We start from the raw sequence: 57,048 nt of genomic DNA, 5'->3' as shown, positions 1-57,048 counted from the left end.
CGGCAAGTCGACCTGAGTCGTATCGCCGGTTACGACCGCCTTCGAGCCGAAGCCGATACGCGTCAGAAACATCTTCATCTGCTCAGGTGTGGTGTTCTGCGCTTCGTCGAGGATGATGAACGCATGATTCAGCGTGCGGCCGCGCATGTACGCGAGCGGCGCGATTTCGATCATCTGCCGCTCGAACATCTTCGCGGTCTTGTCGAATCCGAGCAGGTCGTACAGCGCGTCGTACAGCGGGCGCAGATACGGGTCGACCTTTTGCGCGAGATCGCCCGGCAGAAAGCCGAGCCGCTCGCCGGCTTCGACTGCGGGGCGCGTCAGCACGATGCGCTTCACCTGATCGCGCTCGAGCGCATCGACCGCACACGCCACCGCCAGATACGTCTTGCCGGTACCCGCCGGCCCGACGCCGAAGGTCACGTCGTGCGAGATGATCTGCTTCAGATAGTCGCGCTGCGCGGGCGTGCGGCCGCGCAGATCGGCGCGGCGCGTGTACAGCTTCGGCCCGAGCTCTTCGGCGTCCTCGACGCCTTCGTGCGCGGGCTCGTCGAACGGATGATCCGGGTCGACGGGGAATCGCACGTCCGGCGACTCGCTACCGTTCGAGCGGCGCTCGCCGCGATGCCGCGATTCGACCAGCGCAAGCTGGATGTCGTCGACCGACAGCGGATCGCGCGCGTTGTTGTAGAAGTTTTCGAGCGCGGCCAGCGCGATCTTCGCACCGCGGCCGCGGATGCTGATGCGGTGGCCGCGGCGTTGCAGCGTGACGTCGAGTGCCTGTTCGATCTGCCGCAGGTTTTCGTCGAGCGGGCCGCAGAGGTTGGCGAGCCGCGCGTTGTCGTCGTGCGGTGCGGTGAATTCCAGATGTTGCTGAGTGGTCTTCAATTCGAAGGTTCGATCCTGTCGGTGCCGTGGCGATCGGGGTGAGCGATCGGTCGCGCTGTGCGTGCTCGGTGTGTGCTCAGTGGGTACTCATGGGCGTTTCGTCGTGCGCGAGCACCAGCTCGCCGCGCAGCGAATGCGGATACGCATGGACGATCTTCACGTCGACCATCTGCCCGATCAGCCGCGCATGCGACGCGAGCGGCGCCGGGAAATTCACCACCCGGTTGTTCTCGGTGCGGCCCGCGAGCTCGGTGGTCGGGTCTTTGCGCGCCGGCCGTTCGACCAGAATGCGTTCGACCTTGCCGACCATCGCGTGGCTGATGCGCGCGACGTTTTCCTCGATGGTCGCCTGCAGCAGTTGCAGGCGCTTCAGCTTCAGTTCGCGCGGCGTGTCGTCGTGCAGATTCGCGGCCGGCGTGCCGGGGCGTGGACTGTAGATGAACGAAAAGCTGGTGTCGTAGCTCATGTCGTGCACCAGCGCCATCGTCTTGTTGAAATCGTCTTCGGTTTCGCCCGGAAAGCCGATGATGATGTCGGTGGACAGCGACAGGTCCGGCCGGATCGCGCGCAGCTTGCGGATCACCGATTTGTATTCGAGCACCGTGTAGCCGCGCTTCATCGCCATCAGGATGCGGTCGGAGCCGTGCTGCACCGGCAGATGCAGGTGGTTCACCAGCTTGGGCACCTTCGCATACGTGTCGATCAGACGCTGCGTGAATTCCTTCGGATGCGACGTCGTATAGCGGATCCGCTCGATGCCGGGGATCTCGGCGACGTATTCGACCAGCGTCGCGAAATCGGCGATGTCAGTAGAGCCGATGGTCAGCGCGCCACGGTAGGCGTTCACGTTCTGGCCGAGCAGCGTCACTTCGCGCACGCCCTGATCGGCGAGGCCGGCGATTTCGGTCAGCACGTCGTCGAGCGGGCGCGATACTTCTTCGCCGCGCGTATAAGGCACCACACAGTAGCTGCAATACTTGCTGCAGCCTTCCATGATCGACACGAACGCGCTCGGGCCGTCCACGCGCGCCGGCGGCAGGTGGTCGAACTTTTCGATTTCGGGGAACGAGATATCGACTTGCGCGCGGCCGCTCGCGCGGCGCGCGTCGATCATCTGCGGCAGGCGGTGCAATGTCTGCGGGCCGAACACGAGGTCGACGTACGGCGCGCGCGCGACGATCGACGCACCTTCCTGGCTCGCGACGCAGCCGCCGACGCCGATCAGCAGATTCGGGTTCGCTTCTTTCAGCTCGCGCACGCGGCCGAGATCGGAGAACACCTTCTCCTGCGCTTTTTCGCGGACCGAGCAGGTGTTGAACAGAATGACGTCCGCGTCTTCCGGGGAGTCGGTCTTGACGAGGCCTTCAGCGGCGCCGAGTACGTCGACCATCTTGTCGGAGTCGTACTCGTTCATCTGGCAGCCAAAGGTCTTTACATAAACTTTCTTGGTCATCGGGTTTCGCCGTCGCAGTGGTTGACCTGGGGGCGTGTTTAAAGGTGAATGTGGGGCGCAAGTTAACGCAAACGCCGCGGGACAAACGCCAGCTGCGGACGCTTGCCGACACAGCGTCGCACCGACGTCGCCGGGCCGTGCTGGAAGCGCGCGGGAGAGGTCCGCAGAGGCTGCGGCGTGGGGCGCACAGCGGCGCAGTACGGTACGGCGGGATGCGTTTGCAGTGTAGACCGCCATTATAGCCGTTCGACGCGCGCGCCTCTCGCCCCGCCAGAGCCGGGCGGCGGCGCTGCCGGGCCCAGTCCCGCCGGCGCGAATTCGCAGCGCGCCTCCAGTTCGGCTGTCACGCGCGCGAAGCGCTCGACCAGAAAATCCAGCAACACGCGCACGCGCGGCGCCATAAAGCGGTTGCGATGGTACAGCGCATGCAATGGCGCATCCGGATAGCGCCAGTCCGGCAGCAGCACGCGCAGGCCGTCGCCGCGCAGGTCCGCCTCTACGTCCCACATCGATTTGACGACGATTCCGTAGCCGCGCAGCGCCCATTCGCGGGCCACGGCGCCGTCGTTGGTTTCGCGCGCGGTGTCGAGCGGCACGGTGTAGATCTCGGTCTGGTCGCCGCGCGTGAAGCGCCATTCGTTGACCGGCCCCGACGCGGTGACCAGCACGATGCAGTGAAACCGCGCGAGGTCCTGCGGATGTTCGGGCATGCCGTGACGCGCGACATATTCCGGCGACGCGCACACTACGCGTGGGTTCGGCGCCAGACGCCGCGCCACCAGCGAGCTGTCCGGCGGCACGCCGAAGCGGATCGCGAGGTCGATGTCTTCCTGCACCAGATTCGACAGCGAATCGGACAGCGACAGCCCGAAGCTCACGTCCGGGTATAGCGCATTGAATTCGTCGAGCCAGTGCATCAGCAGGTTGCGGCCGAAGTCGGAGGTGGCCGAAATGCGCACCTTGCCGCGCACCACGTTCTGGCCCGCCTGCAGCGCGGTCTGCGCGTCGTCGAGCGCGGCGAGCGCCTGGCGGCAGCCTTGCAGGTACAGCCGGCCCTCTTCGGTGAGGCGCAGCTGCCGCGTGGTGCGCTCGAACAGGCGCACTTTCAGGCCGCTCTCGAGCTTCGCGAGGCGCGCACTGGCCGCCGCCGGCGTGAGGCCGAGCTTGCGGCCGGCGGCCGACAGGCTGCCGAGCTGCGCCGCTTCGACGAACAGGCGGATGTCGCCGAGGTTGTCGGTCATATTCTCAAGCCATATTTGAAAATCATTCAATAAGCAGCGTAATTATCAATTTAAGGCTTTGCGGCGACAATGCCGCATCAGTAAAAACCCGGAGACGTCGCCATGCATCTCGACCACGCCACGATCGTTACGCCCGATGTAGAGGGCGTGCGCCGTTTTTTCGTCGAAGTCGCCGGTCTGGCCGACGGTCCGCGTCCGCCGTTTCGCATCGGCGGCGCGTGGCTGTACGCCGACGGGCGGCCGGTGATTCACCTGGTCGAGGCGACGGTGCCGGGCACGGCAGGGCGGCCGGTGCCGCGCATCGACCACATCGCGTTTCGCATCGATAGCCGCGACGCGTGGCACGCGCTGCTGCAGCGGATGGACGCGGCGGGCGTCGGTTATCAACCCGCCGAAGTGCCGCTGACCGGTGAAGTGCAGTTATTCGTCGCGCTGGACGGCGGCGTCGTCATCGAGTTCGTCACGGCCGCGCTTGCTGCGAGCTGATGCGGCCTGGCTGGCATAGCCATCGGATTCAACAAGACATGACGGTGCATCTGTCACGCGCGCGGCCTTGAGCGTCACGGCTCGTGACGTGGCCCGATACCGATAGAAACCTGGAGCATTTGAAATGCCTATTCCGTTGTTGGCGCTGGCGATCAGCGCTTTTGCGATCGGTACCACCGAGTTCGTGATCATGGGCCTGTTGCCCGAAGTGGCGCGCGATCTCGCGGTATCGCTGCCGTCCGCCGGCTTGCTGGTGAGCGGCTATGCGCTCGGCGTCGCGGTCGGCGCGCCGTTGCTCGCGATCGTCACCGCCCGCATGCCGCGCAAGCTCGCGTTGCAATTGCTGATGGCGGTGTTCATCGTCGGCAATGTGCTGTGTGCGATTGCGCCGAGCTACTCGGTGCTGATGGTGGCGCGCGTCGTCACGTCGTTTGCGCATGGCTCGTTCTTCGGGATCGGCGCGGTGGTGGCGGCTTCGCTGGTGCCGCAGGAAAAGCGCGCCAGCGCGATTGCGCTGATGTTCACCGGCCTCACGCTCGCCAATGTGCTTGGCGTGCCGTTCGGCACGTTTGTGGGTCAGTTGTTCGGCTGGCGTGTTGCGTTCTGGATCGTGGCGGGCCTCGGCGTGCTGTCGCTTGCGGGCGTTGCGGCGCTGGTGCCGAATCATCACGATGCCGCACCGGCCGGCCTCGGCCGCGAAGTGCGTGTGCTGAAGGAGCCGCAAGTGTGGCTCGCGCTTGGCATGACGGTGCTCGGCTTCGGTGGCGTGTTCGTTGTGTTCACCTATATCGCGCCGATTCTCGAACAGGTCAGCGGGTTTTCGCCCCGCGGCGTCACGCTGATCCTCGTGCTGTTCGGTATCGGGCTGACGGTTGGCAATGCGATCGGCGGCAAGCTCGCGGACCGCGCGCTGATGCCGTCGCTGATGGGTATTCTGGTGGCGCTCGCGATGGTGATGGCGGTGTTCGCGCGCACCAGCCATTCGCAGGTCGCAGCGGCCGTCACCGTGTTCGTGTGGGGTATCGCGGCGTTCGCGACGGTGCCGCCGCTGCAGATGCGCGTGGTCGAGAAGGCAAGCGCGGCGCCGAACCTGGCGTCGACGCTGAATATCGGTGCGTTCAACGTCGGCAACGCGGGCGGCGCGTGGCTCGGCGGCCTCGCGATCGGACAGGGTTATGGGCTCGATGTGCTGCCCTGGGTGGCGGCCGCGGTGACCGTCGCGGCATTGGTGCTGACGTGGTTCGCGGCGCGGATGGATGCGCCCGCAACGGTCGAGCAGCGCGAGCACGCCTGCTGAACGCGCAACGGCACCGCAGCCGGCGGCAGAGTCGAACTGCAAAGCGAAGGGCAGCGGTGCCAAACATAGGTGCAGGACAGAGCGGCAGGACAGAGCGGCAGGACAGAGCGGCAGGACAGAGCGGCAGGACAGAGCGGCAGGACAGAGCGGCAGGACGGAGCGGCAGGACGGAGCGGCAGGACAGAGCGGCAGGACAGAGCGGCAGGACAAGGCGGCAGGACAAGCCGGCAAGCCAGAGCAGTGGCCGGGCAGCGGGGTGCGCCGTGGCATCGACGCCGCGCCTTTCGCCAAAGGTTTCCGCAGATCAAGCGCTTCCCGCCCGTGATAACGGTGTGACGATAACTTGGTTGGGCACCGGTGAAGCCGATGCTATCTTGCCTCCACTATGTTTTGCGCAGCTATGGCAGCGGCGCCTCAGGAGGCAATCATGCATTCCCCGCTCGCACTGGTGCGCGCCCACGGCGGCGCCGGCGATTTCCACGAGCACACGGCTGACGCGCTCGATGTTCTCGAGCAACTGGTCGGCGTGAATCTCGCGCGTCTGCGTGCCGAACGGCAGTTATCGCTCGATGCGCTGGCGCGCCTGTCGGGCGTGTCGCGGGCGATGCTCGCGCAGATCGAATCGGCGCGCAGCGTGCCGTCGATCAAGGTGCTGAGCAAGATCGCCGCGGCCCTGAAAGTGTCGGTGTCCGCGTTCTTGCGGCGTCATGCGGTGATCGGCTTCGAGCACTTGCCCGCGGAACGTGCCGCGCGGCTCGTCACGTCGAATGGACGCTATGCGACGCGAGCGCTTTACCCCGACGCGGAGCCGGCCGGCGCCGAGTTTCACGAATTGCGCATCGCGCCGCTGCATACCGAAGCGGGCACGCTGCGCGCGCCGGGCACAACGGTCAACCTGGTGGTCAGCGACGGCACGCTCGAAGTCAGCGTGCATGAGCGTCGCCAGTTGCTCGCCACCGGCGACGCGATCGTCTTCGATGCCGACCAGCCGTACAGCCTGCGCAACCCGGGCGATACTGAGGCGCGCGCGTTTCGCGTCACGTTGAACCCGGAGGCGCCGCCGCGCTGGCAGGTCGCGGTCAGCGCGCCGCACGATGCGGCACAGCGGCCGGACTAAACGGACTGACCGACTGACGCGACCAGCGCATGGTTCGGTCTGCAAGAGAATAGCGGTTGTTGTATGCTTGGCCCGCCGGAAAACTTCCGGCAGTCAGTACGTCTTCAGGGCGGGGTGCAATTCCCCACCGGCGGTATGCAGGCAGCGCGATGCGCACCTGCGAGCCCGCGAGCGCCCGCGCAGCTGTTTGCCTTCAAGGTGGTTCGAAGGCGGCGCGGGGTCAGCAGATCTGGTGCGATGCCAGAGCCGACGGTGATAGTCCGGATGGAAGAAGATGTGCAGATAGTCATCGGTTTGTCCCAGCCGTGCTGCGGGTTGCGAGAAGTGTTGCAACCAGCGGATGCATGGGCGTTCCCGTCTCAGGCGGGTATGCCGGCGCAGGCTGGGCGCGCGTGTCTGTTTGCAATGCCCTGAAACGTTTTTCGCCTAAACCTTTGCGAGAGCGTTTCACATGTCCCAGTTTTCCCAGTCTTCTGCTACCGCCGCGGCCGTAGCTACTTTCCCTTCAGTTGCAGCAGCAGCAGCAGCTGCCGATGCGCGCGACGACCTCCCGTTGCTCGATGTGCACGAGGTGCCTTCGCGCATTGCCGCCGCGTTGACGGCATTGCGCGAAGGCCGCGCAGTCGTGCTGCAGGACGATCACGATCGCGAAAACGAAGCGGACCTGATCATCGGCGCCGAGAATATGAGCGTCGCGATGATGGCGCTGTTCATCCGCGAATGCAGCGGCATCGTGTGTTTGTGTCTGCCCGACGAGAAGATCCGCGCACTCGAGTTGCCGCCGATGGTCGGTCATAACGAAAGCCGCAACGGCACCGCGTTCACGGTGTCGATCGAGGCGCGCGACGGCGTGTCGACCGGAGTGTCGGCGGCCGATCGCCTGACCACGATTCGCGCGGCGATCGCCGCGCAGGCGAAGCCCGCCGATATCGTGCGCCCCGGTCACGTGTTCCCATTGCGCGCGATGCCGGGCGGCGTGCTGACGCGGCGCGGCCATACCGAAGGCACGGTCGATCTGGTGACGCTGGCAGGCTTGAAGCCGGCTGGCGTGCTGTGCGAACTGATGAACCCGGATGGCACGATGATGCGCGGCGCGGACGTCGAACGCTTTGCGGCGCAGCATGACATGCCGCTGTTGACGATCGCGGAGCTGGTGGAGTTTCGCGTTGCGCTGGCGGCGGCGCGGGAGTTGGCCGCCGAAGCTGAGACAGCGTAGGCGGGGCGGGGTAACGCAGGCGCGCTGCGCTGTACCCTACGACTGCACATCCCCAAAGTCACCGCGCATGCCGGCCGCTACCAGCGCCGGCAGTTGATCCATATGCTGCATGATCCGCGTGATGCCCATATTGCGCAGCACGTCAGCATACCCATCCGGAATATGGCTCGCGCCGACAAACGCGATCGTCATCATCCCGGCGGCGCGCGCCGCGTTCAAACCCGCGACGCTGTCCTCGACGACGAGGCAGCGCGCCGGCTCCACACCCAGACGCGCAGCGGCGAACAGATAGACATCGGGAAACGGTTTGGGCCGCGCGACCTGTTCCGCGCTGAACACGCGCTCGCCGAAAATTTCGGTCAGCCCCGCACGTTGCACCGACGCGGTAACCCGTGCGAACCGGCTGTTCGACACCACCGCGGCCGGCAGCGGCACACGCTGCAGCGCATCGCGCACGCCGCTGATCGCGCTCAACGACGACGCAAATGCCGCTTCGACATTGCGGTCGATGGTCGCCACGAAGTCGCGCGGCATCGTAATGCCGAACGTCTGCTCGACATGGGCGAGAAAGTTCGAGGTTTTCTGACCGAAGGCGGTCTTGACGATCGCATCGAATGCAATGCCGGGAAACGTCGCAACAAGGGTTTCGTGCATCACGCGGTCGGCGATGACTTCACTGTCGACGAGCACGCCGTCGCAGTCACAGATGAGGTGGTCGATCATGCCCAGACAGAACGTTGAACGCGGCGCTCACCCGTGAGCCCGGCGCGCCGCAAGCCGGCAGAAAGCCACATGATACGCGGTGCAGCTCAATGCGCGTCGTCAGCCCACGCCTTGGCCGCGCGCACAGCGCGCGCCCAGCCGGCCAGGCACACATCGACGTCCGCTTGCGCGAGCGCCGGCGCAAAGCGCTGCTCGAGCTGCCACTGGTTTTGCAGCGCATCGACATCCTTCCAGTAGCCGACTGCCAGCCCCGCCAGATACGCGGCGCCGAGCGCGGTGGTCTCGGTGATGCGCGGGCGCACCACATCGACGCCAAGCAGGTCGGCCTGAAACTGCATCAGCAGATTGTTCGACGCGGCGCCGCCGTCCACACGTAATTCGCCGATGCGGATGCCCGAATCGGCTTCCATCGCCTTCAGCACATCGAGCGATTGATACGCGATCGAATCGAGCGCGGCCCGCGCGATATGCGCGGCGCTGGTGCCGCGCGTGACGCCGAACAGCGTGCCGCGTGCGCGGGCGTTCCAGTGCGGCGCGCCGAGCCCGGCGAAGGCGGGCACCAGATAGACGCCGTCGCTATGCGGCACGCTGCGCGCGAGCGTCTCGGTCTCGGCGGCGCTGCGGATCAGGCCGAGGCCGTCGCGCAGCCACTGCACGACCGCGCCGGCAATGAAGATGCTGCCCTCGAGCGCATAGTCGACGCGTTCGCCGATCTGCCAGGCGATCGTCGTGACGAGGTTGTTGCGCGACTCGATCGGCTTGCTGCCGGTGTTCATCACGAGGAAGCAGCCGGTGCCGTAGGTGTTCTTCACCATCCCCGATTGCGTGCACAACTGGCCGAACAGCGCCGCATGCTGGTCGCCGGCGATGCCCGCGAGCGGGATGTTCGACGCGAACACGGTGCTCTGCGTGGGCCCGTACACCTGCGACGACGGCCGCACTTCCGGCAGCATGCTGCGCGGAATATCGAGCGCGGCCAGCAGGTCGTCGTCCCATTGCAGCGTGTGGATGTTGAACAGCATCGTGCGCGAAGCATTGGTCACATCGGTGATGTGCAGGCTGCGCTTCGTGAAGTTCCAGACCAGCCAGCTGTCGACGGTGCCGAACGCGAGCCGTCCTTGCTTCGCCTTGTCGCGTGCGCCTTCGACGTTGTCGAGAATCCAGCGGATCTTGGTGGCCGAGAAATACGAATCGATCGGCAGGCCGGTTTTCGCGCGCACGGTCGCTTCGAGGCCTTGCGCTTTCAGCTGGTCGCAGAAGTCGGCGGTGCGGCGGTCTTGCCAGACGATCGCGTTGTACACCGGCTGACCAGTGTCGCGGTCCCATACGACGGTCGTCTCGCGCTGGTTCGTGATGCCGATCGCGGCGATCGCCGAACCGCCGACGCCGGCGCGCGTGACCGCTTCGGCGGCGACACCCGCCTGGGTCGACCAGATTTCGTGCGGATCGTGTTCGACCCAGCCCGGATGCGGATAGATCTGCTCGAATTCCTTCTGCGCGGTCGATACGACGTCGCCGTTGCGGTCGAACAGCATGGCGCGGGAGCTGGTGGTGCCCTGGTCGAGCGCGAGGATGTATTGATCCGGCATTTGTCTCTTCTCCATGCGGGTGGCCGTTGCGGCGCGCGGCACGCGGCGCCGTGCTGCGCGCGTGCGGCGGCGCCGTGTGGGGCCCCGGTCTGTTTGATGGGCCTTGGTTCGTCTATGGCCCTGGTGCGAATTGTTGCACGCGTGGCGTGGCGCTGTGGTGCGTTTGCAGCGGCGTTGTAGCGGCGTCGCAGGGCTTTGTGTTGGCGTTCTTTGTGGCGTTATACGTGCCGCGCCGACGTCTCCTGTGCGAACCACGCATCGATATCGTGTGTGACCGCCTCGAGCGTGTCGGCCGGCACATGCAGCCCGAGCTTGCTACGGCGCCACAGCACGTCTTGCGCGCTGCGCGCCCACTCGGTTTCGCGCAGATAGCGCAGTTCCGCTTCATACAGGCCGGGCGCGAACGCGCGGCCAAGCTCCGCAAGCGAGCTGGCGTTGCCGGCTACATGCACGGCGCGCGTGCCGTAGGCGCGCGCATAGCGGCGCGCCAGCGCGGCAGGCAGCCACGCATGCTGCTGCTGAAACTGCGCGGCGAAGCTTTCGAAATCGGCACGCGCGATATCGCCGCCGGGCAGCGTCGCGCCGGCGGTCCATGCCGGCGCCGCAACGTGCAGCGCGCCCACCAGTTCGTCGACGGCCTGTTCGGCCAGCTTGCGAAACGTCGTGATCTTGCCGCCGAACACCGACAGCAGCGGCGCTTCGCCGGCCGGCGCATCGAGTTCGAGCCGATAGTCGCGCGTGACCGCGGACGGGTTGTCGGCATTCTCGTCCTCGAGCAGCGGCCGCACGCCCGAATACGTCCAGACGACATCGCTTGGCGCGATCGGCTTCTTGAAGTAGCGGTTGATCGAATCGCACAGGTACTGGATCTCGTCCGCGGTAATCGCCACGCGCGACGGATCGCCGGTGTACTCGATGTCGGTGGTGCCGATCAACGTGAAGTCGTGCTCGTACGGAATCGCGAAGATGATGCGCTTGTCGGGGTTCTGGAAGATATACGCGTGATCGTGCTCGAACAGCCGCCGCGTGACGATATGACTGCCCTTGACGAGCCGCACGCTGTAGTTCGCGTCGTGTCCGAGCGCGCCGTGCAACAGCTCGCCGACCCACGGGCCGGCGGCATTCGCCAGCGCACGGGCCGTGACGTTCAGCTCGGTGCCGTCTGCGCGCAGCAGCCGTGCGTGCCACAGACCGTTGGCACGCACGGCGCTAACCAGCCTGGTGCGCGTCTGCACCTGCGCGCCGCGCTCGCGGGCGTCGAGCGCATTCAGCACGACGAGCCGCGCATCGTCGACCCAACCGTCCGAATAAACAAAGCCCCGCTCGATCGATGCGACGAGCGGCGCACCGGCCGGATGCCGATGCAGGTTGATGCCGCGCGAGCCCGGCAGCAGTTCGCGACGCGCCAGATGGTCGTAGAGAAACAGCCCGGCGCGGATCAGCCACGCGGGCCGCAGGTCCGGCATATGCGGCATCACGAAGCGTAACGGCCACATGATGTGCGGCGCCGCGCGCAGCAAGGTTTCGCGTTCCTGCAGCGCTTTGCGCACCAGGCCGAACTCGCGGTATTCGAGGTAGCGCAGGCCGCCGTGAATCAGCTTGGTGCTGGCCGACGACGTATGCGCGGCGAGGTCGTCCTGTTCGCACAGCAGCACCGCGAGCCCGCGGCCGGCCGCGTCGCGGGCGATGCCCGCGCCGTTGATGCCGCCGCCTACGACAAGCAGGTCGAAAGGGGAGTCTTGCGCCACGGATGTGCCTTCGGTGAGTGATGTAGTGATGTGACGGTCGCGACGGCCGCAGAAAGCAGACCGAAATCTGTATTTTCGTTTTCGAACTCTAACGAACACATTCGAAAAAGTAAAGTTCACCTGGCATCACGTGTGCCGGGCTGGTGGCGCGCCGGGCCGCGCCGGACGATACTCTTGGCACCAGTCATTTCGAGGTGAAACATGCGTGGACTCTGGACCATAGGCGCGGCGGCACTCCTTGCGGGGTGCGTGTCGACGCCGAGTCTCGATGGAACAAATTACGGCGCGCCGACGTTCCCGGCGCTACAGCAGATGTGCGGTACCCAAACCGTGGATTACGGGCACGACGCGCAGTCGGTGTACGCGGCGCTGTTCGACGCGTACGTGGCGCAAAAGCGCCGCGGCATTTCGAAGGAAAACTATTGCGCGTTCCAGCAAGCTCTCGCGCAGCAATACAGCGCGCATGGCACGAGCGCCGATCCGCAGGCGCGCAACCAGTGGGTGCAGTTCCTCAACGATCAGCGGGCTCAGGCAATTACGTGGCGCGCGAGGGTCGATCCGACCTTGCGCAGTGGTTGAACGCAGCGTGACAGGCGCGACGGCGTGGCACGAGCCAGGTGGCTTGTAAGGCGGGCGACGCTGCCGCGGCGCGCATAAGAAAACGGTCAGGCGGAAGACCGGAAGCCCGGATGCCGCTTGACCGTTCTGGGGTCCGTGCGAGAGGGCGGGTTCGTCACGAACCCGCTAACGGACCGACGGCGTTCGCCGGCTCATGCCGGCGGCAGCCTATGAAAAACGCTTGATGGCTCTGAGTGCGGAATCGCCGCTCTCGGTGACGCGCCATTGTTCGCGGCCTGAAGCGAGCATTTCGAGCTGCACGAGCTGACGCTCGAGCAGTGCGTCCAACTCTCCGCGTTCCATATCAACCTGATTCGGTGCGTCCTTCACGAGCAACAATGTGGCGAATTCATGCGGACTCAGCATCGTTTCTCTCCATTTGAAGCGTACTCGGGTTGCCTTCGCGCCGTTCCGTGGGCAGGTCTACTGGCGAGGCGGCGATCCTTATGGGATCAGGCATGAGACTTGGCTTTCGTGGCCGCCGCGCTCGATAAGCACGTCGGGGAACTGGAGTTTAGTCAAACGTCGCATGAACGCCAAATCGGCCCCAGTAAATTTTCCATTTGACAAGGGCCGGGCTCGCGAGCGGTCGGGTAAGCCCGGGGTTTTCACGATTTCACTGGAAGTTTCGCGTGCGGCGCAGCATTGCGTGCCGCATAAAGGGCGGCGTAAGGCTTGCTAAAGCTGAGGGCTAAAGCCTTCGCGCGTTCAGGCCGTCGTCAACGCGGGCGGGGTATCGCCGTGCGATGGCAACACCATCAGCCGCGTCGCCTGCAACACGCCAGGCGGCAAGCAAGCGGCAAGCGCCTTAGTCGGCCACGTACACCAGCGTGCCGGCCGCCGCGATCGTCTCGGCCATATCGGCAGGCGGTGCGGCGTCGGTGAACAGCGAGTCGATCTGCTCGAGATGCCCCTGGCGCACCAGCGCGGGCCGGCCGAACTTCGAATGGTCGGCGGCAAGGAACACGGTGCGCGACTGCTGGATGATCGCTTCGGCCACCCGTACCTCGCGCGTGTCGAAGTCGCGCAACGTGCCGTCTTCTTCGATACTCGAGGTGCCGATGATCGCGAAGTCCACCTTGAACTGGCGAATGAAGTCGATCGCCAGCTCGCCGACGATGCCCTTGTCCCACGGCCGTACGATGCCGCCCGTCACCAGCACCTCGCAGTCCGGGTAGCCGCTCATCATGCTCGCGACGTTCAGGTTGTTCGTAATGACCCGTAAGCCGCGATGCCGGTTGAGTGCGCGCGCGACCTCTTCGGTGGTGGTGCCGAGATTGATGAACAGCGATGCATGATCGGGAATATGCGTGGCTACCAGCGCGGCGATGCGGCGCTTTTCATCATGAAACATCCGCTGCCGCGCGCTGTACGACACGTTCTCCGAACTGGTCGGCAAGCTCGCGCCGCCGTGATAGCGGCGCAGCAGGTTGATGTCGGCCAGCCAGTTCACATCGCGCCGGATGGTTTGCGGGGTGACGTCGAAGTGGGCGGCCAGATCGTCCACCGTCACGAAGCCGTCGCGCTGTACCCACTCGAGCAGCTCCTGTTGGCGTGCATTCAGCGTGAGGCGGGGGTCTCGGGTCATGGCTAGTCGGTCGATCCGCGCGTCGGCCTCGCGCGCAAGAGTGGGCTTGCGCGTATTGTAAGGCGTCTGCTGGTTGGGCCGTCTGCCCTCTGTGCAGCCGCACGTTAGAGGCAAGGGCTGCGTGTGCTCTGCGTCGTTTATTCGTATTCGCACGATTGGCACTTCTTCGCAGGAACCTGAAGCACTCCGGCATGGTCTGTGCTGAGTGCTCTGCACTTTTGCGAAACTGCAGCTAAGATGAAAGAAATCGACTTCATACACACGTCAGCGCCACCCTCCATCGCAGGACCTTATCAGGAGAAAGCCAGGAGAAAGCCGGTAGGCAACCGGAACCTGGCGTTTGCGCTTTGGGCATGCTTCGTTCAACGAGACGATACAGTTTAGGGAGCACCGCACATGCAGAAGTCTAGCCACGTAATGCCCTGGCGCATCGAAGACATCGACATGTCCCGCATCGACAAGCAGCGGGCCGTCGCCAACGAAGACCTGTTGCTGCTGCTCTGCGCTGCTTCCTTTATCGAAAGCGGTACAGACCTCTATACAACCAACCTCAGCTCGTTCTTTAACGACGACCCGGAAGTGTCGGCGTGGCTCAACGTCGAATGGGAGCCTGAGGAGTTGCAGCACGGCCGCGCACTGAAGACTTACATTGCGCATGTGTGGCCCGAGTTCGACTGGGACACGGCGTTCAGCAGGTTCTTTGAAGAGTATTCGAAAACCTGCAGTGTCGAAGAGTTCGAGAAGACCCGCGCGCTCGAGATGGTCGCGCGTTGCGTGGTCGAGACCGGCACGGCGACGTTGTATCGCGCGATCAGCTCATGCTCGGATGAGCCGGTGCTAAAGCAGATCACCGACAACATCCGCACCGACGAAGTCCGCCATTACAAGCACTTTTTCAAATATTTTAAAAAGTACAACCGGATCGAGGGCAATGGTCGGCTGGCCGTGCTCGGTGCATTGACGCGTCGCGTGATGGAGATCAAGAACGAAGATTCGGAGATCGCGTTGCGTCATGTGTTTGCGATCCGTTATCCGGAACGCGTCGGCGATCCTGCGTATAACCGTGAGCTGTCCGCGCGCGTGAACAAGCTGGTGCGGCGCAACCTGTCGGCCGAGATGTGTGTGAAGATGCTGCTCAAGCCGCTCGACCTGCCCGCGAAGATCCAGCCCGGCGTGCACTATCCGCTCGAAAAGATCGCGCAGCATGTGTTCTTCCGCTGAGCGTCGGGCACGCGCGCAATAACTGTCGCGGCCGGTTTCGTACCGCGTTGCCGCAATGAATCGTAGATGGCCCGCGCAAGCGGGCCATTTGTTTTTTTGCGAGCCTCTCTACGCCACCTATTTTTCTGTATCGATCGACGGAGATCATTGATGACCGATTCCGCGGGGCATAACAGCTCGCTTGAACAGAACGTGTTCGATGAATGGCCCGATGGCTTGCGCGCGCTATTCGACGGCATGTCGCTGGCGGCGAAGATCGGCTTTACCGGGTCGCTGATGACAACCGATGCGCAAGCCCATATCCGCACCACGCTGCTCGGCATCGGCGAGCTGTATGCGCCCGATTCGCGCACGCTATGCGTCGCGCTGTGGCCGCAGGCGCGCTCGGCGCGTGCGCTTGCACAGAATGGGCGCGCGGCGCTGACCTTCGTGTTCGAGGACGCGTTTTATCAGGTGCAGTTGGTGTTCAAGCCGCTGGCCGGCGACGATGGCGCGGACGGTGGCCTCGTATGCTTTAGCGGCACGATCGATACCGGCGAACTGCAGCGCGTGCGTTATGCGCGTCTGACGGGCGGCATTACGTTCGAACTGGCTGACGGTAAGGAGGCGGTGCTCGAGCGCTGGATGCAGCAAGTCGAGCTTCTGAAGAGGGTGACTGCGAAAGGAAGGTAGCGGTTGGTTTCGGGAGGCGGATGATGAGTCCGCCTCCGAACCGGTGATGCAATGCGGCGTTTGCTTGCCGCATGGTTGTCGCATCGGTTCGCGCCTGGTTGGCGCGTGATGGGTGCTTAGTCGGGTGCTCAGTCGCCGCGCCGATTGTCGCGTGTGGACCCGGCAGGCCGACGCGGCGCATCGCCACGCGGCTTCGCGCCGCCCAGCAATGCGCCCGGATTGCCGCCCGTCGGCGCCTTGCGCGGCGCATGCGTAGCGCCATGCTCATGCGTCGTCGAACGCGGCTTTTCGTGGGCACGCACAGGTTCGTGCCGCGGCGCGTCCTTGCGGGCCTGAGCCGGTGCATTGGCAGCACGCGCGCCTTGCGGCTTCGCTGCCGCAGCCTGATGCGGCTTGCCGGCGCCCTGGCGCGGAGCCTGCTCCTGCTTCGGCCCTCGCGCTTGCGCTTGTCCCTGCCCACCACCGCCGCCTTGCCGCGGCTTCTGCGACTGACCGCCGCGCGGCGAACCCGTCGCGCCGTCGCGCTTCGGCGCGCTCTGCGCCTGGCGCGGCTGACGTGCACCGCCGCCGCCCTGGCTACGCCGCTGGATCGGCTCAGGCCGCGCGTTCGGATCCGGCTCGAAGCCCGGAATCACTTCCTGCGGCAGCACGCGCTTGATCAGCTTCTCGATGTCCTTCAGCAGCTGCACTTCGTCGACGCACACCAGCGACACCGCCTCGCCCGTCGCCCCTGCGCGCCCGGTACGGCCGATACGGTGCACGTAATCTTCCGGCACGTTCGGCAAATCGAAGTTCACCACATGCGGCAACTGATCGATATCGATGCCGCGCGCGGCGATATCGGTGGCGACCAGCACCTGCAGCGTGCCGTCCTTGAATTCGGCGAGCGCGCGCGTACGGGCCGACTGGCTCTTGTTGCCGTGAATCGCGAGCGCGCTGATGCCGTCCTTCTCCAACTGCTCGGCGAGCCGGTTCGCGCCATGCTTGGTACGCGAGAACACCAGCACCTGAAACCAGTTGTGCTGCTTGATCAGATGCGTGAGCAGTTCACGCTTGCGGTCGCGATCGACCGGATGCACCTTCTGCTCGATCTTCTCCGCCGTGGTATTGCGGCGTGCGACCTCGATCAGCGCAGGCGAATCGAGCAGGTTATCGGCGAGCGCCTTGATCTCGTCGGAGAAGGTGGCCGAGAACAGCAGGTTCTGCCGCTTCGGCGGCAGCTTCGCGAGCACGCGCTTGATGTCGTGAATGAAGCCCATGTCGAGCATGCGGTCCGCTTCATCGAGCACGAGGATCTCGAGACGCGACAGGTCGATGGTCTTCTGCTGCATGTGATCGAGCAGGCGTCCCGGCGTCGCGACAACAATGTCGACGCCACGCCTTAACGCATCGATCTGCGGGTTGATGCCGACGCCGCCGAACATCACGGTCGACTTCACCTTCACATACTTGCCGTACTGGCGCACGTTTTCTTCGACCTGCGCGGCGAGCTCGCGGGTCGGCGTGAGGATCAGCGCGCGGATCACGCGCTTCGCGCCGGCGTTGGCAGCTGGCGTTGTAGACAGCCGCTGCAGGATAGGCAGCGTGAAGCCGGCGGTCTTGCCGGTGCCGGTCTGTGCACCGGCGAGCAGGTCGCCGCCGTTCAGCACGGCGGGAATGGCTTGCAACTGGATCGGAGTAGGGGACGTATAGCCTAGTTCATGTACAGCACGGACCAACGGTTCGGACAAGCCGAGAGAATCAAAAGACATAAAAGCTCTTTGTATTACTGATATGGCGAACGGGTGGTCATCCCACTACCGACGTCGGCCGCATCGGGCCCATCCATGTGACGGGCCGGCCGACGCCGTTCGCGAAAAAATCGGCGGCACGCCGATGCAGGACTACATGCTGCAAACCAGCGGTTGCGTGCCGGAAGTTTCAACGCGCTAAGCAGACACGTTGACTGGCGTTAAGTTGCATCCGTCGCGACGCGTATTACGCGACATAGCGTGCGACGCTGACGAATTGACACAAACTACCGGCCAGTACGAACAGGTGCCAGATACCGTGTCCGTGCCGGATGCGCTCGTCGTTGACGAAGAAGTAGATGCCCGCGCTGTAGATGACACCGCCGGCCACGAGCCACCCGGTGCCTGCCGCCGGCAGCGCGGCAACCAGCGGCTCGATGGCGATCAGCCCGAGCCATCCCATCAACACATACAGCACCATCGAAACGCTGCGGGTGCGCCGCCCGAGCGTGAGTTCCTGCGCGATACCCAGCCCGGCCAGGCCCCAGATGACACCGAACAGCGACCAGCCCCAAGGTCCGCGCAGCGTAACCAGCGTGAAAGGGGTGTAGCTGCCGGCAATCAGCAGGTAGATGGCTGCATGATCGCACTTTTGCAATACAGCTTTAAGACGCGGCGCTTTCACGCTGTGATAAAGCGTCGACACCGCGTACAGCACGAACAGCATCGCACCATACACGCTAAAGCTGACGACCTTATACGAGTCGCCGTCCAGCGCGCCGAGGGTAACGAGCGCCGCAAGCCCCACCGCCGACAGTAACGCGCCGACCAGATGGGTGATGCAGTTAAGACGCTCGCCGATGGGCACGGCGTTTCTCCTGAACGGCAAAAAACAAAAGGCGCGGCCGGTTGTTGCATCGGCCGCGCCCGGGTGCATCCGGCGTTGCTTAATCGAGCGGCGCCGAGCGCAAATCGCTGACCTGTTGCGGCGACACCGGCGTGCCGTGGTTACCCCACGACATACGGATGTACGTCACGACTGCGGCGACTTCCTGGTTCGACAATGCTTGCGCGAACGGCGGCATGCCATACGGCTTCGGATTGTCGCCCGTGCTAGGAGGATAACCGCCGTTCAGCACCATACGGATCGGGTTGACCGCCGACGGCATCTGGATCGACTGGTTGTTCGCCAGCGGCGGGAACGACGGCGGCATGCCGAGGCCGTTTTCCGCGTGACACTTCGCGCAGTTGTCAGCGTAGATCTTCTGACCTTGCTTCAACAGTTCGCCGCCGTACTTTTCGGACGTCTCGAGCTGCAGCCCTTCCGGCGCTTCGCTCTTCTGCGGGATCGTCTTCAGGTACGTCGACATCGCGTGGATGTCGTCATCCGACATGTACTGCAGGCTGTTGTGCACGACTTCGGCCATCGGGCCGAACACCGCGCCACGCTGCGACACGCCGCTCTTCAGCAGCGACGAGATGTCTTTCAGGTCCCAGTCGCCGAGGCCGGCTTCCTTGTTCGACGTCAGCGACGGCGCGTACCAGTTCTGCAGCGGGATCAGGCCGCCGGCGAAGGCCGCCGAGCTCACCGGACCGCCCATTGCGTTGATCGACGTGTGGCACATGCCGCAATGGCCGAGGCCTTCGATCAGGTAAGCACCGCGGTTCCATTCGACCGACTTGGTCGGATCCGCCTTGTACTCGCCTTCGCGGAAGAACAGCGTACGCCAGCCGATCAGCAGGTTGCGGTTGTTGAACGGGAACTTCAGTTCATGCGGACGGCTCGCCACGTGCACCGGCGGCACCGAACGCAGGTACGCGTAGATCGCGTCCGAATCGGCGCGCGACACCTTCGTGTAGCTGGTGAACGGGAAGCCGGGGTACAGCAGGCTGCCGTCCTTCGAACGGCCCGTGTGCATTGCGCGGTAGAAGTCGTCCGAGGTCCACTTGCCGAGGCCGAACTCGTCGTCCGGCGTGATGTTCGGCGTGAACATCGTGCCGAACGGCGTGGCCATCGGCAGGCCGCCGGCGAATTCCTTGCCGCCGCGCACCGTGTGGCACGCGATACAGTCGCCGGCGCGGGCGAGGTACTCGCCCTTCTTGATCAGCGCGGCTTGATCCGCGGGCGTGGCCGCCATCGCGGAGCCGTTGTGCAGGTTATCGCCGCCGGACCAGAGGACCGGAACAAGCGCGGCGGCTGCGACGACGACAACAGCCGAAAGAGCGAACAGGGACTTGCGTTTCATTTGATGGTCTCTCCCGGTGCCTTATTGCGGTTCGCTGCCGCAGGCAAGCGGAGTTTTCAGCGATTTGGCCGGAGCCGGCACAGGGTTTTGCGGAGCCTGCTGCGTGGACAGCCAGGCGGCGACCGCATTCACGTCCGCGTCGGTCAGACGCGTGGCGATCGTGTGCATGCAGTCAGGTTCGATTGCGTGACGGGTACCCGAGCGCCATGCGCCAAGCTGCGCGCTGATGTAGTCGGAGTGCAGGCCGATCAGGCCAGGGATGGCCGGTTCCATACCGGTGAGCGCCTTGCCGTGGCAGGCCGCGCACGCGGGAATCTGTTTCGATGCGTCGCCGTTCAGCACGATTTCCTTGCCGCGCGCGAGTGTCGCATCCGACACGTTCGGCTTGTTGGGCGGCGGGTACGGCGGGCGCTGCTGCGAGAAGTACGTGGCGATCTCGTGAAGGTAGTCGTCGGAGAGATACGTGACGAGGTAGTTCATCGGCGGGTACTTGCGGCGCCCTTCGCGGAAGTTCTTCAGCTGGTTGTACAGGTAGTCCGCCGGCTTGCCCGCAAGACGCGGGAAGTAGTCGTTATCCGTCCCCTGGCCATGGCTGCCGTGGCAGGCCGTACAGCCTTGCACGCGCGATTCCATCGTATCGGGAGCCTTGGGCTGCTGGGTTTGCGCTTTCGCAGCGCTGTAGACGCCAGCACAGCCGATCAACAGAAGGGCGAGCAACGGGCGGAAAATGCGTCTAGAAGACACGCGTAACTCCATGAAATCGGGGAACCTGACCGAACTTCGAAACGGCTCGGTTAATGAGCAAGCTTAACGGACAAGCAGGGCAAGCAAGAGCAGCAGACGGGCAGCAGGCGCTGCGGCGACGCAGCATTCTATCATCGATGATTGATGATGACTATTTGGCGCATAGGACGCAATCTAGACGGAAAGCGGCTATGCGACAACTTGCCGCATCAGGCGTGGCGGGCTTGAGCGGGCTAGAGCGGGGTGTCGGCCGCGAGCGGGCATGCAGGCGTCACTGGTCTCGAATTGGGCTCGCACTGGCCTCGCGCTCGGCTTCGCGCGCGGCTTCCTTTAAGATGTCTCGTTTTCGCCGCAGCGTGGCGGTTCGCTGTGTGCCGATGGCCGCTATTGCGGTTTGCGGCATCGGTTATTGCCGGCGTTGTTTCTCCCGCGTTCCTTTCAATCGGCCTTTGATGACGTCATCCGCTGTTTTCCGCCGGCGCCTATGCAGGCACGGCCTCTCGTTCACCTTCTCTTTCTTGCTCACATGAACCTCGGCGGACTTCCGGTCGGGCAGGTCGCGATGGCCGCGCTCATGAACGTTGCGTTCGCCTTCACTGTCGGCGCGGCGCTGCTTGCCGCGTGGCTCGCGAAGGACGCGCAAGCCAAGGTCGCACCGGCGCGGCCCGCGTGGCTGCGCGCGCAACGCTCGATGCAGAGCGGGGCGATCGTTCTGGTGCTGGCCGATCTCGGCTGGCTGCTGTATGAAGCGGCTTCGATGGGCGGTGTCGGGTTGCCCGCCGCGCTCGGCGTGGTGCCGACCGTGCTTGCGCAAACCCATGTCGGCTATGCGTGGGCGGTTGCGTTCGGCGGCGCGGTGGTGCTGTTGCTGACGTCGCTGTCGAGTCACACCGGCACGGCGCGTCACGCGCTGTGGTGGCTGGCGGTGGTCGCGGTGGCTGCAGGCAAGGCGTCGCTCGGTCATGCGGCCGATGCGGGCGCGGTGTCGCCGGCGATCGGCTTTCATACGCTGCATGTGCTGGCGTCGGCGGTGTGGGGCGGGCTGGTGCTGGCGGCGGGCTTCTCGGTGCTGCCGGCGCTTGGCATATCGGTGGCGCGCGGCGTGTTGATCCGCACCGCGACGCAGTTATCGAACGTGTCGCTGGTGTCGGCGCTGCTGGTGCTCGCAACCGGCGCGTTCAACGGGGTGCGCGGCTCGGGCGGTTCGCTCGCGGCGATCGAAGAGAGCACATGGGGCCATGTGCTCGAACTGAAGCTCGCGCTGGTTGCGCTGGCGCTGGTAATCGGTGGTCTGAACCGCTTCTCGGCGCTGCCGCGGCTGCGCCGCACCGCATCGACGGTGGATGCGCACACGTTCAGCAACCTGATCTATCTCGAGGCGCTGGTGATGCTTGGCGTGTTCGCGGCGGCGGCGGTGTTGTCGCATAGCGTGCCGGGGTTTGCCGCGCTGGGTTGAGGGACGCGCGGCGCGCTCGTGTGCTGAACGTCTAGCCAGCGTCAGGGCCTGATACATGGAGCGAGTAGTGCGCGTGGCGGACGTCGCGCACATGGCACGTCGCACTCGTCGCCGATCCGCCCCGCGTCGTCTCTGTCTCATTCCTGAAACGCGTGGCGCGTCATTCGTAGCCGAGCCGATGCCCCAGAATCGGCGCGCAGAACAGCGCGATCGCACAACCGGCGGCCTTGCCCTCCAGTTCGGCGGCCGCTGAGCGCAGGCCGTACGTGTGCGTGAGCAGATCGAACAGCTGCGGCAGGCAATACAGCACCGCGGCGGCGATGAAGCAACGTTCCATATACGAAATGCGCCAGCCGCGCCCGCAGGCGACGGCCGCGCCGATCACACGCAGCACGCCGAAAGCGACGAGCGCGCCCACGGCCGCCTGTTGGCGGACCAGATAGTCGGGAAGATATTCGGTCATGGCGCACACCGGCTAGGTAGATCGTGTGCAGACCATTCAGCAAACAGTGAGCCAGTTTTCGCGCCGCGTTGCGCAACGCCTTGCGCAGCAAGGCTGCGGAGGAAGAGGGCAAGTGCGCGACGAGCTCACGAAGGGCGCTTCGCAAGGCCATCGCGCAAAAAATGTATCGCCGCTGAAACGCCGGGCCATATCAGCGCGGCAATGACGTTGCGCCAATGAAAAACGCCGCCCATGGGGCGGCGTGCTTACCTCGTCACGACGTGTGCGCGGCTTACCACTCGGCGACGCTGCCGTCCGTGTGGCGCCACACAGGATTGCGCCAACGGTGGCCGACCTTCGCCATCTCGCGCACCTTGTCTTCGTTCACTTCGATGCCGAGCCCCGGGCCCTGCGGAATCGACACGTAGCCGCCTTCGTACCTGAAGACTTCCGGATTCTTGATGTAGTCGAGCAGGTCGTTGCCCTGGTTGTAGTGAATCCCGAGGCTTTGCTCCTGGATGAACGCGTTGTAGCTGACCGCATCGATCTGCAGGCAGGTGGCGAGCGCGATCGGCCCGAGCGGGCAGTGCAGCGCGACGGCGACGTCGTACGCTTCGGCCATCGACGCGATCTTGCGGCACTCGGTGATCCCGCCCGCGTGCGATGCATCCGGCTGGATGATGTCGACGTAGCCGCCCGCCAGAATGTGCTTGAAGTCCCAGCGCGAATAGAGCCGCTCGCCGAGCGCGATCGGCGTGCTGGTCTGGTTCACGATGTCGCGCAGGGCCTCGACGTTTTCCGACAGCACCGGTTCTTCGATGAACATCAGCTTGAACGGGTCGAGTTCCTTGGCGAGCACCTTGGCCATCGGCTTGTGCACGCGGCCGTGGAAATCGACGCCGATACCGACGTTCGGCCCGACCGCTTCGCGCACCGCGGCGACGTTGTCGATCACGCCTTGCACCTTGTCGAAGGTGTCGATGATCTGCAGCTCTTCCGAGCCGTTCATCTTCACCGCCTTGAAGCCGCGCTCGACAACGGCGCGCGCATTGTTCGCGACGTCGCTCGGCCGGTCGCCGCCGATCCACGAGTAGACCTTGATCTTGTCGCGCACCTGGCCGCCAAGAAGCGCATGCACCGGCACGCCATGGAATTTGCCCTTGATGTCCCACAGCGCCTGGTCGACGCCGGCGATCGCGCTCATCGAGATCGGGCCGCCGCGATAGAAGCCGGCGCGATACATCACCTGCCAGTGGTCTTCGATCAGACGCGGGTCTTTGCCGATCAGGTAGTCGGACAGTTCGTCGACCGCCGCCGCGACCGTGTGCGCTCGCCCTTCGACTACCGGCTCGCCCCAGCCGACGAGACCTTCGTCGGTCTCGATTTTCACGAAGCACCAGCGCGGCGGGACGATGAAGGTTTCGATGCGGGTGATTTTCATGGCGGCGTCTCCTGTGAGTGGCGGCTGAGGTCGGTTTGGCGGACAGCTCGAAGTCCGGGGAGCCACATGCTACAACAAAATCGCGTTTAAATACTATTAATAGTATTATTCGCCGTGATTCGGTAACGAGCGCGAGGCGTTGCTTGCCAGCGAGCACGGTGAGCGACAAACAGGAGATACCGGCACGGCGGCGTTCAACTGCGTCGATGCATGCCGCGGCGACCTTCCGTTGCACGTTTCGCCTCGCCTCGAGCCGGATGCCGGATAATCGCGCGTCGTCTGACTGCCCATCGAACCCACCAAGCGCTGCCCGCGGCGCCGGAGAACCGCCATTCAGCGAGACCTGCACGGACGCGTCGCCTTTTTGCTGGCCACCGCCATCCTGCGCGGCGACTACGCGCCCGAATCGATCCTGCCGCGCGAAGCGGAATTGATGGAGAGCTTCGGCGTGAGCCGCACGGTGCTGCGCGAGGCGCTGCGCACGCTCACGTCGAAGGGGCTGATCGAATCGCGGCCGCGCGTCGGCACGCGGGTGCGGCCAAAGCTCGCATGGAATCTGCTCGACGTCGATGTGCTCGACTGGTACTCGCGGGTCGCGGCGCCGATGGAATTCGCGCTGAAGCTGCAGGAGATGCGCGAGATGATCGAGCCGTATGCCGCGGGGTTGGCGGCGACCTCGCATAGCGAGGCGAGCTTCGCTGCGCTGGCCGGCGCGCATCAGGCGATGGTCGCGTCGCGCAATGTCGACGAGTGGGTGCGGGCGGATCTCGAGTTTCATCTAAGCGTGCTGGCGGCGTGCAGTAACGAATTGCTGATTCCGCTCGGCACGCTGATCGAGCGCACGCTCGAGGCGCAATTGCGTCTGAACGCGAAACGCGCTGAAGTATTCAACGCGTCGCTGGATGAACACACCGCGGTGTTCGAAGCGATCCGCGAGCGCGACGGGCCGCGTGCGCGCGATGCAATGGCTGCGCTGCTGGGCGTGACGCGCGGGCGTATCGAAGGCTAAGCGGGCCGCGCGGGCTAAAGAGCGATAACGCGCTACAGAGTCAATGCACGACGTGTGCGCCGCATCGGCGATGTTTCTATACTGTGCGCACATCTGCGTTTCGTATAATCGCCCGATGACGAAAACCCATTTCGACGAGCGTGTCGGCTTCCTGATCTCGGATGTCGGCCGCCTGTGCGGCAAGCGCTTCGACGATCTGGCCAGATCGTCGCTGGACCTCACGCGCGCGCAGTGCCGTGCGCTTGCGTATCTGTCGCACTATGGCGACATCAATCAGGCGCGCCTTGCGGACCTGCTCGACGTCGCGCCGATTTCGGCGTGCCGTCTACTGGACCGGATGGAAGAGGGCGGCTGGATTGCGCGCATCGACAATCCATCCGACCGCCGCGAAAAGCAGATCCGTTTGACGAAGAAGGCTGAACGCACGCTCGACAAGGCGCGCAAGGTCGGCGACGAAGTGGCGAAAGAGGGCCTGCAGGGCTTGAGCGCACAGGAGGCGCAGCAACTGATCAAGCTGCTGCAGAAGGTGCGCACGAACCTGACGAAGATCGTCGACAGCGAAAAGTAGCCGCGACAACGCTCGCGGCAAGCAGCACAACGCAAGCAGCACAACGCAACGCTGCAACATCAGCAGCACGCCCCGCTGCCGCAGTCTCTTTCTACACCCCCAGCGAAGCCGTCAGAAAATCCACAAACACGCGCACGCGCGCCGACATCTGATGCCGCGGCGAATACACCGCAAAAATATCCGCATCGGGCGTGCGGTACTCCGGCAGCACATGCACCAGCATGCCGGTGCGCAGATAGTCGACGATGTCCCACTCGGCGCGCATCAGGATGCCGTGTCCCTCTAGCGCCCACTTCACCGCAATTTCACCGTCATTGGTGGTCAGGTTGCCGCGCACCCGCACCGTCGCGGTTTTCTGCGCGGTGCCGCGCCCGCTCGTCAGACGCCACACGCCGTAGCCATCGTCACCCTGGCGAATGCCGATGCAATTGTGATGCACGAGATCGGCCGGCGTCTTCGGCAGCCGGTGCTTCATCAGATACGACGGCGCCGCGCACAGCAAGCGCCGGTTCGGCGCAACGCGTCGTGCAATCACGCGCGCATCGGGCGGCTCGCCGAAGCGCACACACACGTCGTAGGTGTCGCTGCTGATCGGAGGCGGATCGACCGACAACTGCAATTGCACGTCCACATCCGGATAGCGCTGCACGAAGCGCGAGATCAGCGGCGCGATATGGCTGCGGCCGAAGCCGAGCGTCGCGTTCACACGCAGCAGCCCTTTCGGCGCGGCACGCGCGCCGCCCAGCAACTGCGCGAGCTCTTCCATCTCGCCGAGAATCCGCCGCGCGTGCGTCAGATAGATCTCGCCTTCGGCGGTGAGACTCATGCGGCGCGTCGTACGGTTCACCAGTGCCACGCCAGCGCGCGCTTCCATCTGTGCCAGATGCTTGCTGACGGCGGCTGTCGAGATGCCCAGTTCGCGCGCCGTCGCGGTCAGGCTGCCGCGCCCGGCCAGCACCGAGAAAAACGCGAGGTCTTCGGGTTGTACCGATCCACTCATATCCGCTGCGGATTGTTAACCTGCGGTTAAAGGTGCTTTAAGTCTAACAGCGCATGAATCTCCCGTCGAATCTCTACCATTGATTCAACGCCCAACTATTTCGGAGACACATCAGCATGAAGACCTATCGCATCGCGACGATCCCCGGCGACGGTATCGGCAAGGAAGTGGTTCCTGCCGGCCAGCAGGTGCTCGAAGCACTGGCCGCGCGCAGCAACGCGTTCCGCTTCGAATTCGAGAACTTCGCTTGGGGTGGCGACTACTACCGCGAACACGGCGTGATGATGCCCGCCGACGGCCTCGACGCGCTGCGCGACAAGGATGCGATTCTGTTCGGCTCGGCCGGCGACCCGCACATTCCCGATCACATCACGCTATGGGGCCTGCGCCTGAAGATCTGCCAGGGCTTCGATCAATATGCGAACGTGCGCCCGACGCGCATCCTGCCGGGCATCGACGCGCCGCTGAAGCGCTGCAAGCCGGCCGACCTCGACTGGGTGATCGTGCGTGAGAACTCGGAAGGCGAATACGCAGGCGTCGGCGGCCGCGCGCATCAGGGCCATCCGATCGAAGTGGCCACCGACGTGTCGATCATGACGCGCGCCGGCGTCGAACGCGTGCTGCGTTTCGCGTTCCGCCTCGCGCAATCGCGGCCGCGCAAGCTGCTGACGGTGATCACGAAGAGCAACGCGCAGCGTCACGCGATGGTGATGTGGGACGAGATCGCGCTGCACGTGTCGCGCGAATTCCCGGATGTGAAGTGGGACAAGGAACTGGTCGATGCAGCGACCGCGCGGATGGTGAACCGTCCGGCTTCGCTCGACACGATCGTCGCGACCAACCTGCACGCGGACATCCTCAGCGATCTGGCGGCTGCGCTGGCCGGCAGTCTCGGCATTGCGCCGACCGCCAACCTCGATCCGGAGCGTCGCTATCCGTCGATGTTCGAGCCGATCCACGGTTCGGCCTTCGACATCATGGGCAAGGGGCTCGCGAATCCGGTCGGCACTTTCTGGTCGGTGGTGATGATGCTCGAGCACCTCGGCGAAAACGAAGCCGCGAAACTGGTGATGGCCGCAGTCGAGCATGTAACCGCAGACACGTCGCTGCACACCGGCGATCTCGGCGGCAAGGCGACCACGGTGCAGGTGACCGAAGCGGTGTGCAAGCACATCGCGGCGCATGCCGGCGCAGCGCTCGCGGCATAACGGTAGCGACGTCGGGTTACGACGCAGTCACACGACATGCGCTGCGAGCAAGCAGCGCGAGCACCACAAGCAACATGTAGCAAAAAGCAGCACTCGCGCAGCCGTACCGACGCGGCGCACCGGCCCTGATGCCGGGCGCCGCCCGCGCTGCCGCCGCACCAGCGGCAGCAGCACGTACCTGCAAGCGCACATACAAGCACAAACGCGCCGGACGCACCGCGTCACGGCGCAGCCAACCGGAGACAGTAATGGTCGACTTACAGGCCCGTGTGGTACGCAAGCTCACCTGGCGCATTCTGCCGTTCGTGATGCTGCTCTATTTCGTCAGCTTCCTCGACCGCGTGAACGTCGGCTTCGCCGCGCTGTCGATGAACAAGGCACTCGGACTTTCGCCGACCATGTTCGGTCTCGGCGGTGGCATCTTCTTCCTTGGCTACTTCCTGTTCGAAGTGCCGTCCAACCTGATCCTGAACAAGGTCGGTGCGCGTATCTGGATTGCACGCGTGATGATCACGTGGGGTCTCGTGTCGGCCGCGGCAGCCTTCGCCAGCGGGCCGACTTCGTTCTATGTGCTGCGCTTCATGCTGGGCGTCGCGGAAGCCGGCTTCTTTCCGGGCATCATCCTTTATCTGAGCCAGTGGTTCCCGGCACGTCAACGTGCGGTGGCTGCGGCGGCCTTCATGGCCGCGGCGCCGCTGTCGAGCGCGATCGGCTCGCCGATTTCCGGCGCATTGATGGAACTGCCGACCTTCGGCGGCCTCGCGAACTGGCAATGGCTGTTCATCCTCGAAGCGATCCCCGCTGTGCTGCTCGGCTTCGCGGTGCTGAAGGTGCTGATCGACAAGCCGGAGCAGGCGCCGTGGCTCGCGCCCGACGAGCGCGACTGGCTGGTTACGACGCTGCGTGAAGAAAGCCGCGCGCGCGGACAGCACGCCGGCCATACGGCGGGCGCGCTGCGCGCACTGGCCGATCCGCGCGTGATGGTGATGGCGCTGATCTATTTCGGCACGTCGGCGGGCTTGTACACGCTCGGCTTGTGGGCGCCGCAAATCATCCGGCAGTTCGGCTTCACCCCGTTCGGCACCGGCATGCTCAACGCGATTCCGAACGTCCTCGCGGTGGTCGGCATGATCCTGTGGGCGCGTCGTTCGGATCGCAAGGGCGAGCGCACGTGGCACATCATCATCCCGTGCATCGTGGCGGGGCTTGGGCTCGCGTTCGCGGGCGTCGCGCATAGCATCGTCGGCGTGGTGCTGGCGCTGGTGATGGTGAATGTCGGTATCAGCGCGGCGAAGGCGCCGCTGTGGGCGATGCCGGCTTCGTTCCTGTCCGGTGCGGGCGCCGCGGCTGGTATCGCGATGATCAATTCGGTCGGCAATCTCGGCGGCTTCGTCGGACCGTTCGTGATCGGCTGGCTGAAGTCGCAGACCGGTGGCTACGCGGCTGGCCTCTATGTGGTGGCCGCGTTCCTCGCGCTATCCGCGGTGCTGACGCTGATGATGAGCCGGCACACCGAGCGCGCGGCAGCGGTGAGCACCACGCATTAGCAGAAAGCAGCGGCGCGCTGCACTACTTGCCGCAGCGCGCCACCTGCATCTGTTCAAACGCATCGACGATCCGCTCGACGAAGCCGTTCTTGTGCGCCAGCACGCCGTCGACGGCTTCGCGATGCACCAGCATCGTGGCATTCGCCTCGAACACCAGCACGCGTCCATCGGGCAGCACGGTGTAGTCGACCCCGCCGTAGTCGAGATCGAGCCGCTGTCCGATCGCGACGAGCGCATCGGCCGCGCGCGCGCCGAGCGCGGCGCGCGGATCTTCCAGAAAGAGCCGCTCTTCGTCGAGTTTCCACGGATGCGCCAGCATATCCGCCGAGAAGTAGTGGACCATCCATTGCGGTGAAATCGCGAGATGGTAAGGCAGCGGCACACGATCGACGAACACGCTGCGGTACTTGCGGAAATGCCCATCCGCGCTTCGATAGTTGCGGAACATCGTCAGATAGCACGGTGCATTCAGTGCCTGCACCGCGGGCCACAGCGTGTCGAGCGATTCGTGCAGCGTCAGGCCATCGCCGCCATGCGTAGCGAGCGGCCGCAGCAGCAGCGGAAAACCAATCCGGCCCTGCACGATCTGTTCGAACAGCGCGTCGCTCGAAGCGGGCGTGGCGTCGAGCCGCATGCACGGCGCCGTCAACACATCGTCGAGACCGGCGAATAATTGCGGCAGCAGATGGCGCTGGGTGCGCATCACCGCATCCGGACGATTCAGCAGCGGACGTCCGCAGCGTTGCACGAAGCCTGCGAGACGCTGGGTCAACGGCTGCGCGATGTCGGGGTCGCCGATCGCGTTGAACACGAGGTCGTGGGGCGGCAGCTGGAAATCTTCGGCATCGGCGGCGTAGTCGATCGCGTATTTGATCCGATAGCTGGTCGGCCCCGGCAGCAAGGTCTCGAACGGCACGTTGCCCGAGCCGCGACCGGCGCACAGAATCAGCACGCGCCGCGTGGGCGCATCGCACGGCTCGACGAACACGCGTTGCAACTGGTACGCGCGGTCGCGATGCTCATGCGCTTCGGTCTGACGGCCCAGCAGTTCGAGGACAGCCGCCATGTTCTGATGCGCCATCGCGAGATCCGGTGCGATCGCCACCGTGTGCTGGTACCAGCGCACGGCGGCCTCGTGATTGCCGCGCATGAAGTACGCGGTGGCGAGGTTATAAAGCGGCAGCGCGGTGAGCAACGGCGACGATACGCCGGCGAGCGCTTCGCTTTCAGTTGCACTCGCAATCGTATTGAACGTCTCCACCGCGATGCGGTGCGCGAGCGCGCTGTTTTCATCGCCGGCCTCATGCAGGGCCTCGGCCAGCGCGGCATGCAGTGCGCTGCTCAGCGGGTCGGCATCGAGCGCGGCTGCGAGCGTGACAACCGGGCCGTGCGTCGCGGCGTGCGCATCCGGCGCGTGCGAGCTGGCATCGGCGTGCCCTACTTCTGCGCGGGCGCGCGGTGAACCGTCGGCGGTATCGGCGAAAGGCGCCATGTCGATCCTTCTTTCGAAAGCCAGCTGAAACGTTGCGTTCAGACGTCGCGTTGAAATACTACGTGCGATGCGGCGTCTACCCGCACGCGCGCGATGTCCCACACCTTATGACCGCTGCCGCCCGCCGGCTCCGGGGAACAGGCGGCCATTCGGCCCTCTGTTTCGCCATTTGCGCGACCCGTGGCACTGATATGTTCGTCACTGGCACCTCGCGCTCGTGCGACGGCCGCCGATGCCTGCATTCAAGCCTCTGCGCACAATCGAATATGAAACTGAACGCGCTGAATTTCTCCGGCGGCCCTGGCGCGCTGCCCGAATCTGTCCTCGAGCAGACCCGCGACGCGATTATCGCGCTGCCCGACACCGGTATGTCGGTGCTCGGCATGAGCCATCGGTCAGACTGGTTCCGCGCCGTACTCGACGAGGCGGAGCAGAACCTGCGGCAACTGCTCGGCGTATCGGACGACTACGCCGTCACGTTTTTGCAAGGTGGCAGCAGCCTGCAATTCGCGATGATCCCGATGAACTTTGCCGCGCGTCCGGCCGTGCCGCCCGCGTATCTGAGCACCGGCTACTGGAGCGCAAAGGCTACTGCCGAAGCTGCAAAGCTTACCGAACGCAGCATCATCTGGGACGGCAGCGCGAGCGGCTATCGCAGCCTGCCGGACCTGTCCGCACTGGACGTCGCGCCGTCCACCGCCTATCTGCACTACGTATCGAACGAGACGGTGGAGGGTTTGCAGTTCCCCAACTGCGAGCGCGGCGCGATTGCTGCGCCGCTGATTGCCGACATGTCGTCGGACTTTCTGTCGAAGCCGATCTGCCCCGGCGCCTACTCGATGATCTATGCGCACGCGCAAAAGAACCTCGGCCCGGCCGGCGTGACGGTGGCGCTGATCGAGCGTGCTCTACTGGATCGGATCCCCAACGGATTGCCCGCCATTCTCGATTTCCGCACCCACGTGCTGCACGGCTCGAACTACAACACGCCGCCGGTATTTGCGATCTACGTGCTGATGCTGGTCACGCGCTGGCTGCGTGCCGACATCGGCGGATTGCATGCGATGCAAACTATCAACGAGCGCAAGGCGCGGCGCCTGTACGACACCCTCGATACGCTGGGCGACGCGGTAACGATTCATGCCGATGCGCGCTGGCGCTCGAACATGAACGTTGCTTTTACGTTCGGTGACAATCGCCTTGATCGCGCATTCATTCGGACTGCGCTCGACCAGGGCCTGACGGGTCTGGACGGCCACCGGTCGATTGGCGGGTTGCGTGCGTCGCTCTATAACGCCGTGAGTGAAGCGGCTGTCGAACGGCTGTGCGCGGTGCTGACGGAGTTCAGCGTACAGCACGCATAGGCGCAGCGCGGGCGCGGCAACCTTGCCGCCAAAGCCTTGTGCGACAACGCAGACAGGCCGCCTGTCCGCCATCGCATGGCACCCGCGAAAGATACTTTTGAAGATGCCTGACGTTCACGCGAGCGGATACGATTCACGCTGCGGAGTCGAGGAATAGGATGCCGAAGCGCTACCCAATCAGGTAGCGCAAAGGAATATTCGGGGCTCTTGTGCTGTTTTCGTATTGGATGATGGCAAGATTGCTCTTTCGTGGTAATTGTGGCGCGATTACGCATGGCCACATCGCACGATGAAGCGCGTTTGTGCCACTGCCGCCCCGACGACCAGGAACAAATTGCATGGCATTCGATGACTTTACCCAGTTCGAGCACGCAGGCTGGGAGAACACCGCCGACGTTTATCAGGCCACTTTTGGCGACGTGACGCAGCAATCCAGCGGTGCGCTGCTCGACGTGCTCGAAGTCGGTGCCGGCACGCAATTCCTTGACGTGGCAACGGGTCCTGGCTACGTGGCCGGCCGCGCCGCACAGCGCGGCGCGCGGGCAACCGGCGTGGATTTCGCGCAGGCGATGATCGACGCCGCCACGCGCGCGTGGCCCGCGGCCGAATTCCGCGTCGCCAGCGCGGACGCGCTGCCGTTTGCCGACGAGAGCTTCGACGCGGTCGGCATCAGTTTCGGCATCTTGCATTTCGCCGATCCCGACCGGGCGCTGGCCGAGGCGTTCCGCGTGCTCAGGCGCGGCGGCAAGCTGGCCTTTACTGCATGGGCAATGCCAGAGCGGGCGGTGGGTTTCGGCATGACGCTGAAGGCGCTCAAAACCTATGGGAAGATGGACGTGCCGCTGCCGCCAGGGCCGCCCTTCGAACGATTCAGCGACTGGAACGAGTGCAAACGTACATTGCTTGCGGCGCGTTTTTGCGAACCTCACGTCGCCGAAGTCAGTCAGATGCTTCATACGCGCGCGCCGGAAACCGTCTTCCATATGTTGCTCGGCGGCGTGCGTATGGCAGCATTGTTGAGAGCGCAGACGCCGCAGGCACTCGCGTCGATCGAGCAGTCTATTTTGCAAGACTGCGTGCCGTATCGAAGCGGCGACGACATCCGGGTACCGATGCCTTGCGTGCTGGCGAGCGCAAAAAAGCCATAAAACTGCTTGGAGCAACGTGATGAAGCGCATGCACATTCATGTTTCAGTCGAGGATCTTGCAGAAAGCATCCGCTTCTACAGCGCGATGTTCGGTGGCGTCGAGCCGACCGTGCGCAAGGACGATTACTGCAAATGGGAGCTCATCGATCCCGCGGTGAACTTTGCGATTTCGCAGCGTCTGGTCAGGTCGGGCGTCGACCATTTCGGCATTCAGGTCGAGACCGAAGAAGAACTGCTGGAAGTGCGCAACCGCTTTGCGCTGGCAGAAATTGCCGAAGACGGCGAGATGCCCGGCGACTACCGCTATACGCTCACCGACCGCTCATGGACGGTCGACCCGCAAGGCGTTGCGTGGGAAGCGTTTTGCGCGCGTGAAGGCGCTGCGTCTTCGATGGGGCAATTAGGGCAAATGGGGCAGCCACGGCGCGAGGAAGCGCCGGAGCCGCCGCATGCTGCCATGTGCGGGCCGCAATCGGCCGTCACGATCCCGTTCAGGAAACGCCGCTGAGCGCGGCGGGCACCAGCACGTAGCCTTCCATCAGCCGCCGCGCGCTGCGGCTCATCACCACTTTCGTTACTGCCCAGTCGCCGTCGCGCAGCTGGGCTTGTGCGCCCACTGCGAGGCTGCCCGACGGGTGGCCGAAACGCACACTGCCGTCGCTGCGTGCCACTTGCCGGTTGACGAGCGTGCCAGGAATCGCGGCCGCGACCGCGATGGCGATCGCGCCGGTACCGGTCATCGCGTGGTGAAGTTTGCCCATCGAGAAGATGCGTGCGTTGATGTCGAGCGTGGCGGCGTCGACGGGCTTGCCGCTTGAAGCGGTATAGCTTGCCGGTGCGGCGACGAACGCGAGCTTCGGCGTATGCGGGCGCAACTGCGTGGCTTCTTCGGCGGAGAGGGCAAGGCCCATGCGGACGGCGGCGTGTGCGCGGATTGCTTCGGCTTGTGCGAGCAGTGCGGCGTTGGTGTTTACATCGCGCTGCAATTCGGTGCCTGTGAGACCGAGCGTCGCGGCATCGATGAAGATCGCGGGGTTGCCCGCGTTGATCATCGTCATTTCGATCGCGCCGACGCCGGGTACATCGAGCGTGTCGATGGCGTTGCCGGTGGGGAACATCGCTGCGCCGGCGGCTTCGGGGTCGCCGTCGCCGGCCGGGTCGAGAAATTCGATCCTGATTTCGGCGGCGGGGAAGGTGACGCCATCCAGTTCGAAATCGCCTTCTTCTACGACCTCGCCGTTCTGCATCGGCACGTGCGCGATGATTTTCGCGTTGATGTTGGCTTGCCAGATGCGCACGATGGCGACGCCGTCGCGCGGCGCGTCGACGAGGCCTTGCGCGATCGCGAACGGGCCGACTGCGGCGGTCAGGTTGCCGCAATTGCCGGACCAGTCGACTACGGGTTTGTCGATCGCGACCTGGCCGAAGCGATAGTCGACGTCGCAATCGGCGCGCGACGACGGGCCGACGATCACAACTTTGCTGGTGCTCGAGGTTGCGCCGCCCATGCCGTCGATGTGCTGGCCGTAGGGGTCGGGGCTGCCGATCACGCGCAACAGGATGCGGTCGCGCAACGCGGGGTCGGTGGGCAGCCACTCGGGGCGGAAGAATACGCCTTTGCTGGTGCCGCCGCGCATGTAGACGGCCTGAATCTTCGATTGCGGCAAGGGGAGCTCCTCGATCAGGGTTGGGCGGACAACGCGCCACTGAGGGCGCCGCTGAGGGTTTTTGCGGATGATAAGTCAGGCGGCTTACGGACGGCTGTAGAAAGGGGCGCTCGGCTGATTTTCTGTACGTGCGCGCGTCGCTATACTGCGGGCGCTTGTGTTCGGATGCCTTCGCGTGCCAGTTGCAATGGCGGGCCCGGGTCAAGGGGACACGTTCACGTGTGCCGGCTTCCTGTGACGCCGGTCGGCCAACCCCGAGGCCTTGCGCCCGCCGCCTGATCCTTCTTACGCCGCTTTTCGCAGCGCGTGCGCGGCAACGATCTCGGCTTCGTCCTTCAGCGCTTTCTGCACTGCAGGCCGCGCCTCGATGCGGCGAATGTATTCCATCAGATGCTGCAGGTGCCCGATCTGCGCGCCCGAGCGTTCGTGCCACATCGTTGCCCACACATAAGCGTCCGCCACGGTGAACTGCTCGCCGGTCAGATAGGCTCGTCCGTCGGCGAGACGCGCATCGAGTTGCGCGTACGCGTTGACCAGCTTGTTGCGGGTCCACTGCGTGCCGTCTTCGGTCAGCAGCTTGCGCATCAACGGGATGTGCTTCTGCGCGATCTCGGTGGCGACGAAGGTGAGCAGTTGATCCATCCGTACGCGTTCCAACGTGCCGCGCACCGGAATCAGCCCTGCTTCGGGATGCTGATCGGCCAGATACGAAGCGATCACAACCGTCTCGGTCAGCGGTTCTTCGTGCTTGTCGTCGAGTACGAGCGCCGGCACGTAGGCGAGCGGATTGACTTCGGTGAACGTGTCGCCAGTGCTGGTCGATTTGCCGAACACGTCGTAGTGAATCAGTTCGGCGTCGACGCCCAGTTCGTTGAAGACGGCTTGCACGGCGAGCGAGCAGGTGGCTTGTGCGATGTAGAGTTTCATTGCGGTGTCCTGTACGGCGTCTGGTTGGGATGACCACAATTTATCCGTCAGGCGTCTGCAGATAAACGCCTCGGCCGATGCCAGAGCGTCGCCGGTACGGAGACAATGCCCCGACGGTGGCGCGGGGCGCCGCGGTTGCCGGTAGCGCGGCATCGCGGCGTACAGTGGCCCATCGTAGTTTGTGAGCCACCATCTTTCCCATACCTCACCCAGCGGTTACAGTGTCGTCCAACGCGGCCCAACACGCCGCTTACCGCTTCGCTGGAGCACCGACATGGTCGAGCGCGCAGACACATCCATCCCCGACATCGCCTATTTCATCGCCGTCGCGCAGACCGGCAGCTTCACGCGCGCCGGCGAGGATCTCGGCACCAGTAAATCGAACGTCGGCAAGGCTGTGCAGCGTCTCGAGGCGCGGGTCGGCACGCGATTATTCCAGCGCACCACGCGTGCGGTGCGCCTGACCGAAGACGGGGAAACCTATCTGATCGCGGCGCAGGCAGCGCTCGACGGTCTACGCGAAGCGGAACAGCAACTGGCCGCACGGCGTGCCGAACCGATCGGGCGCGTGCGTCTCGACTTGCCGGCTGGTTTCGGCCGGCTGCTGCTGCCCGCGTTCGAAACGCTGCGCCGCAAGCACAGCAAGGTCACGTTCGAACTCGCGCTGACCGACCGCATGTCGGACCCGGTCGGCGAAGGCTGGGACATCGTGGTGCGCATCGGTGAGTTGCCGGTGGACAGCGAGATGACGGTGCGCAAACTGTGCGATCTGAAGCTCGGCCTGTACGCGTCATCAAGCTATCTCGAACGCAAAGGGCCGATCGAATCGCTTGCCGATCTCGCCGCGCATGATGCGATCGTCTTTCGCGGTCCGGGCGGCCGGCTGCGTAACTGGAGCGTGCAGGACGGCCACACGAAACGCGAGATCGCGCCCGATCCGGTGTTGATCACGGCCGACGGCCAGGTGCTGATCGATGCGGCGATTGCGGGCTTCGGCGTGACGCAGATTCTCGATCGTGTCGCGTTGCCGCACGTGCGCGCGGGGCGTCTCGTGCATGTGTTGCCGCAGGCGGATGTCAACGGGCCGCCGGTGCACGCGATCATTCCGCTAGGGCAGAAGATGGCCGCGAAGACGCGCGCGGTGTTGAACCATCTGGTGGATAGCCTGCGCGCGGAAGAGGGCGAAGGTTGAGGTCGCAACGGCTTTGAACGAATGAACGCGTGGCGGGCGCGCCTGCACCGCCCGGGCCTGCGATGAAGCTATCGCAGGTCGCATGAGAACGAAGCGAGCCTCCGTTCAATCGAAGCGACGCCAGCGCTCAACCCGTTACCGCACAAAGCACGACGCCCATCCCGATCCCGGATGGGCGTCGTGCTTTTCAGCCTGCCTGTTGCAGCAAAACCGCGCCGGAGTGCGCCTACTTCTGCGCCAGCGGAGGCAGCACCACCGCCGGCTCCGCATCGCCCCAACCGCCGCCCAACGCACGTATCAGATTGACGGTCGCCGCCGCCTGCACACCCTGCAACTGCACAGCGGCGCGCTTCGCCTGCAGCACGGAGCGTTGCGCGTCGATCACGTTCAGATAGTCGACCGCCCCTTCCGTGTACTGCGTACGGGACAGATCTGCCGCGCGCTGCGATGCGTTGACTGCATCGCTTTGCGCCTGCGTCTGCGCTTCGAGAATGCGCATGTCCGACAGATTGTCTTCGACTTCGCGGAAAGCGTTCAGCACCTGCTGCCGGTAGGTCGCGACGTCTTCCTCATACACTGCGCGCGCATTCGCCAGATTGCCCTTGCGGCGGCCGCCGTCGAAGATCGGCACGTTCAGCGCGGTGCCTGCCAGCGGCCCGAGCAGAAACGCGCGGCTCGACCACTTGAACAGATCGCCGAGCGTCGCCGATTCGAACCCACCGGTACCGGTGAGCGTCAACGAAGGGAAGAAGGCTGCCTTCGCCACGCCGATTCGCGCATTCGCCGCAGCCATCGCGCGTTCCGCGGCGGCAACGTCGGGCCGCCGTTCGAGCAATGCCGACGGCAGGCCCGGCGGCACCCGCAGATTCACCGGCTGCAGCGGCGTGGGCGCCAGCGAAAATTCCGCCGGTGCTTTGCCGAGCAGCACCGCGAGGCCGTGCTCGGAAGCAGCACGCAGACGCTGCACCGTCATCGCATCGGAGCGGGCGGTGGCCAGTTCCGCCTGCGCGCGCTGCACGTCGAGCTCGGTGATATCGCCCTCCGCGAAGCGACGCTGCACCAGCTTCAGCGCCTGCTCGCGCAACTGCACCGCGCTGCTGAACACATCCGCTTCCGCATCGAGCTCACGCAGCGCGAAGTAGTTCTGCGCGACATCTGCCTGCAACGCGAGCAATACCGAACGGAACAGCGCTTCGCTTTGCTGCGTGTCGGCTTTCGCGGCATCGACGTTCGACGCCACGCGCCCGAACAAATCGACCTCATACGATGCGCTGGCCTGTGCGCGCCAGAAGGTTTGCTGTGGCACGTTGGCGCCATCTGGCTGAAATTGCGACGCCGCGGATACCTTTTGCCGCGTCGGGCCAAAGCCTGCATCGAGCGTCGGGAAGAGGCCCGCGCGCGCTGCCTGGTTCAGTGCGCGCGCTTCCTTGACGCGAGCCGCAGCGGCTCTCAGATTCTGGTTTGCGTCCCGCGCCTGCTGCTCGAGTTCATCGAGCTTCGGGTCGGCGAACACCTTCCACCATTCGCCGCGCGCGGTTGCTTCGGACGGTTGTGCAGTCTTCCAGTTGCCAGCTTCCGCAGCAGGCAACGGTGCCGTTTCCTTGAAAGCGGTCGGCGCGGCAGCGGCCGGCACTTCATAGGTCGGCGCGAGCGAACAGCCTGCCAGCACCAGCAATGCGCCGAGCAGCAGCGAGCCGGCGAACGCGCGTTTGATCATCGATTGTTTCATGATTGCGCTCCTTAATCTTCGTAAACCGGTTCGCGTACCGTGTCGGCTGCAGGCGCTTTACGCGCACTTGCGGCAGCATGTGCACCATCGTCTTCATCGGGACCGTGAATCTGCGGATGGTGTCCGTGCCGGTCCTTCAACTGCTCGCCACCCGCCAGCTTGCGCAGCAGCACATAGAACACCGGCGTCAGCATCAGCCCGAACAAGGTCACGCCGAGCATGCCGAAGAACACCGCGATACCCATCGCGCGGCGCATTTCCGAACCGGCGCCGGTCGAGATCACCAGCGGCACCACGCCCATGATGAAAGCGATCGACGTCATCAGGATCGGCCGCAGGCGCAGCCGGCTCGCTTCGATCGCGGCCTGCACGATCGAGCGCCCCTGCATTTCCAGCTCGCGCGCAAACTCGACGATCAGAATCGCGTTCTTCGCGGATAAGCCCACCAGCACCATCAGCCCGATCTGCGTAAAGATGTTGTTGTCGCCACGTGTGAGCCACACGCCGAGCAGCGCGGACAGCAGCGTCATCGGCACGATTAGCAGGATGGCGAGCGGCAGCGTCAGGCTCTCGTACATCGCCGCGAGCACGAGGAACACCAGCAGCACGCTGATCGGGAACACCCACAGCGCGGAGTTGCCGGCTAGCACCTGCTGATACGTCAGGTCGGTCCACTCGAACTTCATGCCGCGCGGCAGCGTTTCCTTCGCGATGCGCTCGATCGCCGCCTGCGCCTGGCCGGACGAATAGCCCGGCGCCGGGCCGCCGTTGATGTCTGCCGCGGTGTAGCCGTTGTAGCGCACCACCATTTCCGGGCCGTAGGTCGGCGACACCTTCACCAGAGACGACAGCGGCACCATCTCGCCGGCGGCATTGCGGGTCTTCAGCAGGCCGATGTCGCTGGCGCTCGCACGGAATGGCGCATCCGCCTGCGCACGCACCTGGAACACGCGGCCGAACTGGTTGAAGTCGTTCACATACAGCGAGCCAAGATAGATCTGCATCGTGTCGAACACGTCGGTGATGTCGACACCGAGTTGCTTGGCCTTCACACGATCGAGATTCACGTTCAGCTGCGGAACGTTGATCTGATAGCTCGAAAACGACGGCCCCAGTTCGGGTGCTTGCGCCGCCTTCTTCAGGAACGCCTGGGTGGCCGTGTTCAACGCTTCGTAGCCGAGCGCGCCGCGGTCTTCGATCTGCAGCTTGAAGCCGCCCAGCGCGCCGAGTCCCAGTACGGGCGGCGGCGGAAACACGGCGATCTGCGCGTCCTTGATCGCGCCGAATTTCGTGTTCAGCGCCGCGACGATTTCGTTGGCGGACTCTCCCTTGTGACGCAGCTTCGACGGCTTCAGCACGACGAACAGCACGCCCGCGCTCGACGAGTTCATAAAGCCGTTGACCGACATGCCCGGATATTCGACCGCGCTGTCCACACCCGGCTGCTTCAGCGTGATGTCGGCCATTTCGCGGATCACCTTCTCGGTGCGTTCGAGCGAGGCGCCATTCGGCAACTGCACGATGCTGACCAGATAGTCCTTGTCCTGCGCAGGCACGAAGCCGCCCGGCACGACCTTTGCCATCAGCCCGGCGGCTGCCAGCAGCACGCCGTACATCACAAGCATCGCGACCTTGTGGCCGATCACCTTGCCGACGCCTTTGCCGTACGCTTCCGAGCCGCGCTGAAACACCTTGTTGAACAGCTTGAAGAACGGTCCGAACAGGCGGTCCATCGCACGCGTCAGCGCATCCTTCGGCGCGTGGTGATCTTTCAGCAGCAGCGCGGCCAGTGCCGGCGACAAGGTCAGCGAGTTGAACGCGGAGATCACCGTCGAGATTGCGATGGTCATCGCAAACTGCTTGTAGAACTGACCGGTCAGACCGCTCATGAACGCGAGCGGCACGAACACCGCGACCAGCGTCAGCGCGATCGCGATGATCGGGCCGCTCACTTCGCGCATCGCCGCGTAGGTTGCTTCGAGCGGCGTGAGGCCGGCAGCGATATTGCGCTCGACGTTCTCGACCACCACGATCGCATCGTCGACCACGATGCCGATCGCCAGCACCATGCCGAACAGCGACAACGCATTGATCGTGAAACCGAATGCCAGCATCAGCGAGAAGGTGCCGACGATCGACACCGGCACCGCCAGCAACGGAATGATCGACGCACGCCAGCTCTGCAGGAATACGATGACCACGACGACCACCAGCACGATCGCTTCGATCAGCGTGTGCACGACCGCGTCGATGCTTTCGCGCACGAACTGCGTCGGGTCGTAGACGATCCGGTAGTCAACGCCGTCGGGCATGTCTGCTTTCAGCTCCTGCATCGTCTTGCGTACTTCGTCGGAGATCTGCAGCGAGTTCGCGCCGGGTTGCTGATAGATGATCAGTTGGGCTGAGGCCTTGTTGTCGAGCAATGCTCGCAGCCCGTATTCCTGTGCGTCGAGCTCGACGCGCGCGACGTCGCCGAGACGCGTCACCGCGCCATCGGCTGAGGTCTTCAGCACGATGTTGCGGAATTCGTCCTCGGATTTCAGTCGACCTTGTGCATTGATGCTCAGCTGTATCGGCACGTTCTGCGTCATCGGCGCGCCGCCGACGAGGCCCGCTGCGACCTGCACGTTCTGCTCGCGGATCGCCTTCACGACGTCGGATGCGGTCATGCTCTGCCGCGCAACTTTGGTCGGATCGAGCCATACGCGCATCGCGTAGTCGCCGGAGCCCCATAGCACCACTTCACCGATGCCGGACACACGCTCGAGCCGCGTCTTCACGTTGATCAGCGCGTAATTGCGCAGATATGTCATGTCGTAGCGGTCGTTCGGCGATACGAGGTTGACGCCCATCACCAGCGTCGGCGCAGCCTTGACGACCGTCACACCGAGCCGCTGCACGTCTTCCGGTAGACGCGGCAACGCCTGCTGTACCCGGTTTTGCACGAGCTGCGTAGCAAGGTCAGGATTGGTGCCGAGCCTGAACGTGACGGTGGTCGTCATATTGCCGTCGCTGTTGGCCTGCGACTGCATGTACAGCATGTTCTCGACGCCGTTGATCTTCTCTTCGAGCGGCGAGGCGACCGTTTCTGCAATCACCTTCGGGTTCGCGCCGGGATACTGCGCGCGCACCACGACCGACGGCGGCACCACTTCCGGATATTCGGAAGTAGGCAGCATCTTCATCGCGATGATGCCGGCCATCAGAATGACGACCGACAGCACGCCCGCAAAGATCGGCCGGTCGATAAAGAATCTGGAGATGTTCATGTGTGGCTCCCGATGTGTCGTGGCGCGTTACGCGGCCGATCTGGCAGCGTTGGCCATGTCGACCGTGTGCGGCGCGACGAGCTCGCCGGGACGCGCACGCTGAATGCCGTTGACGACGATGCGTTCGCCGCTTTTCAGGCCGGACGCGATCACGCGCAGGTTGTCGCGCAGCGCACCGAGTTGCACTTCGCGGTACTGCACCTTGTTCGCGCCGTCGACCATCAGCACGTATTTCTTCGCCTGGTCGGTGCTGATCGCCGCGTCGTCGACGAGCAGCGCCGGATGCGGCGCGCCACCGCCCACTTGCACGCGCGCATAGAGGCCGGGCACCAGCGTGCCGTCGGCGTTGTCGAAGCTCGCGCGCACGCGGATCGTGCCGGACGTCGTATCGAGCCGGTTGTCGACCGATGCGATCGCGCCGTGGCGCGAGTAACCGGTTTCATTGGCGAGGCCGAGCGACACCGGCACCCTGGTGTTGCGGTCGCGGCCGAGGTATTGCAGATAGGTCTGCTCGTCGACGTCGAACGATGCGTAGATCGGCGATACCGAAACCAGTGTGGTCAGCACCGGTGCGTTCGCGCCGACCGAGACGACATTGCCGACGGTCAGCTCCGCGCGCGACACGCGGCCTGCGACCGGTGCGACGATGTTGGTGTAACCAAGGTTCACCTGTGCGGCTTCGAGCGCAGCCTCGGCGGCTTTTACGCCGGCGCTGGCTTCGCGTGCGGCGTTCTGTTTCTCGTCGTAATCGCGTTTGGCGATCGCGTTGTCGGCGAGCAGACGCTCGGCGCGCGCGGCGTCGGTGCTGGCGTAGCCAAAGCGCGCTTTGGCCGCGGCGAGTTGCGCGGCGGCGCGATCGACTTCGGCCTGATAGGGGCGCGGATCGATGGTGAACAGCGCGTCGCCTTTCTTCACCAGCGCGCCGTCCTTGAAGTGCACCGCGACGATCGTGCCGGCAACCAGCGGCCGCACGTCGATGTGGTCGATTGCTTCCAGACGGCCGGAGTAGCTTTGCCAGTCGGTGATCGACTGCGACAGCACGGTGGCGACGTCGACTTCGGTGGCGGGTTGTGGCGCATCGGCAGCGTGCGCGCTCGCGACCGGGCCGGCATCGCGTAGCGACAGAGCCAGACCAATGCCGGTAGCGGTGCCTGCGACGAGCAACGCGCCGAGCACAATCGACAGCCGGGTTCGATTCGATTTCATGGAAAGGGATCCTGATTAAATAAAACTGTTTCGTGACGATCGAAGTAGAGAGGCTTTGCCCGCCTGCGTGGCCCGATTCGTTGCAGTGCCTCGCAACAGGCTGAAGCGTTGGCAGGAGTATGGTTGACGCCCTCGCGGGGATAAAGCGGGCGGCTGGCGACGCTTTGTATCCGTGGTGGAGACAGTTGCGGGCTGCCGGGCGTCCGTCACGCTCGTGGCGGGCTGAGGTTCCGCCTGGGTGTGTGGCGTGCGTTAAGGCATTTCGATAAGACAATTCGCTCGTAGCGAAATATCGCGCGAGCCCGGTGGCAGTGCGCCGCTGTGTAGCGCTGCAGTATCGTTTCGGCCGAGTCTGTCATGCACGCGCGGCGGGTCTGACGACGTGCTCGCGTTGACCGGCTTCGCGGGTGGTCTCACTGCGCGCTTCATTCGCCGCTCGCGCGCACGGTGTCTGCGCGACATGCTTCGTTGCAGGGAAAGAAGGCGCGAGCGCCAGCGCAGGCACATCGTCCCTGCGCAGCATCCAGCACTTCTCGAACACATCCGCGACCCAATCGACGAACACCCGCACGTGCGCGGACAGATGGCGATTCTGCGGATACACCACCCAGATCGGCAGCGAAGCGGGCCGCCAGCGCTGCAGCACTTCGATCAGTTCACCTTTGCGCACATACGCGAGCGCCATGAAGTGCGGCACCTGGATCAGCCCGTGCCCTTCGATGCCGCATTGCAGATATGTATCGCCATCGTTGGCGGCGAGCTTCGACGGCATCCTGATTTCCACCGGCTTGCCGTCGACGACGAAATCCATTGCCGCATGGCGTCCGTTGCGATTCGAGAAGTAGTTCACCGCCACGTGCTGCTCGAGATCCGCCAGTGACGCCGGCGCGCCGTGCTGCGCCAGATACGCGGGGCTCGCGACCGTGACGAACCCGGAGGTGCCGACGCGCCGCGCGACCAGCGTCGAGTCTTGCAGCGCGCCCATGCGAATCGCGCAGTCGACGCCTTCTGCCACCAGATCTACGGGTTTATCGCTGGTGCCGAGCATCAGGTCGACATCGGGGTAGCGCGCGTGAAAGTCGTCGAGCACCGGTACGATCACCATGCGGCCGATCGAGCCGGGCATGTCGACCTTCAGCTTGCCGCGCGGCGCGCGTGCCACCTCGGCGTACACGTTCTCGGCCTCTTCGATCTGCGCGAGGATGTGCGTGCAGCGTTCGTAGTAGGCGGCGCCGTCGGGCGTCAGGCTGATACGGCGCGTGGTGCGGTTCAACAACCGCACCTTCAGCATCGCTTCGAGATTCTGGATGATCGTCGTGACCGACGAGCGCGTCATATGCAGCGCATCGGCCGCGCCGGAAAAGCTGTTGGCGTCCACGACGCGCGTGAAGACCTGCATCGCCTGAAGTTTGTCCATTAGAGGGTTCGCTGCGTGTGTAGTGCTGTCGATGAGCGAGACGGGCGCAAGGTGTCCGCGGGCCGCGTGTTATGCCGCGGCTGCTGCGGGGCGTTGCGTGAGACGGCGGATTTCCGCAGCCACTTGCCCGATGTATGCGTCGCTGAGATGCGATGCGGCTAGTGCCGCTTCTAGCTGGAACACGTAGTCTTCGTTCGTGCCTTGCGGGCCGCTGGCCGCGGCGATCAGCGGCGCCACCGTGTGCACCGATGCGTCCGCTGCGTATTGCGGCTGTGCAGGATCCGCGGCGAATACGATCGCGTGCGTGTGCGTGCCGTCTTCGAACGCGATCGAAGCCCACGTCGGCTGGTACGAGCCCACCACCATTTCGCGAGTCCATACCAGTTGCAGTTCTTCATGCATGGTCTGCGGGTCGAGCCTGAGCGCGATGCCCTGCGCGCTGCCGCCCGGTTCGAGTGCCAGCATGCGGCCGGGCCGCTCGGTGCATGCGCGACCGGCAAACATATGCAGGCAGAAGCTGCGGTGCCAGCCGTGCAGCGTGGCGGCCGCCTGCATGTCGAAATGGATTAGAGGGTTCCACATCAGCGAGCCATACGCGAATACCCAGACCGGACCATTGTCCGGGCGCAGCGCAAGGGTTCGCTGGAGCGAAGCTTCGATGCGCTCGCGGCTCCAGAGCATGTGCGCCGGCAGGTCGCGGAAGCTCTCGAGCCAGGCGCCGGAATGCAGGGTGTCGCGTGACAGCATGATTTGCCTTCGTGAGGTCATGCGCACGGCGGGGGCGGATAGCGTTCGCGCTTCGCGATGCCGTGCGCTGGGAGGTGACGACAGTATTGCCGCGGCGGACGGGACGATAAAGGCGCTACGGGGAGACGCTTAGTCGCTGTGGTGGAGACAATGCGGCGTTGCGCAGCAGAGGCGCGGCCTGTTGACGGGTGGTGCGCAGAAACACAGGAATTGCCGTACTGAAGATGCCGGCGATGGTGGCGTTGCGAGCAGCAGCAGTGGCTGCTGCCGCCGCGCGCGCTTGTTCTTCGCGCCTAGCCCGCCACGCGTTTCGAGCTGGACACGAAGCGCGTCTTCGACAGCGGCGACTCGTAATAGTCTTCGTCGAGGAACTTCAGCAGTTTCCGAAGTTCGGCCTTGTCGGCGGGCAGCACGATGCGGTCCTTGTCATCGACATCGATGCGCAGATTGAATTGCAGCGCGGAGCGCGCGATCTGCTGGCTCGTGTGCGCGGCGAGAATGCCCGATTGCGTGATGAACGAGATCTTCTTGCGGATCAACGCGCCGGCTGAAGCGACGAACTGCTCGACGTTGTCGACAGCAATCTTGTCGTTGGTCGCGAAGGCGGCGACTTCCTCGTTGGTGGCCTCGCGGTATTGCTCGCTCAGATCGAATACGCGCCGCAAAAAGTGGAAGCTCCTGAAACGGATCGAGCCGTTTTCGAGCACGGCCAGCAGGCGATTGTCGAGTGTGACGCCGTCGTCCTGGATGCGCTGGAAGGTTGCGCCGGAAAACAGCATCGACAGGCTTTTCTTCGAGATCAGCCGGCGTTTCTCGAAGTTCTGGATCAGCGCGGCGTGCCGTCCATCGCGGCGATAACCGACAAACAATGCCTTCACGTTTTCAAGCGAATGGCGTGCCGAGTCGAACCATTCGACGCGCAGCGGCCGGTCGATCGCATCGATCAGGCCGTCGGTGTCCTGGAATGGTTTGATCTCAAGCGCTTCGCCTTCTTCCGGAATGTAACGGCCGTCGAACGGCAGCACGGTGTCGATTTCAGCTTCGAACGCCTGCAGTTGCGCGGTGAATTCGCGTGCGATTTCTTTCTGCAGTTCGGCGGTCAGCGGAAAACGCAGGATGCGCGTTTCTTTCTCGCGCGTCAGGGCAAACAGGTTCATCGGTGGTCGCTTTCCTGTTGATGGCGGGCTTCGAGAATGCCGAAATCGCTCAGCTGCACGATGCGCTTGATGGTCAGCACGTTGTTGATCTTGCGCCGCGTGATCATCAGGTAGGAGACGCCGCCGTCGGTGTCGACTTCGTAGAAGTGAAAACCCATGACGCCGAGCACCGGGTTCACCTGCATGCTCTGCGTTCCCCACAGCACGAACAGCAGCATGGCGGCCGCGAATAGCCACGCGATCAGATCGGGTGACGAAGGCTGACCGCGAAAGATCATCGGCAGCGCGTAGGCGACGAAAAAGCCGATCACTTCCTTGTCTGCGCTCTTCGCTTTAAGGATCGTCACGTTCAGCGTTTCGAGGCGCGCAGACGCGACGCCGATGATCGCGCGCGCGAGCAGGCCGAGCCCGAGGCACAGTGCAAATGCAAGGGCGGCCCACGCGTAGTTTTGCGAACGCGCGAATTGAAACGCCAGCGAGATGGACAGCGGCGCGATGGCCGTCAGCGCAAACAGAATGCGGACAAACCGGCTGAGCATGAGGCGGTTCCGATGGGCCGGAATGCGCGGGGAGCGTGCCGGCAATGGGTTGTGAAGCGCTTGGCCACGCGCGTTGCGAGGCGGCGATTAGCATAGCATTCGATGATGACGGCCGAGCGAAACGATGGAGGCGTAGCGATGGCGCGGCGGCGTGCTCATGTGGCGCGTGCGCGTGCTGTGCGATGCGGGTGGTGCAGGTGCAGGTGCGGATGTGGTGCGTGTGCGTGTGCGTGTGCGTGTGCGTGTGCGTGCGCGTGCGCGGTGCCGCCTAAAGATGGTCCGCGGTTTACCCCGCGTGGTTATCCGCTGCGCGTTCGCGCATCCACTTCGTCATGATCCATTTTTCGCCGCACGTGACGGGCGAGCCGCCATGCAGTGTCAGCGGATCGAGTTGCCCGGCCCCGTTCATATAGCGGAAGTAGACGGCGGCTCCCTGGCGCGCTGTCACGCTGATGCCGGCCGTCGGGAATATCGTTTCGCCGCCACCCGCGACGTCGTTGAGATAGACGATGAGCGTCGCGATGCGCTGCCCGCCACGCGACGTGTGTATCGCGCTGCCTCGCTGCCCGGGCGGGAAATAGTCGAAATGCGGCCGGTACTCGCCGCCTGCCGCATAGTGCAGTATCTGCAAACCTTCGCCATGGTCGATGGGCCAGTTCATCAAGGCGGCGATACGGCGATCCAGTCGTTCGATGAAGGCGTCTTCGCAGCGGCGGAACCAGCAGCCTTCGCTGGTACGCAGCGCGATCACGTCTTCGCCGCCGTTGTCGGGGTTCACGGTGGTGGAGCGCTTCAGACGAGGCCGCGACAAGCTGTTAGCCACATCGTTCGCACACTTCGTTCAGGAAACCGGCGCAAACTGGGCTTCGCTGACACCGGGCCAGGCGCGCTCCGGTTACCCCGATCACAACAATGCGGTGCTTGCGACGATGCCGCAAGATACCGCGATACCGATGTGGCGGCAGGCGCTGTGGTACCTGCGCGAATCGGGCTACGAAGAAGGATCGTCCGTTGGTTCGTACCAGCAATGCGCGCCCGGCTCGCACGCAACCAACTGGGTTTTCTATCCGTGCGCCAAAAACAGCAAGGGTCAATATCTCGACTACTTCGGGCGCGGCGCCAAGCAGCTGTCATGGAATTACAACTTTGGCCCCTTCTCTCAGGCACTTTATGGCGACGTGAACGCGCTGCTGGATAATCCCGGCAAGGTGGCCGACACGTGGTTGAATTTCGCGTCGGCGGTATGGTTCGCCGTCACACCGCAAACACCGAAGCCGCCGATGACATGGGTCGTCGACGGTACCTTCAAGCCCAATAGCATCGATCTGGCCAACAACATGAAGCCGGGCTTCGGTGCGACGGTGTACATCATCAATGGCGGCATCGAATGCGGCGGTGGCGGTGCGGAGCGATCGCAGGTGGTCAACCGGATTGCGGCATACAAGGAAATGGCGCAGGAACTGCAGGTTACGACTCCATCCGACGAGCCGCTGGGATGCGCGAACATGCGCGGTTTTGCGGAAGGTTCGGCCGGCGCAATCGCGGCCTACCTCGACAAGGACTATTCGTGGCGCGATGGAAAGCCGGTCACGGGCTGCAAGCTGGTCGACTATCAGATGCCGTTCTCGCTGATCACCACGGGTGATTACAAGGCCTGCACCGATTATTTCTTTAGAGGCAAGGTCGAATATAACGGCCAGGTGGTGATCGACAACACGAAATAGTTGCGCACGCTACGGTGTGCTGCGATAGCGATCCGCCAGCAGTTTGACGCGGGACACGTAAGACTGCGTCTCCGGATAAGGCGGTACGTCGTTGTATCGGCCTACCGCGTTCTCGCCTGCGTTGTAGCCGGCCAGCGCCCGATCGAGGTCGCCGTTGAAGTGCTTGAGCAGCCACGCAAGGTACTGCACACCGCCACGAATGTTTTGTGCCGCATCAAAGGCATCCTTCACGCCGAAGCGTCGGGCAGTGGCGGGCATCAATTGCATCAGGCCTTGCGCGCCGAGGCCGGAAATGGCGTTGGGCTCGAAGTTTGATTCTGCATGAATCACCGCGCGGACCAGCGCCTCATCGACGCCGAAATTCAGCGCGGCGTCTTCGATCTCATGTCGGTACGACCGCGTGTTCAGCACGAGTGCTGTGATGTTGACGTCGCGTGTGCGCGAGCAAAGAAAGCACGTCGATGAAAAATGCAGCAGGATCAGTGACGCGTGCGAAGGCAAGCGAACGGGCTTGCTGCTGAAGTAATAGCGGATCCCGTTATCGATGTACGAGTACATGGTCGCGCGGACGATGCTTTGCAACGATTCCTTTCGCGTGCCGCTGCCTGCGTCGTTATAGAAATGCGCAGGTGGTGTGTACGGCGATCTGCGAGGGAAGTCCGGTTGAGCACCATTCGTTAGCGCGCTTTTGCTCAACGCAATGCTGGTTCGGTCACGTGCAGAAAGCGCGGCCTGCGGCGCTGGATGACTGAACGCGCTGTCGACGGTACTGCATGAAGCGCCCGCTATGAATTCCGATGCATAGCTCACGGAGTTATCGTTGCCTCGACATTTCAGCATCGCTTGAGCGGAGGTCGAAACAAGGACGAGTGGAATCACACTAACCAAAAGCGGAACTCGTCCGGCATGTAGGGTTTGTTCAGATCGTCGAGAAGAGGGCATCGATCTCTCCTTGCTGCTATCGACACGAGACGAGGAATGCGTTCGTTGTTTCTCGTATGAGTTAAAACCGTCCGTCAATTGAATTTAGGTGAGGTTCGAACGCTTCGCCAATTGTTCGCGTCAATGCTTGTGCTGCGTATAGATCCTCGTGCTTGATATGATGGCCGCACAGTTGTTATCGTGCGAAAGCACTGCACGATCGATACAAACTCCCGACGGCGATCTTATGAATACTTCAAACGCTCACGCAGCAACGGCTACCGTTGCTGACCATCACAAGGTTATTCTCGACACGGACTTCACGACGATCGGCGACGACGGTCAAGTGCTGGCCATGGCCGCGCAACTGCACAGCGAGGGCGTGATCGAACTGATGGGCGTAACTGTCGTGACCGGCAACGACTGGCTGAAGCAGGAAGTAGCCGATACGTTGAAAGCTGTCGAACGATTGGGGATCGAAGATGAGGTCGGTGTCTATGCCGGCGCGAACTTTCCGCTAGTACACGATCCGCGTAGCTTCGAACACGAACGGGCGCTATTCGGCTTCGGCGAAAGCTACAAGATGGCGTTTCATCTGCCGCAGCCGTCGGATGCAGACCTCGTTGCGCCGCCGGATGGGTTTGCGCAAAGAGCGAAGCTGCGAGAGCAGAACGCGGTCGACTTTATTGTCGATACGGTCAAGGCGCATCCACACCAGATCACGATACTGGCCATTGCGCCGCTAACGAACCTGGCGCTCGCGATTCGCAAGAATCCGGAGATCGTGCCGTTGATCAAACGCATCGTTTATATGGCGGGCGCACTGGATGTGAAGGGCAATACGACGCCAGCCGCGGAAATGAACGTGTGGTGCGATCCCGAGGCGGCACGCATCGTGATGCGCGAGCCGATCGAGCAGGCGTTGATTCCGCTGGATGTGACCAATATCACGCAGCTCGGCAAAGATGTGTTCGATCGGATTGTCAGTGGCGATGGTCCGATTCAGAAGCTCTTTAAGGCTAGCTCGATGGCTCGCAAATTTGCGAACGATGTTGACGCTACGGTGAGTGTGTTCGATACGCTGGCGCTCGCGTATCTGGTCGATCCGACTTATGCGACTGAAGTGGAGGAACTATTTATTGATGTCGATGTGGCGTTCGGGCCGGGGTATGGGCGCACGCTGGGGTATTGGCAGGAGCAGCCCACCAGGCTACTGCAGAAAGTGAAGGTGGTGAAGCGGTTTGATAACCCGCGATTCTTCGAGTTTTATGTGGACTTGTTGACGCGGGCGGTGCCGGTTGTTGGGCGGGTTACCTTGAGGGGTTAGCTTCTCGCGGTCGGAGCGAATGCTGCCGGCGTGATCAATGTGAAAATCAGATTCTCTCTCCTTTCTCTAGAATAGGGGCAATCTAGCTCGAATCCAATCCCACTTTGTCGGTGGGATTGATATCGACTGCATCGGGGCTTCTTTTGAACTGTCGTAATATATGATTGAGTCCATGCCATCACGCAAATCTCGTTCGGTTGCGGAATTCGCGTAGTAAGAAAAATATCGACGGGCAAGTAATTCTCCAGCATTGTTAAAAATCTGGAGTTTAATTTCTGTTCCGTTTTTAATGTCTGCGCTGCACAATTTCACAGAATACGTCTTGCCGTGAAAATTCTTTTCTCCTCCATTTAATTTTTCTGTGACAACATCGCAACGGTCATAATCTGGCCTATTCAAATAAACAATCAATCCAATTACGAGATAAGCGCCAATGGCTAGGCCAATGAGTCTGATGACTCTAGTCTGCATATTTCACCAAGTTCAAGATTGATCGGCTTCTTCAATTTAAGATAAACTGGTTTTGAATATACCATGAAGTCGCCACCGCGATGATGCTTCTCTCGCCAATACCTATAATGCGAATTATGTACAGGAAAGTAAACGTCAGACTCCTTAAATTTCCCAAACAAGCTTTTTCGTGTATCCACAGGTTTTTCGATGCTCTTCACCCAGATATCAATATCGGAATCTCGTTTCACTGAACTAGACGCGCCGAGCAGCGAGCTGGGCGCAATGATTACTCCATGCTTGTTCCAGTGTCCCAAATATTGCTTTCCATTGAACGAATAATTATCTTTCACATACACGTAGACGTGTGTAATTTTTCCGATGGCGTTAAGGCAATAAAAGTTACCTGTTTTTTGATACCTGTAGTATTTCTCGCCGGAAATCTCCACGTTACCTATGGCAACATAAATATTGAAATTTGCCAATGCACCCGTAAGATCAGTTAGCGCAAGATTCTCCATAGTATCCCAATCGCTTAATGCTGTTAGCTGAAACTGCCAATCGATATGAAATTGTCGAATATCTGCCAAAGACAGGCTTGTGTTGAAGCTAAGATTTACGCCTCTTTCTTCTAAGAATCGCTTATAAATGTGATCAAAGGTCTTCTTTTTCGCTAAATCGATTGCTGCGTCTCTATAAATGTCGTTTGCAAGAAGATTTTTGTACTTTTTTTTGACGTTCCCGAATTTCAACGCCCAGTCAAGAGTTACTGTACAATCATCTAATGGTTGGATCGATTTTGGATCGTCACTATAAATATGCTCGGAACTCGCGAACCAAATTCGCGCAAGTTTGGCCGAAACTTTCCAGCCTAAATTGTCCATCGCAACTGGCACATCCTGAAGATCGAAGATTGGTGGATTTTCACAAGGTTCGGCGTCCAGTTGCTTTGAAAATTCTTTGTCTTTTGACTGTTGTCTCGACTGTAGTACTTCAGCATGTTTTTCGGCTTTCGGCGGTTCCGTAGCTGGTTTAGTCGCTGGTGGCTGCGGCTTTTCTCCAGGAGCGAGTCTGTCAATTGATACGGTCTTTTGAGTATCAAGGGGAATGCATCCTCGCGCGCCTTTGTACTCCTTCAACTCCAAGCCGAGTAACCATTTTTGTGGTTTGTAGTAGGGTCTTTTTTTTACGTCGGTCATGAGTATATCGTGTTGGAAAATTGATTGATTATTTCTGCGCAAGCGATAATTGATGAGAACCGATGTATTTCTAGCTGTCGGCTATGGTAAGAGGCCAATGTCTTTAAACACTTGAGCCGGAAAAGGCATGAACTTGGCAAATTGTGTCATCCACCTTCATCCTGTGCGTCACTCTTCGGACGACGGTAACACGCGACAACATCACGTATGCGTCGTCGTTCAAAATTCAGAAAATTCGCATCGAAGGTTGGGATCGACGAAGTCGAGTGGGTCCGGCATTGGAACTGAACCGTGATGGTAAAAGCTAAGACGGCGCCCCATGGCAATGAGCAGAACTTGAGAACAGCATCAAAAAACCTATCCAAAAGATATAGGACAGCTTTTCTGACGGAATACCTGTTGCAACTCTGTCGTGACCCACGGAAAATAGCTTGGAACGCTAACTAAATCAGAGCGGGTCTCTAAGGGAAGACCTGACGACAAGGAGAGGTGGAAGGAGAAGAAGCGCGGGCCGCATGGGGCGCAACCCAAACGACCCGCTGACCACAACCAACTCACAACAGGAGTTGATCATGGCTAAGGCCGATGATAAAGCAGTAAACGATGTTTCTGTTCGAATCTTGACGGTGGCGAGAAAACACCAACGTTGGCAAGTGCCTGTATGTTACCCGCCCCATCTCGATTACAAACCGGACGGTCCCGACGTGCCTTGGATTCGTCTTTCCGGGCAATGGCTCGAGAGAGCTGGGTTTGTGATTTCGGGCAAGGCGCGCGTGGAGGTGAGTCAGGGGAAGTTGGTTATCACGCCGGCATGAGCCTTCGAGATCGGAGATGATGCGTCGTCCGCGTGAAGCAAAGAGAGGCGAACGCCGCCGGCGCGTGCCGGCGGCTTCGCGGGTCGCGCTATTTCGCGAGTATTGCCTCGAGCTCGCCGGGATGTCGTTGCAGATAGTGACCGTAGAGCAATGAGCTAGGCTTGCCCAGTGAGCGAACATGTTCAGGAGGGAAAACAGCGGCTTGAATATGTTCAGCGGCAGGGAGTTGCCGTCACGCGTGAACGCCGCCCACACGCTGCCGACATGGCCGTCGATCTGGAAATTCACGTAGTCCGATGTCCAAATCAGGCCGGGATTCGAGCCGAATGCCCGGCTTGCCGGATGCTTTCGAAAGAGATGACGTCTGAGCGTGGTCGGCCGCCTACATCCACGGCACATGCTTCACATCCAGACTCCGATCAAGCTGATACGCCGCGCTGATCAACGCCAGGTGCGTCAACGCCTGAGGGAAATTACCCAACGCGTTTCCATCGACAGCCACTTCTTCCGAGAAGAGCCCCAGATGGTTCGCATACTCAAGCATCTTCTCAAACACAAGCCGCCCTTCATCGATACGTCCTGCCCGGGCCAGTGCTTCCGCATACCAGAACGAACACGCGCTAAATCCACCTTCAAGCCCCGGCAACCCATCCAGCTTCGAGCCCCGCGTATAACGAAAAATCAGCGGATCAATGCGCAATTCTTCCCCGATCGCATCGAGCGTTCCAAGCCAGCGCGGATCGGTCGGTCCGATAAAGCGCACCAGCGGCATCATCAACACTGACGCATCAAGCGTGGCGGTTCCCGGCGTTTGCACAAACGCATTGCGTTCAGCGTTCCAGAAATTCTCATGAATATCGCGATGAATCGCATCGCGTGTCTCAAACCACTTGCTAAACGGCGCAGGCAGCGACCGCTTCTCCGCAAGCCGTAATGCGCGATCCATCGCAACCCAGCACATCAGACGCGAATGCAGCAGCGGCCGCGTGCCATTGCGAAACTCCCAGATGCCGTGATCCGGTTCCTGCCAATGCGCGACGACGTACTCGATGGTGCGCGTCACGTGCTGCCAGCCTTCGTACGAGATGGCCGCGCCGTATTTGTTGTACAGGTACACCGCATCGAGCAGGGCGCCATACGTATCGAGCTGCGTCTGATCCCGCGCGCCGTTACCGACCAGCGCGGGAATGCCGGTGTCGTCAGAAAGCTTGTCGAGCGTTTGCTCTTCGAAGGCGGGCTCGCCATCGATCGCGTACATCACGCGCAGCGAGCCATCCGAAGAACAGTCGCGGCTACGCGCCGCAATCCAGCGCATGAACTGTTGTGCTTCCCCGATGTAGCCGAGACGCAGCAGCGCGTAAACCGAGAACGCGGCATCGCGGATCCATGTGAAGCGATAGTCCCAGCGGCGCGATCCGTCTTGCGCTTCCGGCAAGCCGAAAGTCGGCGCGGCCACGATCGCGCCGTGTTCGTCCGAGCTGAGCAGTTTCAACGTCAGCGCTGAACGCAGCACCATCTCACGATAGCGGCCGCGATATGACGATTGTGACGACCATTTGCGCCAATTGGCGATTGTGTCCCGCAGCGCGGCTTCGTGATCGAGCTGCGCTTCTTCAAGTTCGTCAGCGTTGCCTAACATCAGGCAGATCGTTTCGCCTTCGTGCAGGTCCACCGTACCAAACGCCATGTCGTGTCCGATTTCGAGTGGGACGGTCGACGTGAGTGTCACGCATGCGGAGCCGTCCTTCGGTTCGAAACGGACGCCACCATCGAAGGCAATCGCGCGATGCGCGATACGGGCATATGAAAAACGCGGCATGCAGCGAATCTTCAGCCTGGGGCTGCCGTACAGCGCGCGCACTACGCGGATCACACAGTTGGGTGTCTTGCGGTCGTCCTTGTCCGCTTCGCCAGCCGCGTTGATCGGCATGAAATCCAGCAGCTCGCAGACGCTATCGCCGGTCATAAAGCGCGTCAGCAGCACATTCGTTTCCGGCAGATACATCTGCTTCGAACTGTAGTCGTCGGTATCGAGCGTGATCGAAAATTCGCCGCCGTTTTTCGCGTCCAGCAGCGCTGCGAACAGAGTGGGCGAATCGATGCGGGGAAAGCACATGAAGTCGATCGAGCCATGGATAGACACGAGTGCGGTCGTCTTCATGTTGCCGATCAGACCACGCGCGTCGATGGGCAGCGGGCGGGCGCGGGATGAGGATTTTCCAGTCATGGTTTGAACGCGGGCCGGCGCGCGAGGCAGCAAAGTGGCGCACGCGGAAGCCGCGGTTGCATAAAACGACGATCGCGCAGGAACCGTTCCCGACACTAACCGCAAGCTGACTCCTGCTTCACCACAACGACCACTCCACAAAATCCTGGTGTTAACCCTAACAAGACAACGCCACTTTCTAGCTTTATTCTTTGGATACAGAGTTCGGAACACGAAAGTCAGAGTTCGGCGTTCGAGACATGAATAGCCTGACCGAGCGTCCCTATCGATTACTGGAGAAACCAGACATGAGCATCAAGTCGGACAAGATGGATGAGCAGAAGCACACCGGGGGCTCGGCCCCAGTCGCGAAGAAATTGATCCCTTTCGGCGGCTACTACACCAACAAGGTGCCGGACCACGATCCCGAACTGACCGAAACCGGTCCCGGCACGCCGACGGGCGAGTTCATGCGCCGTTTCTGGCACCCGGTGTGTATGTCGATGGAACTGACCGATACGCCGCGTTTCCTCAAGATCCTGAGCGAAGAGCTGGTCGCCTTCCGCGACAAGAGTGGCCGCGTCGGCGTGCTGCATGCGCATTGCGTGCACCGCGGCGCGTCGCTCGAGTACGGCGCCATTCAGGAGCACGGCATCATGTGCTGCTATCACGGGATGGTGTTCGACGTCGACGGGACCTGTCTGCATGTTCCGTTTCCGAAGGGCGAAGAGAAAGAGGCCGAGCGCTTCGCGTGCTCGATTCGCCAGGGCGCGTACAAGGCGATCGAACGTAACGGTCTGGTGTTCGCCTATATGGGCCCGCCGGAAGAAGAGCCGCCGTTTCCCGAATGGGAAGGCGACTTCACGGTCGCGGAAGGTGACGAGCTGGTGCCGTACAGCAACTTCCAGCATTGCAACTGGCTGCAGGTGCAAGACAACGCAGCCGATAACTATCACCCGACCGCGCTGCATGCGGGCAAGAACGTGGTCGATGGGCACTATCAGGGCACGACGTTCGACGAAGTCGGAGCGGCTTCGATGGAAGTTGCGCCTGACATGAACTTTGTGCCGGTGCACGGTGGCCGCAGCCTTGCGTGCGCAGGCGCGCGCCGCGTCAACAAGGACAAGCTGTTTGTGCGGGTCCAGCATCAGGTCCTGCCGAACCTGAGCCTGCATGCCTATACGTCGGAAGACGGCTCGAAGAAAAAACTGTTCAGCCGCTTCCACATCATCCGCTGGACGGTGCCCGTCGACGACGAAAACAGCAAGATGATCGGCTGGCGCGTGATGGGCCCGGGTATCGAT

General features: G+C 62.9%; 48 protein-coding genes, 1 pseudogene and 1 riboswitch (2 of these 50 running past the window's edge). Of the genes and pseudogenes, 20 read left to right on the top strand and 29 right to left on the bottom strand.

The annotated features are described in order from the left end of the window. The 3 genes from ACYVNQ_RS23770 to ACYVNQ_RS23760 all read right to left on the bottom strand — a co-directional run. Positions 1-888, bottom strand: partial view of a PhoH family protein gene (locus ACYVNQ_RS23770; protein WP_460905175.1) — the 5' portion only. Its footprint begins 174 nt before the window's first position; only the first 888 of its 1,062 coding nucleotides appear in the window; its start codon is at positions 886-888; the stop codon falls past the left edge of the window. A 76-nt stretch (positions 889-964) separates the two neighbouring features. After that, a complete protein-coding gene (miaB, locus tag ACYVNQ_RS23765) occupies positions 965-2,341 on the bottom strand; it encodes a tRNA (N6-isopentenyl adenosine(37)-C2)-methylthiotransferase MiaB (protein WP_460905174.1) in 1,377 nt (458 codons plus the stop codon). Between the two features lie 236 nt (positions 2,342-2,577). After that, a complete protein-coding gene (locus ACYVNQ_RS23760; protein WP_460905173.1) occupies positions 2,578-3,582 on the bottom strand; it encodes a LysR family transcriptional regulator in 1,005 nt (334 codons plus the stop codon). A 102-nt stretch (positions 3,583-3,684) separates the two neighbouring features. Here ACYVNQ_RS23760 and ACYVNQ_RS23755 point away from each other — a divergent pair, with 102 nt between their 5' ends. The 4 genes from ACYVNQ_RS23755 (at position 3,685) to ribB (ending at position 7,698) form a co-directional block, all read left to right on the top strand. Then, positions 3,685-4,068 carry a VOC family protein gene (locus tag ACYVNQ_RS23755; protein ID WP_460905172.1) on the top strand — a complete coding sequence of 128 codons (384 nt, stop codon included), beginning with the start codon at positions 3,685-3,687 and terminating at the stop codon, positions 4,066-4,068. 124 nt (positions 4,069-4,192) lie between these two features. Continuing rightward, positions 4,193-5,365, top strand: a complete 1,173-nt coding sequence (locus tag ACYVNQ_RS23750; RefSeq protein WP_460905171.1) for an MFS transporter — start codon at positions 4,193-4,195, stop codon at positions 5,363-5,365. Between the two features lie 427 nt (positions 5,366-5,792). After that, entirely contained in the window at positions 5,793-6,482 is a 690-nt protein-coding gene (locus ACYVNQ_RS23745) for a helix-turn-helix domain-containing protein (protein WP_460905170.1), read from the top strand. A 96-nt stretch (positions 6,483-6,578) separates the two neighbouring features. Further along, positions 6,579-6,762: riboswitch (FMN riboswitch) on the top strand. A gap of 171 nt (positions 6,763-6,933) precedes the next feature. Further along, complete coding sequence (gene ribB, locus ACYVNQ_RS23740; protein ID WP_460905169.1) at positions 6,934-7,698, top strand: 3,4-dihydroxy-2-butanone-4-phosphate synthase; 765 nt, start codon at positions 6,934-6,936, stop codon at positions 7,696-7,698. Between the two features lie 36 nt (positions 7,699-7,734). Here ribB and ACYVNQ_RS23735 read toward each other — a convergent pair whose 3' ends face one another. The 3 genes from ACYVNQ_RS23735 to glpD all read right to left on the bottom strand — a co-directional run bounded on the left by ACYVNQ_RS23735 (position 7,735) and on the right by glpD (position 11,758). Next, positions 7,735-8,421 (bottom strand): HAD family hydrolase, encoded by a 687-nt coding sequence (locus ACYVNQ_RS23735; protein WP_460905168.1) that lies wholly within the window; start codon positions 8,419-8,421, stop codon positions 7,735-7,737. Between the two features lie 86 nt (positions 8,422-8,507). Further along, positions 8,508-10,010 (bottom strand): glycerol kinase GlpK, encoded by a 1,503-nt coding sequence (gene glpK, locus ACYVNQ_RS23730; protein ID WP_460905167.1) that lies wholly within the window; start codon positions 10,008-10,010, stop codon positions 8,508-8,510. Positions 10,011-10,228: 218 nt separating this feature from the next. After that, entirely contained in the window at positions 10,229-11,758 is a 1,530-nt protein-coding gene (gene glpD / locus ACYVNQ_RS23725; RefSeq protein WP_460905166.1) for a glycerol-3-phosphate dehydrogenase, read from the bottom strand. A gap of 201 nt (positions 11,759-11,959) precedes the next feature. Between glpD and ACYVNQ_RS23720 the strand changes: the two genes are divergently transcribed. Further along, positions 11,960-12,337 (top strand): hypothetical protein, encoded by a 378-nt coding sequence (locus ACYVNQ_RS23720; RefSeq protein WP_460905165.1) that lies wholly within the window; start codon positions 11,960-11,962, stop codon positions 12,335-12,337. A gap of 207 nt (positions 12,338-12,544) precedes the next feature. Here ACYVNQ_RS23720 and ACYVNQ_RS23715 read toward each other — a convergent pair whose 3' ends face one another. Together ACYVNQ_RS23715 and ACYVNQ_RS23710 are read right to left on the bottom strand one after the other, a co-directional pair. After that, positions 12,545-12,742, bottom strand: coding sequence for a hypothetical protein (locus ACYVNQ_RS23715; RefSeq protein ID WP_460905164.1), 198 nt, complete (start codon positions 12,740-12,742; stop codon positions 12,545-12,547). A gap of 442 nt (positions 12,743-13,184) precedes the next feature. Next, positions 13,185-13,964 (bottom strand): DeoR/GlpR family DNA-binding transcription regulator, encoded by a 780-nt coding sequence (locus tag ACYVNQ_RS23710; protein ID WP_460905163.1) that lies wholly within the window; start codon positions 13,962-13,964, stop codon positions 13,185-13,187. A 396-nt stretch (positions 13,965-14,360) separates the two neighbouring features. Here ACYVNQ_RS23710 and ACYVNQ_RS23705 point away from each other — a divergent pair, with 396 nt between their 5' ends. Continuing rightward, complete coding sequence (locus ACYVNQ_RS23705) at positions 14,361-15,185, top strand: ferritin-like domain-containing protein (RefSeq protein ID WP_460905162.1); 825 nt, start codon at positions 14,361-14,363, stop codon at positions 15,183-15,185. Between the two features lie 150 nt (positions 15,186-15,335). Next, positions 15,336-15,857 (top strand): hypothetical protein, encoded by a 522-nt coding sequence (locus ACYVNQ_RS23700; RefSeq protein ID WP_460905161.1) that lies wholly within the window; start codon positions 15,336-15,338, stop codon positions 15,855-15,857. Positions 15,858-15,985: 128 nt separating this feature from the next. Here the strand turns inward: ACYVNQ_RS23700 and ACYVNQ_RS23695 are convergent, their stop codons facing one another. From ACYVNQ_RS23695 to ACYVNQ_RS23680, 4 genes are all read right to left on the bottom strand, one after another. After that, a complete protein-coding gene (locus ACYVNQ_RS23695; protein ID WP_460905160.1) occupies positions 15,986-17,608 on the bottom strand; it encodes a DEAD/DEAH box helicase in 1,623 nt (540 codons plus the stop codon). A 226-nt stretch (positions 17,609-17,834) separates the two neighbouring features. Then, a complete protein-coding gene (trhA, locus tag ACYVNQ_RS23690) occupies positions 17,835-18,455 on the bottom strand; it encodes a PAQR family membrane homeostasis protein TrhA (RefSeq protein WP_460905159.1) in 621 nt (206 codons plus the stop codon). 79 nt (positions 18,456-18,534) lie between these two features. Beyond that, entirely contained in the window at positions 18,535-19,833 is a 1,299-nt protein-coding gene (locus ACYVNQ_RS23685; protein WP_460905158.1) for a c-type cytochrome, read from the bottom strand. Between the two features lie 21 nt (positions 19,834-19,854). Beyond that, positions 19,855-20,589 carry a c-type cytochrome gene (locus tag ACYVNQ_RS23680; RefSeq protein ID WP_460905157.1) on the bottom strand — a complete coding sequence of 245 codons (735 nt, stop codon included), beginning with the start codon at positions 20,587-20,589 and terminating at the stop codon, positions 19,855-19,857. 514 nt (positions 20,590-21,103) lie between these two features. Here ACYVNQ_RS23680 and ACYVNQ_RS23675 point away from each other — a divergent pair. Next, entirely contained in the window at positions 21,104-22,033 is a 930-nt protein-coding gene (locus ACYVNQ_RS23675) for a CopD family protein (RefSeq protein WP_460905156.1), read from the top strand. A 160-nt stretch (positions 22,034-22,193) separates the two neighbouring features. Here the strand turns inward: ACYVNQ_RS23675 and ACYVNQ_RS23670 are convergent, their stop codons facing one another. After that, complete coding sequence (locus ACYVNQ_RS23670) at positions 22,194-22,496, bottom strand: hypothetical protein (RefSeq protein ID WP_460905155.1); 303 nt, start codon at positions 22,494-22,496, stop codon at positions 22,194-22,196. Between the two features lie 271 nt (positions 22,497-22,767). Then, positions 22,768-23,916: a galactonate dehydratase gene (dgoD, locus tag ACYVNQ_RS23665; protein WP_460905154.1), complete on the bottom strand. Its 1,149-nt coding sequence runs from the start codon at positions 23,914-23,916 to the stop codon at positions 22,768-22,770. A gap of 289 nt (positions 23,917-24,205) precedes the next feature. Between dgoD and ACYVNQ_RS23660 the strand changes: the two genes are divergently transcribed. Beyond that, positions 24,206-24,925, top strand: coding sequence for a FadR/GntR family transcriptional regulator (locus ACYVNQ_RS23660; RefSeq protein WP_460906067.1), 720 nt, complete (start codon positions 24,206-24,208; stop codon positions 24,923-24,925). Positions 24,926-25,040: 115 nt separating this feature from the next. Beyond that, on the top strand, positions 25,041-25,493 hold the full coding sequence (locus ACYVNQ_RS23655; protein ID WP_460905153.1) for a MarR family winged helix-turn-helix transcriptional regulator: 453 nt from the start codon (positions 25,041-25,043) through the stop codon (positions 25,491-25,493). A gap of 91 nt (positions 25,494-25,584) precedes the next feature. On the opposite strand, the gene ACYVNQ_RS23650 is transcribed toward ACYVNQ_RS23655, so the two are convergent. Then, positions 25,585-26,493: a LysR family transcriptional regulator gene (locus ACYVNQ_RS23650; RefSeq protein ID WP_460905152.1), complete on the bottom strand. Its 909-nt coding sequence runs from the start codon at positions 26,491-26,493 to the stop codon at positions 25,585-25,587. A gap of 116 nt (positions 26,494-26,609) precedes the next feature. Here ACYVNQ_RS23650 and ACYVNQ_RS23645 point away from each other — a divergent pair, with 116 nt between their 5' ends. Together ACYVNQ_RS23645 and ACYVNQ_RS23640 are read left to right on the top strand one after the other, a co-directional pair. After that, on the top strand, positions 26,610-27,701 hold the full coding sequence (locus ACYVNQ_RS23645) for a tartrate dehydrogenase (protein ID WP_460905151.1): 1,092 nt from the start codon (positions 26,610-26,612) through the stop codon (positions 27,699-27,701). Between the two features lie 248 nt (positions 27,702-27,949). Continuing rightward, positions 27,950-29,248, top strand: coding sequence for an MFS transporter (locus ACYVNQ_RS23640; protein WP_460905150.1), 1,299 nt, complete (start codon positions 27,950-27,952; stop codon positions 29,246-29,248). Between the two features lie 22 nt (positions 29,249-29,270). Here the strand turns inward: ACYVNQ_RS23640 and ACYVNQ_RS23635 are convergent, their stop codons facing one another. Then, positions 29,271-30,740: a hypothetical protein gene (locus tag ACYVNQ_RS23635; RefSeq protein WP_460905149.1), complete on the bottom strand. Its 1,470-nt coding sequence runs from the start codon at positions 30,738-30,740 to the stop codon at positions 29,271-29,273. Positions 30,741-31,006: 266 nt separating this feature from the next. On the opposite strand from ACYVNQ_RS23635, the gene serC reads away from it, so the two are divergent. From serC to ACYVNQ_RS23620, 3 genes are all read left to right on the top strand, one after another. Continuing rightward, entirely contained in the window at positions 31,007-32,104 is a 1,098-nt protein-coding gene (serC, locus tag ACYVNQ_RS23630; RefSeq protein WP_460905148.1) for a 3-phosphoserine/phosphohydroxythreonine transaminase, read from the top strand. Between the two features lie 338 nt (positions 32,105-32,442). Further along, on the top strand, positions 32,443-33,252 hold the full coding sequence (locus ACYVNQ_RS23625) for a class I SAM-dependent methyltransferase (RefSeq protein WP_460905147.1): 810 nt from the start codon (positions 32,443-32,445) through the stop codon (positions 33,250-33,252). Between the two features lie 19 nt (positions 33,253-33,271). Further along, positions 33,272-33,760 carry a VOC family protein gene (locus ACYVNQ_RS23620; protein WP_460905146.1) on the top strand — a complete coding sequence of 163 codons (489 nt, stop codon included), beginning with the start codon at positions 33,272-33,274 and terminating at the stop codon, positions 33,758-33,760. Here ACYVNQ_RS23620 and prpF read toward each other — a convergent pair. Further along, positions 33,744-34,919 (bottom strand): 2-methylaconitate cis-trans isomerase PrpF, encoded by a 1,176-nt coding sequence (gene prpF / locus ACYVNQ_RS23615; protein ID WP_460905145.1) that lies wholly within the window; start codon positions 34,917-34,919, stop codon positions 33,744-33,746. The genes ACYVNQ_RS23620 and prpF overlap by 17 nt on opposite strands. A 285-nt stretch (positions 34,920-35,204) precedes the next feature. Then, entirely contained in the window at positions 35,205-35,846 is a 642-nt protein-coding gene (locus ACYVNQ_RS23610; RefSeq protein ID WP_460905144.1) for a glutathione S-transferase C-terminal domain-containing protein, read from the bottom strand. 274 nt (positions 35,847-36,120) lie between these two features. On the opposite strand from ACYVNQ_RS23610, the gene ACYVNQ_RS23605 reads away from it, so the two are divergent. Continuing rightward, complete coding sequence (locus tag ACYVNQ_RS23605) at positions 36,121-37,038, top strand: LysR family transcriptional regulator (protein WP_460905143.1); 918 nt, start codon at positions 36,121-36,123, stop codon at positions 37,036-37,038. Between the two features lie 226 nt (positions 37,039-37,264). Here ACYVNQ_RS23605 and ACYVNQ_RS23600 read toward each other — a convergent pair whose 3' ends face one another. The 8 genes and pseudogenes from ACYVNQ_RS23600 to ACYVNQ_RS23565 all read right to left on the bottom strand — a co-directional run. Next, on the bottom strand, positions 37,265-38,767 hold the full coding sequence (locus tag ACYVNQ_RS23600) for an efflux transporter outer membrane subunit (RefSeq protein ID WP_460905142.1): 1,503 nt from the start codon (positions 38,765-38,767) through the stop codon (positions 37,265-37,267). Between the two features lie 11 nt (positions 38,768-38,778). Continuing rightward, on the bottom strand, positions 38,779-42,036 hold the full coding sequence (locus tag ACYVNQ_RS23595) for an efflux RND transporter permease subunit (RefSeq protein ID WP_460905141.1): 3,258 nt from the start codon (positions 42,034-42,036) through the stop codon (positions 38,779-38,781). Positions 42,037-42,063: 27 nt separating this feature from the next. Beyond that, positions 42,064-43,242 (bottom strand): efflux RND transporter periplasmic adaptor subunit, encoded by a 1,179-nt coding sequence (locus ACYVNQ_RS23590; protein ID WP_460905140.1) that lies wholly within the window; start codon positions 43,240-43,242, stop codon positions 42,064-42,066. A gap of 355 nt (positions 43,243-43,597) precedes the next feature. Beyond that, on the bottom strand, positions 43,598-44,659 hold the full coding sequence (locus ACYVNQ_RS23585) for a LysR family transcriptional regulator (protein WP_460905139.1): 1,062 nt from the start codon (positions 44,657-44,659) through the stop codon (positions 43,598-43,600). A gap of 69 nt (positions 44,660-44,728) precedes the next feature. Next, positions 44,729-45,406 carry a gamma-glutamylcyclotransferase gene (locus tag ACYVNQ_RS23580; protein ID WP_460905138.1) on the bottom strand — a complete coding sequence of 226 codons (678 nt, stop codon included), beginning with the start codon at positions 45,404-45,406 and terminating at the stop codon, positions 44,729-44,731. 293 nt (positions 45,407-45,699) lie between these two features. Continuing rightward, positions 45,700-46,563 (bottom strand): Kiwa anti-phage protein KwaB-like domain-containing protein, encoded by an 864-nt coding sequence (locus ACYVNQ_RS23575; RefSeq protein ID WP_460905137.1) that lies wholly within the window; start codon positions 46,561-46,563, stop codon positions 45,700-45,702. Continuing rightward, on the bottom strand, positions 46,560-47,102 hold the full coding sequence (locus tag ACYVNQ_RS23570) for a hypothetical protein (RefSeq protein WP_460905136.1): 543 nt from the start codon (positions 47,100-47,102) through the stop codon (positions 46,560-46,562). The genes ACYVNQ_RS23575 and ACYVNQ_RS23570 overlap by 4 nt, the downstream gene beginning before the upstream one ends. 286 nt (positions 47,103-47,388) lie before the next feature. Further along, a pseudogene (locus ACYVNQ_RS23565) lies at positions 47,389-47,910 on the bottom strand (2OG-Fe(II) oxygenase); the annotation flags it as partial. Between ACYVNQ_RS23565 and ACYVNQ_RS23560 the strand changes: the two are divergent. After that, positions 47,867-48,826 (top strand): chitinase, encoded by a 960-nt coding sequence (locus ACYVNQ_RS23560; RefSeq protein WP_460905135.1) that lies wholly within the window; start codon positions 47,867-47,869, stop codon positions 48,824-48,826. The pseudogene ACYVNQ_RS23565 and the gene ACYVNQ_RS23560 overlap by 44 nt on opposite strands. A 9-nt stretch (positions 48,827-48,835) precedes the next feature. On the opposite strand, the gene ACYVNQ_RS23555 is transcribed toward ACYVNQ_RS23560, so the two are convergent. Then, on the bottom strand, positions 48,836-49,768 hold the full coding sequence (locus ACYVNQ_RS23555; RefSeq protein ID WP_460905134.1) for a lytic transglycosylase domain-containing protein: 933 nt from the start codon (positions 49,766-49,768) through the stop codon (positions 48,836-48,838). Positions 49,769-49,925: 157 nt separating this feature from the next. Here ACYVNQ_RS23555 and ACYVNQ_RS23550 point away from each other — a divergent pair, with 157 nt between their 5' ends. Then, entirely contained in the window at positions 49,926-51,074 is a 1,149-nt protein-coding gene (locus ACYVNQ_RS23550; RefSeq protein WP_460905133.1) for a nucleoside hydrolase, read from the top strand. Between the two features lie 437 nt (positions 51,075-51,511). Here the strand turns inward: ACYVNQ_RS23550 and ACYVNQ_RS23545 are convergent, their stop codons facing one another. Beyond that, positions 51,512-52,723: a DUF6402 family protein gene (locus ACYVNQ_RS23545; RefSeq protein WP_460905132.1), complete on the bottom strand. Its 1,212-nt coding sequence runs from the start codon at positions 52,721-52,723 to the stop codon at positions 51,512-51,514. Positions 52,724-53,295: 572 nt separating this feature from the next. On the opposite strand from ACYVNQ_RS23545, the gene ACYVNQ_RS23540 reads away from it, so the two are divergent. Then, positions 53,296-53,538: a SymE family type I addiction module toxin gene (locus tag ACYVNQ_RS23540; RefSeq protein ID WP_460905131.1), complete on the top strand. Its 243-nt coding sequence runs from the start codon at positions 53,296-53,298 to the stop codon at positions 53,536-53,538. A 382-nt stretch (positions 53,539-53,920) separates the two neighbouring features. Here ACYVNQ_RS23540 and ACYVNQ_RS23535 read toward each other — a convergent pair whose 3' ends face one another. After that, the gene (locus tag ACYVNQ_RS23535; RefSeq protein WP_460905130.1) at positions 53,921-55,699 is read right to left on the bottom strand and encodes a glycoside hydrolase family 15 protein; all 1,779 of its coding nucleotides are present in this window, start codon (positions 55,697-55,699) and stop codon (positions 53,921-53,923) included. Between the two features lie 353 nt (positions 55,700-56,052). Between ACYVNQ_RS23535 and ACYVNQ_RS23530 the strand changes: the two genes are divergently transcribed. Beyond that, positions 56,053-57,048 carry the 5' portion of a Rieske 2Fe-2S domain-containing protein gene (locus ACYVNQ_RS23530; protein ID WP_460905129.1) on the top strand. It continues 552 nt past the right edge of the window, so 996 of the gene's 1,548 nt are visible here — the first part of the coding sequence; the start codon lies at positions 56,053-56,055; the stop codon falls past the right edge of the window.

The organism is Paraburkholderia jirisanensis, assembly GCF_054782355.1.
The sequence above is the reverse complement of the archived record's forward strand: the minus strand, read 5'-3'. Positions and strand labels throughout refer to the sequence as shown.

Coding starts and splice junctions, on each gene's coding strand:
- miaB (WP_460905174.1), bottom strand. CDS start 2,341: ATGACCAAGAAAGTTTATGTAAAGACCTTTGGCTGCCAGATGAACGAG.
- ACYVNQ_RS23760 (WP_460905173.1), bottom strand. CDS start 3,582: ATGACCGACAACCTCGGCGACATCCGCCTGTTCGTCGAAGCGGCGCAG.
- ACYVNQ_RS23755 (WP_460905172.1), top strand. CDS start 3,685: ATGCATCTCGACCACGCCACGATCGTTACGCCCGATGTAGAGGGCGTG.
- ACYVNQ_RS23750 (WP_460905171.1), top strand. CDS start 4,193: ATGCCTATTCCGTTGTTGGCGCTGGCGATCAGCGCTTTTGCGATCGGT.
- ACYVNQ_RS23745 (WP_460905170.1), top strand. CDS start 5,793: ATGCATTCCCCGCTCGCACTGGTGCGCGCCCACGGCGGCGCCGGCGAT.
- ribB (WP_460905169.1), top strand. CDS start 6,934: ATGTCCCAGTTTTCCCAGTCTTCTGCTACCGCCGCGGCCGTAGCTACT.
- ACYVNQ_RS23735 (WP_460905168.1), bottom strand. CDS start 8,421: ATGATCGACCACCTCATCTGTGACTGCGACGGCGTGCTCGTCGACAGT.
- glpK (WP_460905167.1), bottom strand. CDS start 10,010: ATGCCGGATCAATACATCCTCGCGCTCGACCAGGGCACCACCAGCTCC.
- ACYVNQ_RS23720 (WP_460905165.1), top strand. CDS start 11,960: ATGCGTGGACTCTGGACCATAGGCGCGGCGGCACTCCTTGCGGGGTGC.
- ACYVNQ_RS23715 (WP_460905164.1), bottom strand. CDS start 12,742: ATGCTGAGTCCGCATGAATTCGCCACATTGTTGCTCGTGAAGGACGCA.
- ACYVNQ_RS23710 (WP_460905163.1), bottom strand. CDS start 13,964: ATGACCCGAGACCCCCGCCTCACGCTGAATGCACGCCAACAGGAGCTG.
- ACYVNQ_RS23705 (WP_460905162.1), top strand. CDS start 14,361: ATGCAGAAGTCTAGCCACGTAATGCCCTGGCGCATCGAAGACATCGAC.
- ACYVNQ_RS23700 (WP_460905161.1), top strand. CDS start 15,336: ATGACCGATTCCGCGGGGCATAACAGCTCGCTTGAACAGAACGTGTTC.
- ACYVNQ_RS23695 (WP_460905160.1), bottom strand. CDS start 17,608: ATGTCTTTTGATTCTCTCGGCTTGTCCGAACCGTTGGTCCGTGCTGTA.
- ACYVNQ_RS23685 (WP_460905158.1), bottom strand. CDS start 19,833: ATGAAACGCAAGTCCCTGTTCGCTCTTTCGGCTGTTGTCGTCGTCGCA.
- ACYVNQ_RS23680 (WP_460905157.1), bottom strand. CDS start 20,589: ATGGAGTTACGCGTGTCTTCTAGACGCATTTTCCGCCCGTTGCTCGCC.
- ACYVNQ_RS23675 (WP_460905156.1), top strand. CDS start 21,104: ATGAACCTCGGCGGACTTCCGGTCGGGCAGGTCGCGATGGCCGCGCTC.
- ACYVNQ_RS23670 (WP_460905155.1), bottom strand. CDS start 22,496: ATGACCGAATATCTTCCCGACTATCTGGTCCGCCAACAGGCGGCCGTG.
- dgoD (WP_460905154.1), bottom strand. CDS start 23,916: ATGAAAATCACCCGCATCGAAACCTTCATCGTCCCGCCGCGCTGGTGC.
- ACYVNQ_RS23655 (WP_460905153.1), top strand. CDS start 25,041: ATGACGAAAACCCATTTCGACGAGCGTGTCGGCTTCCTGATCTCGGAT.
- ACYVNQ_RS23650 (WP_460905152.1), bottom strand. CDS start 26,493: ATGAGTGGATCGGTACAACCCGAAGACCTCGCGTTTTTCTCGGTGCTG.
- ACYVNQ_RS23645 (WP_460905151.1), top strand. CDS start 26,610: ATGAAGACCTATCGCATCGCGACGATCCCCGGCGACGGTATCGGCAAG.
- ACYVNQ_RS23640 (WP_460905150.1), top strand. CDS start 27,950: ATGGTCGACTTACAGGCCCGTGTGGTACGCAAGCTCACCTGGCGCATT.
- ACYVNQ_RS23635 (WP_460905149.1), bottom strand. CDS start 30,740: ATGGCGCCTTTCGCCGATACCGCCGACGGTTCACCGCGCGCCCGCGCA.
- serC (WP_460905148.1), top strand. CDS start 31,007: ATGAAACTGAACGCGCTGAATTTCTCCGGCGGCCCTGGCGCGCTGCCC.
- ACYVNQ_RS23625 (WP_460905147.1), top strand. CDS start 32,443: ATGGCATTCGATGACTTTACCCAGTTCGAGCACGCAGGCTGGGAGAAC.
- ACYVNQ_RS23620 (WP_460905146.1), top strand. CDS start 33,272: ATGAAGCGCATGCACATTCATGTTTCAGTCGAGGATCTTGCAGAAAGC.
- ACYVNQ_RS23610 (WP_460905144.1), bottom strand. CDS start 35,846: ATGAAACTCTACATCGCACAAGCCACCTGCTCGCTCGCCGTGCAAGCC.
- ACYVNQ_RS23605 (WP_460905143.1), top strand. CDS start 36,121: ATGGTCGAGCGCGCAGACACATCCATCCCCGACATCGCCTATTTCATC.
- ACYVNQ_RS23600 (WP_460905142.1), bottom strand. CDS start 38,767: ATGAAACAATCGATGATCAAACGCGCGTTCGCCGGCTCGCTGCTGCTC.
- ACYVNQ_RS23595 (WP_460905141.1), bottom strand. CDS start 42,036: ATGAACATCTCCAGATTCTTTATCGACCGGCCGATCTTTGCGGGCGTG.
- ACYVNQ_RS23590 (WP_460905140.1), bottom strand. CDS start 43,242: ATGAAATCGAATCGAACCCGGCTGTCGATTGTGCTCGGCGCGTTGCTC.
- ACYVNQ_RS23585 (WP_460905139.1), bottom strand. CDS start 44,659: ATGGACAAACTTCAGGCGATGCAGGTCTTCACGCGCGTCGTGGACGCC.
- ACYVNQ_RS23580 (WP_460905138.1), bottom strand. CDS start 45,406: ATGCTGTCACGCGACACCCTGCATTCCGGCGCCTGGCTCGAGAGCTTC.
- ACYVNQ_RS23575 (WP_460905137.1), bottom strand. CDS start 46,563: ATGAACCTGTTTGCCCTGACGCGCGAGAAAGAAACGCGCATCCTGCGT.
- ACYVNQ_RS23570 (WP_460905136.1), bottom strand. CDS start 47,102: ATGCTCAGCCGGTTTGTCCGCATTCTGTTTGCGCTGACGGCCATCGCG.
- ACYVNQ_RS23555 (WP_460905134.1), bottom strand. CDS start 49,768: ATGCCCTCTTCTCGACGATCTGAACAAACCCTACATGCCGGACGAGTT.
- ACYVNQ_RS23550 (WP_460905133.1), top strand. CDS start 49,926: ATGATGGCCGCACAGTTGTTATCGTGCGAAAGCACTGCACGATCGATA.
- ACYVNQ_RS23545 (WP_460905132.1), bottom strand. CDS start 52,723: ATGACCGACGTAAAAAAAAGACCCTACTACAAACCACAAAAATGGTTA.
- ACYVNQ_RS23540 (WP_460905131.1), top strand. CDS start 53,296: ATGGCTAAGGCCGATGATAAAGCAGTAAACGATGTTTCTGTTCGAATC.
- ACYVNQ_RS23535 (WP_460905130.1), bottom strand. CDS start 55,699: ATGAAGACGACCGCACTCGTGTCTATCCATGGCTCGATCGACTTCATG.